This is a genomic window from Leucobacter luti (assembly GCF_004217175.1).
GTDB classification, from domain to species: domain Bacteria; phylum Actinomycetota; class Actinomycetes; order Actinomycetales; family Microbacteriaceae; genus Leucobacter; species Leucobacter luti.
Genome location: NZ_SHKI01000009.1, coordinates 1 through 55922 on the forward strand (window position 1 = coordinate 1; position 55922 = coordinate 55922).

At 69.1% G+C, this 55922-nt stretch carries 56 protein-coding genes, 1 tRNA gene and 1 pseudogene (1 of these 58 running past the window's edge); 29 read left to right on the forward strand and 29 right to left on the reverse strand.

The annotated features are described in order from the left end of the window. Positions 1 to 194: 194 nt before the first annotated feature. Positions 195 to 860 (reverse strand): cyclase family protein, encoded by a 666-nt coding sequence (locus tag EV139_RS15390; RefSeq protein ID WP_130455708.1) that lies wholly within the window; start codon positions 858 to 860, stop codon positions 195 to 197. 113 nt (positions 861 to 973) lie between these two features. Beyond that, complete coding sequence (gene speB / locus EV139_RS15395) at positions 974 to 1921, reverse strand: agmatinase (RefSeq protein WP_130455710.1); 948 nt, start codon at positions 1919 to 1921, stop codon at positions 974 to 976. Positions 1922 to 2071: 150 nt separating this feature from the next. Here speB and EV139_RS15400 point away from each other — a divergent pair, with 150 nt between their 5' ends. Continuing rightward, on the forward strand, positions 2072 to 2653 hold the full coding sequence (locus tag EV139_RS15400; protein ID WP_130455712.1) for a helix-turn-helix domain-containing protein: 582 nt from the start codon (positions 2072 to 2074) through the stop codon (positions 2651 to 2653). 534 nt (positions 2654 to 3187) lie between these two features. Here the strand turns inward: EV139_RS15400 and EV139_RS15405 are convergent. The 3 genes from EV139_RS15405 to EV139_RS15915 are packed head-to-tail and all read right to left on the reverse strand — an operon-like array spanning position 3188 to position 5948. Then, positions 3188 to 4309: an alcohol dehydrogenase catalytic domain-containing protein gene (locus EV139_RS15405; RefSeq protein ID WP_130455714.1), complete on the reverse strand. Its 1122-nt coding sequence runs from the start codon at positions 4307 to 4309 to the stop codon at positions 3188 to 3190. A gap of 2 nt (positions 4310 to 4311) precedes the next feature. Continuing rightward, a complete protein-coding gene (locus tag EV139_RS15410; RefSeq protein ID WP_130455716.1) occupies positions 4312 to 5778 on the reverse strand; it encodes a purine-cytosine permease family protein in 1467 nt (488 codons plus the stop codon). Then, complete coding sequence (locus EV139_RS15915) at positions 5775 to 5948, reverse strand: hypothetical protein (protein ID WP_157993059.1); 174 nt, start codon at positions 5946 to 5948, stop codon at positions 5775 to 5777. The genes EV139_RS15410 and EV139_RS15915 overlap by 4 nt, the downstream gene beginning before the upstream one ends. Positions 5949 to 6161: 213 nt before the next feature. On the opposite strand from EV139_RS15915, the gene EV139_RS15415 reads away from it, so the two are divergent. After that, entirely contained in the window at positions 6162 to 7115 is a 954-nt protein-coding gene (locus EV139_RS15415; protein WP_130455718.1) for an Lrp/AsnC family transcriptional regulator, read from the forward strand. Between the two features lie 63 nt (positions 7116 to 7178). On the opposite strand, the gene EV139_RS15420 is transcribed toward EV139_RS15415, so the two are convergent. From EV139_RS15420 to argF, 4 genes are all read right to left on the reverse strand, one after another. Continuing rightward, on the reverse strand, positions 7179 to 7991 hold the full coding sequence (locus EV139_RS15420) for a nitrilase-related carbon-nitrogen hydrolase (RefSeq protein WP_130455720.1): 813 nt from the start codon (positions 7989 to 7991) through the stop codon (positions 7179 to 7181). 58 nt (positions 7992 to 8049) lie between these two features. After that, complete coding sequence (gene tyrS / locus EV139_RS15425; protein ID WP_130455722.1) at positions 8050 to 9363, reverse strand: tyrosine--tRNA ligase; 1314 nt, start codon at positions 9361 to 9363, stop codon at positions 8050 to 8052. Positions 9364 to 9462: 99 nt separating this feature from the next. Beyond that, positions 9463 to 10914 carry an argininosuccinate lyase gene (gene argH, locus EV139_RS15430; protein ID WP_130455724.1) on the reverse strand — a complete coding sequence of 484 codons (1452 nt, stop codon included), beginning with the start codon at positions 10912 to 10914 and terminating at the stop codon, positions 9463 to 9465. A gap of 81 nt (positions 10915 to 10995) precedes the next feature. Continuing rightward, positions 10996 to 11919: an ornithine carbamoyltransferase gene (gene argF / locus EV139_RS15435; protein WP_130455726.1), complete on the reverse strand. Its 924-nt coding sequence runs from the start codon at positions 11917 to 11919 to the stop codon at positions 10996 to 10998. A 67-nt stretch (positions 11920 to 11986) separates the two neighbouring features. Between argF and EV139_RS15440 the strand changes: the two genes are divergently transcribed. Further along, positions 11987 to 12751 carry an HAD-IIB family hydrolase gene (locus tag EV139_RS15440; RefSeq protein WP_130455728.1) on the forward strand — a complete coding sequence of 255 codons (765 nt, stop codon included), beginning with the start codon at positions 11987 to 11989 and terminating at the stop codon, positions 12749 to 12751. A gap of 103 nt (positions 12752 to 12854) precedes the next feature. Here the strand turns inward: EV139_RS15440 and mqo are convergent, their stop codons facing one another. Together mqo and radA are read right to left on the reverse strand one after the other, a co-directional pair. Continuing rightward, complete coding sequence (mqo, locus tag EV139_RS15445; RefSeq protein WP_130455730.1) at positions 12855 to 14378, reverse strand: malate dehydrogenase (quinone); 1524 nt, start codon at positions 14376 to 14378, stop codon at positions 12855 to 12857. A gap of 31 nt (positions 14379 to 14409) precedes the next feature. Further along, positions 14410 to 15732 (reverse strand): DNA repair protein RadA, encoded by a 1323-nt coding sequence (gene radA / locus EV139_RS15450; RefSeq protein WP_130455732.1) that lies wholly within the window; start codon positions 15730 to 15732, stop codon positions 14410 to 14412. Between the two features lie 131 nt (positions 15733 to 15863). Between radA and EV139_RS15455 the strand changes: the two genes are divergently transcribed. From EV139_RS15455 to EV139_RS15470, 4 genes are all read left to right on the forward strand, one after another. Next, a tRNA-Ser gene (locus EV139_RS15455) sits at positions 15864 to 15954 on the forward strand. 115 nt (positions 15955 to 16069) lie between these two features. Continuing rightward, positions 16070 to 16684 (forward strand): tyrosine-type recombinase/integrase, encoded by a 615-nt coding sequence (locus EV139_RS15460; RefSeq protein WP_157993060.1) that lies wholly within the window; start codon positions 16070 to 16072, stop codon positions 16682 to 16684. Next, the gene (locus tag EV139_RS15465) at positions 16681 to 17547 is read left to right on the forward strand and encodes a site-specific integrase (protein ID WP_130455736.1); all 867 of its coding nucleotides are present in this window, start codon (positions 16681 to 16683) and stop codon (positions 17545 to 17547) included. Before EV139_RS15460 ends, EV139_RS15465 begins: the two co-directional genes overlap by 4 nt. 60 nt (positions 17548 to 17607) lie before the next feature. After that, positions 17608 to 18405 (forward strand): hypothetical protein, encoded by a 798-nt coding sequence (locus tag EV139_RS15470; protein ID WP_130455738.1) that lies wholly within the window; start codon positions 17608 to 17610, stop codon positions 18403 to 18405. A gap of 223 nt (positions 18406 to 18628) precedes the next feature. Here EV139_RS15470 and EV139_RS15475 read toward each other — a convergent pair. From EV139_RS15475 to EV139_RS15485, 3 genes and pseudogenes are all read right to left on the reverse strand, one after another. Next, a pseudogene (locus EV139_RS15475) lies at positions 18629 to 19796 on the reverse strand (IS3 family transposase). Between the two features lie 167 nt (positions 19797 to 19963). After that, positions 19964 to 20152: a hypothetical protein gene (locus EV139_RS15480; RefSeq protein WP_130455740.1), complete on the reverse strand. Its 189-nt coding sequence runs from the start codon at positions 20150 to 20152 to the stop codon at positions 19964 to 19966. 56 nt (positions 20153 to 20208) lie between these two features. After that, positions 20209 to 20757: a MarR family winged helix-turn-helix transcriptional regulator gene (locus tag EV139_RS15485; protein WP_130455742.1), complete on the reverse strand. Its 549-nt coding sequence runs from the start codon at positions 20755 to 20757 to the stop codon at positions 20209 to 20211. Between the two features lie 135 nt (positions 20758 to 20892). Here EV139_RS15485 and idi point away from each other — a divergent pair, with 135 nt between their 5' ends. From idi to EV139_RS15525, 8 genes are read left to right on the forward strand one after another with little or no spacing between them, the layout of a single operon-like run. Beyond that, positions 20893 to 21444, forward strand: a complete 552-nt coding sequence (gene idi, locus EV139_RS15490; RefSeq protein WP_130455744.1) for an isopentenyl-diphosphate Delta-isomerase — start codon at positions 20893 to 20895, stop codon at positions 21442 to 21444. Continuing rightward, on the forward strand, positions 21441 to 22568 hold the full coding sequence (locus EV139_RS15495; protein ID WP_130455746.1) for a polyprenyl synthetase family protein: 1128 nt from the start codon (positions 21441 to 21443) through the stop codon (positions 22566 to 22568). The genes idi and EV139_RS15495 overlap by 4 nt, the downstream gene beginning before the upstream one ends. Next, complete coding sequence (locus tag EV139_RS15500; RefSeq protein WP_130455748.1) at positions 22565 to 23533, forward strand: phytoene/squalene synthase family protein; 969 nt, start codon at positions 22565 to 22567, stop codon at positions 23531 to 23533. Before EV139_RS15495 ends, EV139_RS15500 begins: the two co-directional genes overlap by 4 nt. Further along, a complete protein-coding gene (gene crtI / locus EV139_RS15505) occupies positions 23530 to 25164 on the forward strand; it encodes a phytoene desaturase family protein (RefSeq protein WP_130455750.1) in 1635 nt (544 codons plus the stop codon). The genes EV139_RS15500 and crtI overlap by 4 nt, the downstream gene beginning before the upstream one ends. After that, positions 25161 to 25922 (forward strand): hypothetical protein, encoded by a 762-nt coding sequence (locus tag EV139_RS15510; protein WP_130455752.1) that lies wholly within the window; start codon positions 25161 to 25163, stop codon positions 25920 to 25922. The genes crtI and EV139_RS15510 overlap by 4 nt, the downstream gene beginning before the upstream one ends. Then, positions 25919 to 26290 carry a lycopene cyclase domain-containing protein gene (locus EV139_RS15515; RefSeq protein WP_130455754.1) on the forward strand — a complete coding sequence of 124 codons (372 nt, stop codon included), beginning with the start codon at positions 25919 to 25921 and terminating at the stop codon, positions 26288 to 26290. Before EV139_RS15510 ends, EV139_RS15515 begins: the two co-directional genes overlap by 4 nt. After that, positions 26287 to 26640, forward strand: a complete 354-nt coding sequence (locus EV139_RS15520) for a lycopene cyclase domain-containing protein (RefSeq protein ID WP_130455756.1) — start codon at positions 26287 to 26289, stop codon at positions 26638 to 26640. The genes EV139_RS15515 and EV139_RS15520 overlap by 4 nt, the downstream gene beginning before the upstream one ends. A gap of 2 nt (positions 26641 to 26642) precedes the next feature. After that, the gene (locus EV139_RS15525; RefSeq protein WP_130455758.1) at positions 26643 to 28331 is read left to right on the forward strand and encodes an FAD-dependent oxidoreductase; all 1689 of its coding nucleotides are present in this window, start codon (positions 26643 to 26645) and stop codon (positions 28329 to 28331) included. On the opposite strand, the gene EV139_RS15530 is transcribed toward EV139_RS15525, so the two are convergent. The 3 genes from EV139_RS15530 to EV139_RS15925 are packed head-to-tail and all read right to left on the reverse strand — an operon-like array spanning position 28306 to position 30166. Then, positions 28306 to 29508, reverse strand: a complete 1203-nt coding sequence (locus EV139_RS15530; protein WP_130455760.1) for a cytochrome P450 — start codon at positions 29506 to 29508, stop codon at positions 28306 to 28308. The genes EV139_RS15525 and EV139_RS15530 overlap by 26 nt on opposite strands. A 12-nt stretch (positions 29509 to 29520) precedes the next feature. Then, positions 29521 to 29967 (reverse strand): BLUF domain-containing protein, encoded by a 447-nt coding sequence (locus tag EV139_RS15920; protein WP_157993061.1) that lies wholly within the window; start codon positions 29965 to 29967, stop codon positions 29521 to 29523. After that, positions 29957 to 30166, reverse strand: coding sequence for a hypothetical protein (locus EV139_RS15925; protein WP_157993062.1), 210 nt, complete (start codon positions 30164 to 30166; stop codon positions 29957 to 29959). Before EV139_RS15925 ends, EV139_RS15920 begins: the two co-directional genes overlap by 11 nt. A 266-nt stretch (positions 30167 to 30432) precedes the next feature. On the opposite strand from EV139_RS15925, the gene EV139_RS15540 reads away from it, so the two are divergent. Both EV139_RS15540 and EV139_RS15545 read left to right on the forward strand, forming a co-directional pair. Beyond that, complete coding sequence (locus EV139_RS15540) at positions 30433 to 31185, forward strand: esterase/lipase family protein (protein WP_237465212.1); 753 nt, start codon at positions 30433 to 30435, stop codon at positions 31183 to 31185. A 92-nt stretch (positions 31186 to 31277) separates the two neighbouring features. Continuing rightward, positions 31278 to 31634 carry a DUF1801 domain-containing protein gene (locus EV139_RS15545; RefSeq protein ID WP_130455764.1) on the forward strand — a complete coding sequence of 119 codons (357 nt, stop codon included), beginning with the start codon at positions 31278 to 31280 and terminating at the stop codon, positions 31632 to 31634. On the opposite strand, the gene EV139_RS15550 is transcribed toward EV139_RS15545, so the two are convergent. Next, the gene (locus tag EV139_RS15550) at positions 31631 to 32200 is read right to left on the reverse strand and encodes a phosphorylase family protein (protein ID WP_130455766.1); all 570 of its coding nucleotides are present in this window, start codon (positions 32198 to 32200) and stop codon (positions 31631 to 31633) included. The genes EV139_RS15545 and EV139_RS15550 overlap by 4 nt on opposite strands. 339 nt (positions 32201 to 32539) lie before the next feature. Between EV139_RS15550 and EV139_RS15555 the strand changes: the two genes are divergently transcribed. The 3 genes from EV139_RS15555 (at position 32540) to EV139_RS15565 (ending at position 33943) form a co-directional block, all read left to right on the forward strand. Next, positions 32540 to 32845, forward strand: a complete 306-nt coding sequence (locus tag EV139_RS15555; protein WP_130455768.1) for a hypothetical protein — start codon at positions 32540 to 32542, stop codon at positions 32843 to 32845. 260 nt (positions 32846 to 33105) lie between these two features. Then, entirely contained in the window at positions 33106 to 33597 is a 492-nt protein-coding gene (locus EV139_RS15560; protein WP_130455770.1) for an S-ribosylhomocysteine lyase, read from the forward strand. 13 nt (positions 33598 to 33610) lie between these two features. Continuing rightward, complete coding sequence (locus EV139_RS15565; RefSeq protein ID WP_130455773.1) at positions 33611 to 33943, forward strand: DUF1905 domain-containing protein; 333 nt, start codon at positions 33611 to 33613, stop codon at positions 33941 to 33943. A 601-nt stretch (positions 33944 to 34544) separates the two neighbouring features. Here EV139_RS15565 and EV139_RS15570 read toward each other — a convergent pair. The 4 genes from EV139_RS15570 to EV139_RS15585 all read right to left on the reverse strand — a co-directional run bounded on the left by EV139_RS15570 (position 34545) and on the right by EV139_RS15585 (position 38517). After that, positions 34545 to 35300: a nucleoside phosphorylase gene (locus tag EV139_RS15570; protein ID WP_130455775.1), complete on the reverse strand. Its 756-nt coding sequence runs from the start codon at positions 35298 to 35300 to the stop codon at positions 34545 to 34547. A 74-nt stretch (positions 35301 to 35374) separates the two neighbouring features. Continuing rightward, complete coding sequence (locus EV139_RS15575) at positions 35375 to 36751, reverse strand: amidohydrolase (protein ID WP_130455777.1); 1377 nt, start codon at positions 36749 to 36751, stop codon at positions 35375 to 35377. Positions 36752 to 36897: 146 nt separating this feature from the next. Next, positions 36898 to 37728 (reverse strand): SDR family NAD(P)-dependent oxidoreductase, encoded by an 831-nt coding sequence (locus tag EV139_RS15580; protein ID WP_130455779.1) that lies wholly within the window; start codon positions 37726 to 37728, stop codon positions 36898 to 36900. A 3-nt stretch (positions 37729 to 37731) separates the two neighbouring features. After that, positions 37732 to 38517, reverse strand: coding sequence for an isoprenyl transferase (locus EV139_RS15585; protein ID WP_241989078.1), 786 nt, complete (start codon positions 38515 to 38517; stop codon positions 37732 to 37734). Positions 38518 to 38617: 100 nt separating this feature from the next. Between EV139_RS15585 and trhA the strand changes: the two genes are divergently transcribed. Then, positions 38618 to 39421, forward strand: a complete 804-nt coding sequence (trhA, locus tag EV139_RS15590) for a PAQR family membrane homeostasis protein TrhA (protein ID WP_130455783.1) — start codon at positions 38618 to 38620, stop codon at positions 39419 to 39421. 109 nt (positions 39422 to 39530) lie between these two features. Here trhA and recQ read toward each other — a convergent pair whose 3' ends face one another. The 3 genes from recQ to mca are packed head-to-tail and all read right to left on the reverse strand — an operon-like array spanning position 39531 to position 42705. Beyond that, positions 39531 to 41597 carry a DNA helicase RecQ gene (gene recQ, locus EV139_RS15595; protein ID WP_130455785.1) on the reverse strand — a complete coding sequence of 689 codons (2067 nt, stop codon included), beginning with the start codon at positions 41595 to 41597 and terminating at the stop codon, positions 39531 to 39533. 5 nt (positions 41598 to 41602) lie between these two features. After that, positions 41603 to 41839, reverse strand: coding sequence for a hypothetical protein (locus EV139_RS15600; RefSeq protein ID WP_130455787.1), 237 nt, complete (start codon positions 41837 to 41839; stop codon positions 41603 to 41605). Further along, positions 41836 to 42705, reverse strand: a complete 870-nt coding sequence (gene mca, locus EV139_RS15605) for a mycothiol conjugate amidase Mca (protein WP_130455789.1) — start codon at positions 42703 to 42705, stop codon at positions 41836 to 41838. Before mca ends, EV139_RS15600 begins: the two co-directional genes overlap by 4 nt. An 85-nt stretch (positions 42706 to 42790) precedes the next feature. On the opposite strand from mca, the gene EV139_RS15610 reads away from it, so the two are divergent. Both EV139_RS15610 and greA read left to right on the forward strand, forming a co-directional pair. Beyond that, positions 42791 to 43228 (forward strand): DUF4307 domain-containing protein, encoded by a 438-nt coding sequence (locus tag EV139_RS15610; protein WP_130455791.1) that lies wholly within the window; start codon positions 42791 to 42793, stop codon positions 43226 to 43228. Between the two features lie 137 nt (positions 43229 to 43365). Beyond that, positions 43366 to 43851 carry a transcription elongation factor GreA gene (gene greA, locus EV139_RS15615; RefSeq protein ID WP_130455793.1) on the forward strand — a complete coding sequence of 162 codons (486 nt, stop codon included), beginning with the start codon at positions 43366 to 43368 and terminating at the stop codon, positions 43849 to 43851. Positions 43852 to 43955: 104 nt separating this feature from the next. Here greA and EV139_RS15620 read toward each other — a convergent pair whose 3' ends face one another. Both EV139_RS15620 and EV139_RS15625 read right to left on the reverse strand, forming a co-directional pair. Beyond that, positions 43956 to 45320 (reverse strand): NAD-dependent succinate-semialdehyde dehydrogenase, encoded by a 1365-nt coding sequence (locus tag EV139_RS15620; RefSeq protein WP_130455795.1) that lies wholly within the window; start codon positions 45318 to 45320, stop codon positions 43956 to 43958. 127 nt (positions 45321 to 45447) lie between these two features. Then, on the reverse strand, positions 45448 to 46077 hold the full coding sequence (locus EV139_RS15625) for a helix-turn-helix domain-containing protein (RefSeq protein WP_130455797.1): 630 nt from the start codon (positions 46075 to 46077) through the stop codon (positions 45448 to 45450). 321 nt (positions 46078 to 46398) lie between these two features. On the opposite strand from EV139_RS15625, the gene EV139_RS15630 reads away from it, so the two are divergent. From EV139_RS15630 to EV139_RS15655, 6 genes are read left to right on the forward strand one after another with little or no spacing between them, the layout of a single operon-like run. Then, the gene (locus EV139_RS15630) at positions 46399 to 47502 is read left to right on the forward strand and encodes an extracellular solute-binding protein (protein ID WP_130455799.1); all 1104 of its coding nucleotides are present in this window, start codon (positions 46399 to 46401) and stop codon (positions 47500 to 47502) included. Between the two features lie 27 nt (positions 47503 to 47529). After that, a complete protein-coding gene (locus tag EV139_RS15635; RefSeq protein ID WP_130455801.1) occupies positions 47530 to 48393 on the forward strand; it encodes an ABC transporter permease in 864 nt (287 codons plus the stop codon). Continuing rightward, positions 48390 to 49181, forward strand: coding sequence for an ABC transporter permease (locus EV139_RS15640; RefSeq protein WP_130455803.1), 792 nt, complete (start codon positions 48390 to 48392; stop codon positions 49179 to 49181). The genes EV139_RS15635 and EV139_RS15640 overlap by 4 nt, the downstream gene beginning before the upstream one ends. A 53-nt stretch (positions 49182 to 49234) precedes the next feature. Then, positions 49235 to 50374 carry an ABC transporter ATP-binding protein gene (locus tag EV139_RS15645; protein WP_130455805.1) on the forward strand — a complete coding sequence of 380 codons (1140 nt, stop codon included), beginning with the start codon at positions 49235 to 49237 and terminating at the stop codon, positions 50372 to 50374. Positions 50375 to 50426: 52 nt separating this feature from the next. Beyond that, a complete protein-coding gene (locus EV139_RS15650) occupies positions 50427 to 51704 on the forward strand; it encodes an NAD(P)/FAD-dependent oxidoreductase (RefSeq protein WP_130455807.1) in 1278 nt (425 codons plus the stop codon). After that, the gene (locus EV139_RS15655) at positions 51701 to 53242 is read left to right on the forward strand and encodes an aminotransferase class I/II-fold pyridoxal phosphate-dependent enzyme (RefSeq protein WP_241989079.1); all 1542 of its coding nucleotides are present in this window, start codon (positions 51701 to 51703) and stop codon (positions 53240 to 53242) included. Before EV139_RS15650 ends, EV139_RS15655 begins: the two co-directional genes overlap by 4 nt. A gap of 30 nt (positions 53243 to 53272) precedes the next feature. Here the strand turns inward: EV139_RS15655 and EV139_RS15660 are convergent, their stop codons facing one another. After that, a complete protein-coding gene (locus tag EV139_RS15660) occupies positions 53273 to 54514 on the reverse strand; it encodes an AAA family ATPase (protein WP_130455809.1) in 1242 nt (413 codons plus the stop codon). 107 nt (positions 54515 to 54621) lie between these two features. Continuing rightward, on the reverse strand, positions 54622 to 55922 hold the 3' portion of the coding sequence (locus EV139_RS15665) for an APC family permease (protein ID WP_130455811.1). It continues 112 nt past the right edge of the window; the window shows 1301 of its 1413 coding nt (coding positions 113-1413); its start codon lies beyond the right edge, outside the window — the gene reads right to left on this strand; it ends in the stop codon at positions 54622 to 54624.

Below are 55922 nucleotides of genomic sequence, written 5' to 3' on the forward strand. Positions count from 1 at the left end.
ATTACGCAGAAACCAGCCCAACAGCAAGCCCAACCAGAATCTCGGGCGCGTCCCCGCATAAAACCGCCAATGTTGCCGCAGCGACCCCCGACCACCAACTCTGGGCGGCGGCGTCACACCGAAGCAAAACCCGCCAAACATCCCTCACGCCCCCACATCCCGGGCGCGGCGAACCCACACGGCGCCTCGTTCACTCAGACCCGGGCGACCGCTCGCACCGGCGCCCCGTCGCCGCCCGCCACCGCGATCGGCAAGAGCGACAGTTCCGGCTCCCGGTCCAGGCGGTGCAGGCCGCGCAGGTTCTCAACGATCGCCCCGCCGCCGCCCAACCAGAACCGGTGCACCGGCAGCACGGATCCCTCCCCCGGCGCTCCCGCCGCGCGCGGTTCGAGGAGCTCGGTCGGATCCGGGCTCAGCGTGTCAACCCCCAGCACCCTGGCGCCGCGCTGCCACAGCACCTTGGCAAGCCCCGAGCAGAGGAAGGGGTGCCGCAGCATCGCGGGTTGTCCGTAGTGCCGATCCCACCCGGTCTCGACACAGACGATCGTGGGGAGCACCGGCGGGATCTCGCCCTCGATGGCAGCGGCGTCAATCCGCGTCGCCGGCCCAGCACCGAGCGCGCGCAGGATCACCGCTGGCCCCACCAGCCAGTCAAGCGGAACCTGATCCACCGTGCGGCCGCCGGGAATCACGTGCGCTGGCGCGTCAAGATGAGTGCCGGTGTGGGATCCGAGCGCGAGCTCGGCGACTGCTACCCCGTCGCGGGCGATGGTGAGTGCGGGCCGCGCCGACACAGCCGGATCCCCCGGGTACACGGGCATGCCGTCGTGGATCGGCTGGCTCAGATCAATGAGGCTCATTCCCCCACGCTATTGCGCGGGGCGCCCGCCGGCCAGAACCACAAGTGGGGGCGTGCCCGGGTCTCCCCCGGACACGCCCCCACTCGGGTGCGGCGTCGCGCGCTAGTCGTGCGTTAGCCGCGCGCGGCCATTGCGCTCACGAGCTCGTACACAACGTGGCTCGCGGCGACCGCCGTGATCTGCGCGTGGTCGTACGCGGGTGCGACCTCGACCACGTCGGCGCCGACGATCTGCAGATCCGCGAGCCCGCGGATCAGACGGAGCATCTCACGGCTCGTGAGCCCGCCGGCCTCGGGCGTGCCGGTGCCCGGGGCGTGCGCCGGGTCGAGTACGTCGATGTCGATGGAGATGTAGAGCGGCTTGTCGCCCACGCGCGCGCGGATCTTCTCGAGCGCCGCGGGGATCCCGTGCTCCTCGATGAACTCGCTCGTCACGATCTGGAAGCCGAGCATCGCGTCGTCCTCAAGGTCCTGCTTGCCGTAGAGCGGGCCGCGGGTGCCGCCGTGCATGCTGGCGGTGAGGTCGATGAGCCCCTCCTCCGAGGCGCGGCGGAACGGAGTGCCGTGCGTGGTGGGCGCGCCGAAGTAGGTGTCCCACGTGTCGAGGTGCGCGTCGAAGTGCAGCACCGCGACCGGGCCGTGCTTCTTGTTGATGGCGCGCAGCAGCGGCAGCGCGATCGTGTGGTCGCCGCCGACCGTCACGATCTTGTCCACCTTCTCCCCGAGCTCGGTTGCTGCGGCCTCCACCTGCGCGACGGCCTCGTCGAGGTTGAAGGGGTTCGCCACGATATCGCCGGCGTCGACGACCTGCTTCACATTGAACGGGGAGACGTCTTGCGCCGGGTTGTAGGGGCGCAGGAGGCGCGATGCCTCACGAACGTGCGAGGGGCCGAAGCGCGCGCCCGGGCGGAAGCTCACGCCGGTGTCGAACGGAACGCCCACGACGGCGATGTCGGCCGAGGGGACGTCCTCGATGCGCGGGAGCTTGGCGAACGTCGCGATTCCCGCGTAGCGCGGGGTGAGGCTGGCGTCGACCGGCCCCTGGGGAGTGTGATCTGTCACGGTTCCACGTACCTTTCGGATTCGCTCACAGCAAGTTGCCTGTGAGTAAACTTGTGAGTTCTAGAAGTGAACTTCACTTCACTATAGGCTGGACCGCGCGGTCTGGTCAACGCGGTTCCCGCGGCGGGCCGCACCAGAGAAAGGCACACAGTGCGAGCGATCCACCTCAGCGCCGGCGACGATCCAGTGCGGATCGGAGCGAAGCTCCGCGCCTCACGCGCGGCCCAGGGCCTCACGCTCGAGCAGCTCGCGCAGGCATCGGGCCTCACGAAGGGCTTCCTCAGCCGCATCGAGCGCGACGACACCATGCCGAGCGTGCCCACCCTCGTGCAGATCTGCCATGCGCTGTCGCTGCCGGTCGGTGCGCTCTTCGAGGAGCCCGACGTGCAGCACATCGCCCTCGCTGACGCGCCACGCATCAACATGGGCGGCCTCGGCACCGACGAGCGGCTGGTCACGCCCCGCGCCGAGGAGCGCGTGCAGCTGCTCCGCTCGACGGTTGAGCCGCACGGCTCGGGCGGCGACGAGCTCTACACCGTGAGCTGCACGGTTGAATCGTTGCACCTTATCTCCGGGGAGGTCACGGTGCGCTTCGCGGATCGCGAGACCCAGCTCGCCGCCGGCGACACGCTCACGTTCCCCGGGCTCACGCCGCACACCTGGCGCGCGGGCGCGGCGGGCGCCGAGCTCGTGTGGGTGCTGGTGCCCGCCGCGTGGAGCGGATCGAGCTAGCCGGGCCTTCGGCTGCTGCGCGGCGGGCCTCCGCGCCGGCCTCTCCCTGGCGGGTGGGGCGGTGCCGCCGGTGCGGGTGTGGGCGGGTGTGGGTGCAGGCCGCGGCCGCTGGTCCGTGCACGAGTGGAGGATCCGCGCACGAGCGGAGGATCCGCGCACGAGCGTGCGGCTCCACTGCCGGCGCGAAGCCGCACACTCGCAACCAAGCCGCACACTCGCGGAATAGCGGGGTCCGGCCCCAGCGCCAAGCCGCACACTCACGGAATAGCAGCGCGCACTCCGCGCTCGCGGCCGCTGGCCCGCGCACGAGTGGAGGATCCGCGCACGAGCGTGCGGCCCCACTGCCGGCGCAAAGCCGCACACTCGCAACCAAGCCGCACACTCGCGGATTGGCCGGGTCCGGCCTCAGCACGAAGCCGCACGCTCGTGGAATGGCGGGGTCCGGCCTCAGCGCGAAGCCGCACGCTCGCGGGGACAGCCGCGCCAGGCCCGGCCAGGCGGCCGAGCCGGCCCGCCCGGCCCGGCCCGGGGCGACTAGGCGGCGTCCTCGAACACGATCACGGTGCGCGTGCGCTCCCCGCGCCGCATCGCGTCGAACGCCTCGTTCACCTCGTCGAGACTCACGCGGGTGCTGATGAGCTCGTCGAGCGGCAGCTCGCCGGCGAGGTAGGCGGCGGCCACCCTGGGGAAGTCGCGCGCGGGCACGAGCCCGCCGTAGTTCGATCCGATCAGGGTCTTTCCGTCGTAGGCAAGCTGCAGCCCGTCGATCCGGAGCTCCTGCCCCTCGGGCGGCAGGCCCACGAACACCGCGCGGCCGCCCGGCCGGATGAGCCCGGGCAGCTGCTCCATGGTGGCCACCCGCCCGATCGCCTCGAACGCCGCGTCCGCGCCGCCGCCGGTCAGCTCGGCCACGCGCTCGGCGAGGTCGTCGCCCCCGATGAGGCCGTGCGTCGCGCCGGCTCGCTTGGCCTCGGCGAGCTTCGCCTCCGACACGTCGACGGCAATGATTGGAGTGGCTCCCGCGAGGCGCAGCGCGGAAATGATCGACATGCCGACGCCGCCGGCGCCCACCACCACGGCCGATTCGCCGGCCACCACGCGCGCGTTGTTCACCACGGCGCCGTAGCCAGTGCCGACCGAGCAGCCAATGAGGCTGGCCACGTCAAAGGGCACGCGCGGATCCACCCGGATCGCCGCGAAGTCTGGCACCACGATCCGCTCGCTCATCGCCCCGACCGCGAGGTACGGCCAGGCTTCGGCACCGGCAGCGTCGTGCCACCGGGTGGTGCCGTCCGGCAGCAGGGAGTCGTTCGAGAGCACGCGGGTGCAGGCCCACGGCTTGCCGCCCGTGCACTCGGCGCAGCGCTGGCACGCCTGGTGCCAGGCGACAATCACGTGATCGCCCACCGCGAGCTCGCGCACGCCGGCGCCCACGGCCTCGACCACGCCGGCGGCCTCGTGCCCCATCACGGCGGGCAGGGGCACGTGCCACTCACCATCGATCACGTGCCGGTCTGAGCCGCACACCCCGGCGGCGCGCACGCGCACCATGACCTCGCCGTGGGCGGGGGCGTCGAGCTGCAGCCGCTCGATCGCGAGTCGGTCACCGTTGTCGCCATGGTAGACCGCTGCCCGCACCTCGATGGATCCTGTCATGCTTATTTCCTTCCGGCGGCCGCGAAGAGATCTGGTTCGCCGTACGCGCCGCGGCCGCGGCGCACGTAGAGCAGGTGGCTCAGGATCACGTGTGAGACCATCGCGATCAGCACCGCCGGCACGGTCGCCGTGCCGAAGCTGAAGAGGGCCTGCGTGTCGAGGGTGATCGGGTTGTACACCCAGAGGTAGAAGACCGACGCGATCGCCACGGAGGCGAGGGCCGCGATGTTGACGCCGCCGGTGAAGCGCAGCGGGTCGTCCGGCCCGCTCGCGTACAGCGCGCGCAGCGGCACAACCTGCCGGCGCAGGATGAAGTAGTCGGCGATGATGACGCCGCAGAGCGCCGCGATAAATGCGCCGCTGATCACCACGAACGTCATGAACTGCTCGTACATGAAGCCGGGGAAGAAGCTCAGGATCGCGGGGAGCGCGAGGAACGCCGCCGCGAGCGCCGGCCACCGCAGTTTTGCGAGCGCCTTGCCACTCGACTGCTTCACCGCGAGTACCGTCGAGTAGGCGATCGAGGCCATGCTCGTCACGTTCGCGAATCCGACAAAGAGGAGCGTGAGCACGCCGAGGATCGGGCCGCCCAGCGGCACCATCCAGGAGGTCGGATCCGCCTGGCCGAACAGCAGGCCGGCGGCCATGCCGACGAGCTGCGCGACGACCGTGCCGACGAGGATCCCGGCGTACGCCGGCCAGACCGCGGCGCGCGGCCCCCGGGTGAGACGCGAGAGCGTGCCCATGACGGGCCACCAGGAGAGGCCGGCGCCAAGGTTGAACTCGACGGCCATCATGAAGTTGAGCTGCTCGTCCGGGAACGGCGCGATGGGCTCCGCGGCGAGGAGCTCGCCCCACGAATAGTTCGACATGAGCAGCACCATCATGAGCGCGACCACCACGAGCAGGCCGGGCGCGACGAAGCGGTTGAGCTTGCTGATGGTCACGGGCCCGCGCGACAGGATGATCCAGCCGACGAAGATCGCGACGAGCGCGAAGACGGTGACGAGCGGCCCGAACTGCTCAAACTCTGTGCCAAACGCCTGGTTTGAGATCTCGCTGAACGCGCGCCCAAACATCACGCCGAGCAGCGAGGTCCACCCCATCTCGGTGAGGAGCACCACGACGAAGACGACGATCCCGACGCCGACGATCCCGAACACCGACTTCAGCGCGCGGTACTGCTCGACCCCGAGCCGCTGGCTCAGCACCACACTGCCGAGCACCATGATCGCGAGGCCGATGCTGTTGCCGATCAGCATCGCGGCGATGCCGTCGGTGAACCCGACGAGCAGCACCGTGGAGCCGCCGGTGAGGAACGCCCAGGTGGCGATCGCGAGGCTAAGCGTGACCCAGCTAAAGTCGCCAGCGCTCCAGCTGCGCTCCTGCTTCAGGAGGGGAAGCGAACCGTAGGTCGCCTCCTGCGCCACCTCGGCGTCGACCGCAGCGCGGCCGGTGCCCCGGCTCACAGCGCGACCCCGATCACGATCGCGAGGCCCACGATCACGGCGGCGACGCCGAGAAAGATCGTCAGGCTGCGGCCGCTGAGTGCGGCGTGCACCGGGTCGTCGAGCTCCTCGGTCTCAATGATGGCGAGGCGCCGTTCAAGTTCTTGTTCGAGCAGTGTTCCTTCAGACATCTGGGTCTGACCTCCTTGTGTGTCCCACGTCGCTATGGGGCAATTCCATGACAGCCTAGGCACTTGCCGGTCGCGCACCAAACACATGAGCACGCTCAGCGGCTCAATTCTGCGCTATTGCACCAAACTGGTGCGAACGTGGAACTTCTCCCCCGTTTTTGCGGTTACGTGGTGCAGAATTGAACCGACGATTCCGAACGCTTGGGAGACAAAATGCCGCAGTCAATCACGGCGGAGGAGCTCCGCTCGCGGGTGCTCCGAGAACTGCGCGACGACGGGCGCACCAGCTATGCCAGGATCGCCGAGCGGCACGGCACTACCCGGCGGCACGTGACGCAGATCGTGCAGCAGGAGATCGCCGGGGGCCGCCTCCGGATCACCGCCTCGATCAGCCCCGACCTGCTGGGGCACGAGCGCTTCGCCTACCTGCAGATCGCGGTCGACGGCCCCATCACCCCGATCCGCGAGGCGCTCGTGGCAATGCCCGAGACAACCTTCGTGGCCGAGATCAGCGGCAACTACGCGATCGACGCCGAGATCCGGGTCGGCGCCGATCCGCACCTGCGCGAGGCGGTCGACCGCATCCGCGCGCTCCCGCGCGTGCGGGAGATCCGGCTGCACCTCTACGAGAGCATCGAGATCAACCTGTTCTCCCCGATCCGCACGGGCGGGGCCGGGCTGGAGATCGACAGCGCGGATCGGGCGATCGTGCAGCACCTGCAGCGCGACGGTCGCGCCTCGTTTCGCGAGCTCGGGGACGCCGCGGGGGTGTCGCCGAGCGGTGCCCGGCTTCGGCTCAAGCGACTCATGGCGCGCGGCGCCGTGAAGGTGGTGGGGATCCCGGTGCGGGGCGAGCTCCCGGAAGCCCCCACGCTGGGGGTCGGGATCCAGGTCACCGGGCCGGTCACCGATGCGCTGGCTCGGGTGCGCGAGCTCGACCCGGAGTTTCTTGCGATCGCCGTGGGCGGCTACGACCTGATCGCCACGCTCTCCGGCGAGAGCAACGACGAGGTGCTCGTGCTCGTGGACCGGCTGCGATCGTTCCCCGAGATCGCCCGGATCGAGTCGTGGGCGAACCTGCGGATCGTGAAGGAGCAGTACGGGGAGGGCGATCGGATCATCGCCAGCCCGCCCGACCAGGGTGAGCACCAGCACCACCGCGGGTAGCGGCCCACACGACCGCGGGTAGCGGCCCACACGACCGCGGGCCAGAGTCCCGCGGGCCCGGGGTTAGCGGCCCGAGTTCCAGCTCGCGTAGAGCTCCGGCCGGCGATCGGCGAGGTAGTCCGCCTGGCCCGACCTGATCGGGCCAACCTCGGGCAGCTCGGCGAAGAGCAGCTCGGCCGCCGCACCGGCTGCCGCAAGCACGCGCCCCTCGCGGCCCGCCACCGTGCTGAGCCCCGCGAACGAATCGGCCGGATCCGCACCGTCCGCGGCGCTTGCGGGGTGATCCGCGTACGCAACCACGAGCGCGTTCTCGGCCGCGCGCGCCCGAATCAGCAGTTCGGGAACGTAGCTGGAAGTGCCGTCGATCGCGGTCGGCACGAGCAGCAGATCGGCGCCCCGGGCCGCGAGCGTGCGCGCCGGCTCGGGGAACTCGATGTCGTAACAGATCTGGAACCCGACCTGGCGGCCGCTCCACTCCGCGACGCCCGGCGCCGCGGCGCCCGGGGTGAACGCGAGTCGCTCGTCGCTGCCCCACAGGTGCACCTTCTCGTAGCGCAGCACCTCGGTGCCCGCCGCGTCCCACAGCCCGGCCGCGATCGCGAAGGTACCGTCGGCGCGCGCCAGCGGGAAGCTCGCGGCGACCGCGATCCCGGTGTCGCGGGCGATCCCGGCAACGTCGGCCGGGATGCCCGCAACCCGCTCGGGCGTGAGCCACTCGGCGAGCTCGCGAGGCGCGTACCCGCTCACGAAGAGCTCGGGAGTGAGGATCAGCGCGGCGCCCTCGTCTCGCGCAGTCGCGGCGCTCTCGCGCAGGGTCGCGAGGTTGGCCGCGACGTCGAGCGGGGTGGCGGCGGCCTGCAGCAGCGCGATCCTCATGGGTGAAACTCCTCGGTGCGTGGGGTGAACCGGTGCGTGGGGTGGGCCGGCGTCCGCGCTAGGCGGTGACCCCGGCGAGCGTCTTCTTGCCGCGCCGCAGCACGGCGAACGCGCCGTGCAGCAGGTCGTCGGCGGTGAGCGCCTGATCCTCGGCGGCCACGGCGACGTTGTTGATGTAGACGCCGCCCTGCGCGATTGCTCGGCGCGCCTCGCCCAGGCTCTTCACCAGCTCAGCGTCGACCATCAGCTGCGCCACCGACGACCCCACCGCGCCGGCCGCCTGCGGCAGCGCCTCGATCGCGGCGCCGAGCGTCCCGGCGTCGAGCGCGGCGAGGTCGCCGCGGCCGAACAGGGCCTCGGACGCGTCGATCGCTGCCTGCGTGGCCTCGGCCCCGTGCACGAGCGTGGTGACCTCGAGCGCGAGATGCTTCTGCGCGGCCCGCTTGAACGGCTCCTCCGCGACCTGGCGCTCAAACTCGGCGATCTCCGCGCGCGACAGGAACGTGAACACGCGCAGGCGGTCGATCACGTCGGCGTCCGCCTGGTTGAGCCAGAACTGGTAGAAGGTGTACGGCGAGCACATCTCCGGGTTGAGCCAGATGGCGTTGCCCTCGCTCTTGCCAAACTTGGTGCCGTCGGCGTTGGTGATCAGTGGGGTGCCGATCGCGTGCGCGGTACCGCCGACCGCCTTGCGGATCAGCTCGGTGCCGCTCGTGAGGTTGCCCCACTGGTCGCTGCCGCCCGACTGCAGCTTGCAGTCATACTGCTTGTAAAGCTCGAGGAAGTCGAGGCCCTGCAGGATCTGGTAGCTGAACTCCGTGTAGCTGATCCCCTCGTCCGAGTTCAGGCGCTTCGCGACGATGTCCTTCTTGATCATCGTGCCCACGCGGAAGTGCTTGCCCACCTCGCGCAGGAAGTCGATCGCCGACAGGGGCGCCGTCCAGTCGAGGTTGTTGACGAAGCGCGCGGCGTTGTCGCCGTCGAAGCTGAGGTAGCGGGAGATCTGCTCGCGCAGCGACTCGACCCACTGCGCCACGGTCTCGCGCGAGTTCAGGGTGCGCTCGGCCGTGGGGCGCGGATCACCGATCAGGCCGGTGGAGCCGCCGACCAGTCCGAGGGGCAAGTGGCCCTTCAACTGCAGGCGGCGCATGAGCAGCAGCTGCACGAGGTGGCCGAGGTGCAGGCTCGGCGCGGTCGGGTCGAAGCCGCAGTAATACGCGAACGGCTCGCCCTCGATCAGTTCAGACAGCGCCGTGGCGTCCGTCGAAACGTGGATCAGTCCGCGCCACTCCAGCTCGTCCCACAGGGTGGGAAAGCTGTCGTCGTTGCGCTGGGCTGCCAGGATCTGGGTGCGAGCATTCGTTTCAGACACGCCTCACATCGTACCCGGGTTCGCGGGACGCGGCGTTCGCGCCGCACCAGCCGGGGCGACGCACACGCCGGGGCGCCGAGTGTTCCGGCGCCCCGAGCGCTAGGCGCGGAACTCTGCGATGCGCTGCGCGAGGCGCGCGAGCTGCTCGTCGACGCGCACGCGCGCCGTGCCGCCGGCGCCCACGCGCGAGTTCACCGAGCCCTCGATGGTGAGCACGTCGCGTACCGCCGGGGTGAGGTGCTCGGACACGCTCGCCAGCTCCGCGTCGCTCGGCTCGTGCAGCTCCAGGCCGCGCTCCTCGCAGTAGCGGACCAGCTCGCCCGAGATCTCGTGCGCGTCGCGGAAGATCACGCCCTGCTTCACGAGCCACTCGGCCACGTCGGTCGCGAGCGAGAAGCCCTGCGGCGCGAGCTCGGCCATGCGCTCGGTGTTCAGCGTCATCGTCGCGATCATCCCGGCGAATGCTGGCAGCAGCACCTCCAGCTGGGAGATCGAGTCGAAGACCGGCTCCTTGTCCTCCTGCAGGTCGCGGTTGTACGCGAGCGGCATCGCCTTGAGCGTGGCGAGCAGGCCCGTCAGGTTGCCGATGAGGCGGCCAGACTTGCCACGCGCGAGCTCGGCGATGTCCGGGTTCTTCTTCTGCGGCATGATCGACGAGCCCGTCGAGTACCCGTCGTGCAGGCGCACGAAGCCAAACTCCTTCGTGTTCCAGAGGATGATCTCCTCGCTGAGGCGCGAGAGGTCGATCCCGATCTGCGCGCAGATGAAGGCGAACTCCGCCACCACGTCGCGGGCGGCGGTGCCGTCGATCGAGTTCTCAAGCGGCTCACCCAGACCGAGCTCGGCGGACACGAGGCGCGGGTCGAGGCCGAGCGACGATCCGGCGAGGGCTCCCCCACCGTAGGGCGAGGCGCTCGCGCGCACCGACCAGTCGCGCAGGCGCTCAAGGTCGCGCACGATCGGCCACGCGTGCGCGGCGAGCTGGTGCGCCAGCAGCACGGGCTGCGCGTGCTGCAGGTGGGTGCGGCCGGGCAGGATCGCACCCGGGTGCTTCGCCGCCTGCTCGGCGATCGCGTCGAGCAGATCGAGCAGCATGCCACGGATCACCGCGGTGTGATCGAGCAGGTAGAGGCGCACGAGCGTGGCGATCTGGTCGTTGCGGCTGCGGCCGGCGCGGAGCTTGCCGCCGAGCTGCACGCCCACGATCTCGATGAGCAGGCGCTCGAGCGCCGAGTGCACATCTTCGTCGTCGTCGCCGGGCACCGCGCGCCCGTCGGCAACGCGCACCGCGAGCTCGTCGAGCCCCGCGCGCATGTCGGCGAGCTCCTGCGCGTCGAGGTAGCCGGCCGCCGCGAGCGCCGTGGCGTGCGCCTTCGAGCCGCGGATGTCGTACTCGGCGAGCACCCAGTCGAACTGCGTCGACTTCGAGAGCGCGGCGAGTGCGGGCGACGGCCCGCTCGCGAATCGGCCGCCCCACAGCGATCCGGCCTCTGCGGCGCGGTTGCTCGTGTCCGCGGCTGCCGCGGCTGGCGTGGTGTTCTCGGTGCTCATGGTGTCCTTCTCGCTCATTCGGTGTGCTCGCGCGGCGTGTGCCTCGCGGCAGCCGTCGCTTCGTGTCTCAGTGCGCGGCGCTCAGGCCTGCGCCAGCAGCCAGGCCATCAGGGCCTTCTGCGCGTGTACGCGGTTCTCGGCCTCGTCCCACACCACGCTCTGCGGGCCGTCGATGACCTCGGGGGCCACCTCGAACTCGCGGTAGGCGGGGAGGCAGTGCAAGAAGATCGCGTCGGGCTGCGCGTGCGCCATCAGCTCCGGTGTGATCCGGTAGGCGCCGAACGTGGCGAGGCGCTCGGCCTTCTCGTCTTCCTGCCCCATCGACACCCAGGTGTCGGTGATCACAGCGTCTGCGCCGGCCACGGCGGCGACCGGATCGGTGAGCACGGTCACGCTGCCGCCGGTCTCCGCGGCGATCCGCTCCGCGTCGGCGACGATGTCGGCGCGCGGGTGGAAGCCCGCGGGCCCGGCCACGCGGATGTGCATGCCGGCGGTTGCGAAGCCGAGCAGGTACGAGTGCCCCATGTTGTTCGCGGCGTCGCCGACGTAGGTCGCGGTGAGTCCCGCGAGCTCGCCCTTGCGCTCCTGGATCGTCTGCAGGTCCGCGAGGATCTGGCACGGGTGGAAGTCGTCGGAGAGCGAGTTGATGACCGGCACGGAGGCGTGCGCCGCCATCTCTTCAAGCCCGGCGTGCGCGAACGTGCGCCACACGATGAGCGACACCATGCGCGAGAGCACCTTCGACGTGTCGGCGATCGTCTCTTTTACGCCGAGCTGGGCCTCGCCCGGGTTCACGATGATCGGCGAACCGCCGAGCTCGGAGATCCCGGCGGCGAAGCTGAAGCGCGTGCGCGTCGACGTCTTGTCGAAGAACACGGCCGCTGACTGCGGCCCCTCGAGCGGACGCTCGGAGAACGGCGCTCGCTTGAGACGCGCGGCGAGGTCGAGGACCTCGCGCTGCTCGGCCGGGCTCAGATCGTCATCACGCAGGAAATGTCGGGTCACCTCCTCAGTCTACGGGAGCGCTCGGGGGCTCAAGGCTCGCCCCAAACCGCTGTGGGAGAATCGAGCAATGCCCACGCTGCCTCGCCTCATTGCATTCGACCTCGACGATACGCTCGCGCCGTCCAAATCGCCGGTCGAACCGCGCATGCTCAGCGCCTTCGCCGGGCTGCTCGCCCGCACCAGCGTGGCAGTGATCTCGGGCGGCAACTTTGAGCAGTTCGAGGCCCAGTTGCTCGCGCGGCTCGCCTCAGACGCCGGCATCCCGGAAACCGCGCTCGCGCGCCTGCACCTGCTCCCCACCTGCGGCACCCGCTACGAGCGGCGCGAGGCGGGTGCCTGGACCACGGTGTACCGCGAACACCTCACGGACGGCGAACGCGACGCAGCCCTCGCAGCGCTGCGCGAGGAGGCAGAGCGGCTCGGACTCTGGGAGGCTGAGCCGTGGGGTGAGATCCTCGAGGATCGCGGCTCCCAGGTCACGTTCTCGGCGCTCGGCCAGCGTGCTCCCGTCGCCGCGAAGCACGCGTGGGACGCGGACGGGGCGAAGAAGAATGCGCTGCGCGCCGCGGTCGCCGCGCGCCTGCCGGAGCTCGAGGTGCGCAGCGGCGGCTCTACGTCGGTGGACATCACCCGGCGCGGCATCGACAAGGCGTACGGGATGCGCAAGCTTGAGGAACACACCGGGATCCCGCTCGACGACATGCTGTTCGTGGGCGATCGACTCGACCCAGACGGCAACGACTACCCCGTGCTCGCGCTCGGCGTCACCTGCCACGCGGTGACCGGGTGGGAAGACACAGCGGAGTTCATCGAGGGGCTGCTCGCGCGCTAGGAGCGGACTCATTCCGGAGTGCGCGCCGCAGCGCCCCGACCCCACAACGCCGCAGGGCGGGCACCCCCGAGGGAGTGCCCGCCCTGCGGCGTTGGAGCGGAGGCTAGGCCTGCTCGGCCGCGCTCGCGGTGTCAACCGCTGCCGCGTCGGGGATCAGCCCGAGCACGCGGCCGGTCTCGGCGAGCGAGGCGGCGGCGGCCGCGGCATCACCGTTCAGGCCGTCGGTCGCGAGGACCGGGATCTGCTCCGTAAAGACGCGCTCCCACTCGTTCGTGTACTGCTCGGGGAAGCACTTGCGCAGCACCCCGAGCATCGCGTACACCGCGGTGGAGGCTCCGGGCGATGCCCCGAGGAGACCGGCGATGGAGCCCTCGGCGCCGGTGATGACCTCGGTGCCGAACTGCAGGATGCCGCCCTTGACGGGATCCTTCTTCATGACCTGCACGCGCTGACCGGCGGTGATCATCTCCCAGTCGGAGGTGCGCGCGGCCGGCATGTACTCGCGGAGCGTGTCCATCTGCTTCTCGCGGCTCGCCATCAGCTCACCGAGCAGGTACTTCTCAAGCCCCCACTGCGTGAGGCCGACCTTGATCATGGGGCCCAGGTTGTGGAGCCGGATCGAGCCGGGCAGGTCCCACCAGGAGCCCTTCTTTAGGAAGTTGGGGCTGAACCCGGCGTACGGCCCGAAGAGGATGCTCTCCTTGCCGTCGACGATGCGGGTGTCGAGGTGCGGTACCGACATGGGGGGCGCGCCGACCGCGGCCTTGCCGTACACCTTGGCGCGGTGGTGGGCCACGATCTCGGGGTCGGAGGTCTTGAGGAACTTGCCGCTGATCGGGAAGCCGCCGAAGCCGCGGATCTCGGGGATCTTCGACGACTGCAGCAGCTGAAGAGCGCCGCCGCCGGCGCCGACGAACACGAACTTGGCGTTCACCACGCTGCTGCCGTAACCGGAGCGGTTGCGGGCGTAGACGTTCCAGGTGCCGTCTGCCTGGCGCTTCACCTTGCGGATCTGGTGGTTGAGGTGCAGCTTGGCGCCCTGCTCGACGAGGTAGTCGAACAGCTGGTGGCTCACCGCGCCGAAGTCGACGTCGGTGCCACTCTCGGAGCGGGTCGCGGCGAACACCTCGTCCTTGGCGCGGCGGTCAACGAGGAGCGGGGCCCACTCGGCGATCTGCTCGGGATCCTCGCTGAACTCCATGTCGGAGAACAGCGGCTGCTCCTTGAGGAGTTCGTAGCGGCGGCGCAGGTAGTCGACGTTCGCCTCGCCGCGCACGAAGGTCATGTGCGGGGTGGGGTTAATGAACGACGACGGCGTGCCGAGGATGCCCTTCTGCACGAGCGTCGACCACCACTGACGAGACAGCTGGAACTGCTCGTTGATGTCGATCGCCTTGTCAGCGGAGAGGCTGCCGTCGGCGCCCTCCGGCATGTAGTTCAGCTCGCACAGCGCGGCGTGACCGGTGCCCGCGTTGTTCCACGCATTGGTGCTCTCGGTCGCTACCTCGGACTGGGACTCGAAGATCTCGATCGACCAATCGGGCTGCACCTGCTTGATCAGGGTGCCCAGGGTGGCGCTCATGATGCCCCCACCAACGAGGACGACGTCTACCGTGTTCTTACTCACGAGGGCTAAGTCTACTCCGCGATTCGTCGGACTACATCCCAGCCGTCTTTCGGGCCTGGTCGAGCGTCTCGGCTGCGGCGTCGATGAGGCGCGCGTAGCCCAGGCGTGTCGCTTCTTGCGCGCGCTGCGCACCCGATGCGACGGGCCGGATTTCGCCGGCGAGGCTGATCTCGCCGAACGCCGCGAGATCGTGCGGGAGCGGCCGATCCGTGACCGCGGAGAGCACGGCGAGCGCGATCGCGAGGTCCGCGGCGGGCTCTCCGAGTTTGACCCCGCCGACCGTGGACACGTAGACGTCTTGGTCGTGAAGCCGCGCGCCGACGCGCCGCTCGAGCACCGCGAGGATCATCGCGACGCGCGCCGGGTCGACGCCGCTCGTGACGCGCCGCGGGTTGGGGGTCGCGCTCTTCGCGACGAGCGCCTGCACCTCGACGGGGAGCGCGCGACGTCCCTCCATGGCGACGGTGGCGCAGGTGCCGCTCACGGGAGCCGGCGCGCGGCTCAGGAAGAGGCCACTCGGATCCGGCACCTCGCGGATCCCCTCCCCTGTCATTTCGAAGCAGCCCACCTCGTCGGTGGGCCCGAAGCGGTTTTTCAGCGTGCGCAGGAACCTGAGCGAGGTCTGGCGATCGCCCTCGAAGTGGCACACCACGTCGACGAGGTGTTCGAGCAGCCGGGGGCCGGCCACCGAGCCATCCTTGGTGACGTGGCCCACGAGGATCACGGGGGTGCCGCGGCCCTTCGCGACGCGGATCAGCGCGGCGGCGACCTCGCGCACCTGCGACGGGCCGCCCGCGCTGCCATCGATCTGGTCGCTCGCCATGGTCTGCACCGAGTCGATGATCACGAGGGCCGGGTCCACCGCCTCGATGTGCCCCAGCACGGTCGCCAGGTCCGTCTCGCTCGCGAGATACAGCGTGTCGTGCATGGCCCCGGTGCGTTCGGCGCGCATGCGGATCTGCCCGGTCGATTCCTCGCCGCTCGCGTAGAGGATTCGCTCGCCGCGCGCGGCGGCACGCGCGGCCGTGTCGAGGAGCAGCGTCGACTTGCCCACGCCCGGCTCCCCGGAGAACAGGATCGCGGCGCCCGGCACCACGCCGCCGCCGAGCACGCGATCGAGCTCGCCGATCCCGGTGGAGCGGTGCCGCACGGTGTCGCCGGAGAGCTCGGTGATGGGGCGCGCCTCGCGGCCCGCCATCGGCTGGGCGGCGCGCGTCGTCTTCGCGAGGCTCGCCCCCTCCCGAGCACGCTCGACCACGGTGCCCCACTGCTGGCACTCGCCGCAGCGGCCCACCCACTTTGAGGCCTGCCAGCCGCACTCGGTGCAGGTGTACGCGCCACTCGTTTTCGCCATGAGGCGAGACTACCGACCACCCCCGACACCGGGCCGTTGGCGCGTCCGCGCCGGCCGCGCGCACACCCGACTCGCCCGAGCTGCCGCGCACGATTTCCTTTTCACCCCCGGAGTCCCGTATGCTTTTCCGCGGTGACGTGTCCGAGCGGCCGAAGGTGCGACTCTCGAAAAGTCGTGTAGGGTAACCCCCTACCGTGGGTTCAAATCCCACCGTCACCGCCAGATAACCGCGCAAAACCCGCCAGATGTCAAATCTGGCGGGTTTTCGCCTTTCCAGCGTGGTGTCACACCATTGCGCGAGTTGACTTTGTGAGTTGACCTCGCGATGATCTGCGTCATGTATGAGTTCGACGAGGACGATGTCGAGAGCCTCGACGCTCTGGCCCGGAAGAAGCACGGGCCCAAGGGCGAGAGGCGACCGAAGAAGCGAGCCGACGGCGAGGGCACGGTTTTCGCAGTCCAGCGGACTCGCAAGGACGGCAGCGTAGCCACCTACTACTGGGCCGCCAAGAGCATCGAGCTGGGCAACGAGCGCAAGAAGATCACGGCCCAAGCCCGCACAGAGCGAGATGCATTCGAGAGGCGGGATCGCAAGATCCTGGAGGAGCGCGTAGCCTACGGACTCGCGAAGCCCGAGGCGATCCCGCTCGATCCCCGGATCGCGAAGCTCACAGTCGGCGAATGTCTCATGGACTGGCTCGCTGAGCGAAAGCGTGAGGGACTGGCACCCGCCACGATCCACATGTATGACGCGAGAATCAGGAATCACCTGCTCCCCGTCTTCGGCACTCGCCCAGTCCGCGCGCTCAACTATGAGGAGCTGAAGCGGTTCGTCAATGTCGACCTCCCCGCAAAGGGCTGGGGTCTGACTCGATCCGCCAGACATTTATCTGCCTCAAGAGCGCGCTCGACTACTACCACCGGGACGGGATCATCCTGCGCCACCCGATGATCGGACTCAAGCCGCCAGCGAAGAAGCGCAAGACCATCGCCAAGGTCAAGGAGATCCGCCAGGCATCCAAGTTCCTCAGCTCCTACCTGCTGGAATATGCGAGAGCCGCCGATCAGGAGGCGCGCTGGTTCCTAGCAATGTATGGGCTGCGCCAGTGCGAGGCTCTGGGGATGACCGATGACTGCCTGGATGGTCGGGACGCCAAGAACCGAGGACGGCGGATCATCGTCAAGCAGCAGCTCCAGAGGATTAGCGCAGAGCATGGCTGCGAGCTGGATCACGCTACCGGACGCTGGAGCTGTGGCCGCACCACCACCAACTGCCCGAAGCGAATCGGCGAGACTCGCTGGGAACTCAAGGGCACAAAGACAGAGAGCGGCTATCGAGAGATCGTCATCTATGAGGATGCGTGGCAGATGCTTACCGCGCACCGGAAGGCGCAGCAAGCCCGCCGAAAGCTTCCCGGCTTCCGACCGGCAAACGGTGACGGTCTGGACCGCTTGCTGTTCACCCGTGGCGACGGGAGTCCGATCTATGCTCAGCGGGATCGCACGGCGTTGGCCGAGCTTGTCAGCACGATCACACCCCGACCGAAGGGAATGACCGTCCACACGCTGCGCCATATTGCCACGACCATGCTCATCGACGGCGGAGCAGAGCGCGAGCGGCTCATCTCGATGATGGGCTGGTCTCCGAAGAATGCGGACGCTCAGATCGCTACCTACAGCAGCGCAGACACCGCCCTCCTGGCGGCGGACACTTCGATCAGCCACGGCTCCCGGCTCTACTCCAATGGCCGACGATCTGAGACACCGGAGGAGCTGGACGATGTGGGTATGCGCGAGGACGCAGAGAGCGTCTGAGAACAGCGGCCATGATCGAATAGGTTGCATCGGAGTCGCACGCCCAGCGAGACTCGACCCATGTACCTCTTTCTAGTCGACGAAACCAACGCCGGTTTCGTCCCCAACAAGTTCTTCATCCTCGGCGGACTGGTCTTCACGGAGGAGCAAGTTCCGCTTGTCGATGCTGCGGTCAAAGCGCGCCGAGAGGAGTACGGATACCGCAACGGAGACAGCTTCAAGTTCAACACTCATACCCGACCGGAACAGGTCAGCATCGAGAACTTCCGACTGGCGAAGCAAGCCGTCATCTCCGATCTTCGCGAGATCGGCGTGCGCATGATCGTGACTGTAGTTCTCCACGATGTTGCCGGACAGGAGCCAGATCGACTAATGGAGTGGGGTTTGGAGAATGTGGCCTACCCGTATCACAAGCTACTTGGCGAGGAGTCAGCCCAGGGCTTCATGCTGATGGATCGCGACAACCAGCGCTATGACTTCCTGGAGAGCTTCCACCAGCACGGTTTCGACTACAGCGGCAGTCGGAAGTCGGTGCAGGATCGTATCTTGCTGTTCGGCATGACTAACGACAACGCTTCGCATCTGGCTTCCGCCACAGATATTGCTCTCGGCGCTTTCCGTTACTGCGTCAATGCGGCGGGCGGTGAGGGGCGAGACGAGATCGCAGCTTCGATGTTCCGAGATCTCTCCCACCTGATGTGGGGAGTCGAGAAAGAAAACGGAGTCCGGCAAATCGGCGGATACGGCTACCATCCGTCACCGAAGCCATCCACGGTCTACCACCCGCCATACCGCGCTCGCTACGAGCGGCTCGCTACCGCCCTCAAAGAGTATGCGCTCGATGACCTCGATGAGTGAGTCGCAGCACTGAAATGAGAAAGGCCGGGATCGATTGAATCATCCCGGCCTTTCGACCTATCCCACAACTGAAGGTGAAATAGCTATCAGAGGAACCGACTAGCCAGCTCTGCCAGTCCGTAGACCAGCAGACCGACCCCGGCGACTGGCGCGAGAAGCTTGGTGTGCCATGGGAGCCGACTGTAGTCGGAGGGGTCTGCTGCACGTTTAGGTGACAGTTTGGTTAGGCAACGAGTGCGACCTGTTTGTTCATGATGGTCTCGTATTCGATCGGCGTCAAACGGCCCAATCTGACCTGTCTGCGGCGTCGATGGTAGGTGCGCTCGATCCATGCCACGATTGCTGACCGGAGCTCGTCCCGGGTGCCCCAGGTCTTGCGATTCAGGACGTTCTTCTGGAGCAGGCTGAAGAACGACTCCATCGCAGCGTTATCGCCAGCAGCGCCCACCTGTCCCATCGAACCGGCCATGCCATGACCGGTGAGCGCGCGCTGCAGTTTCCGGCTTCGAAACTGCGATCCACGATCCGTGTGCAGCACACACCCACGCACGTCACCGCGGCGCAGTACAGCGCTATTTAGCGCGGTCACCGCAAGCGAGGAGGTCATCTGCGAGTCGATGGAGTAGCCCACGATTCGGTTTGACCACACGTCTTTCACCGCACAGAGGTAGAGCTTGCCTTCACTCGTCCAATGCTCAGTGATGTCTGAAAGCCACAACTCGTTCGGGGCAGCGGCCACGAACTCGCGCTGCACGAGATCGTCATGAACGGGCGGGCCAGGCTTCCTGCCTTTTCCACGGGCTTTCTTCTTCCCGAACGCTGACCACCAACCCTGGTCCCGGCAGAGCCGCCACGCAGTCCGGTCAGCCATCGGCTCGCCGAGTGTCTGCGCTTCGTCTGCGAGGAACCGGTACCCGACTCGGGGTCCTCAAGGTGGGCGTCGTGGAGCGCGTTCGCGCGATACGCCTGCGTAAGGTCTCGTTTAGTGACGGGGTTGCGTAACCAGCGGTAGTACGGCTGGCGGGAAAGCTTCAATACCCGGCACGACACCACGACGGGAATCCCGTCGCCGGCGAGCTCTGCTACGAGCGGGTAGAACCTTTTCCCGGTAGGTGCGCCTGCGAGAGATACGCGGCCGTGCGACGGAGCACTTCCACCTCTTGTTCAAGGAGCTTGTTGCGTTTGCGAAGCTCACGCAGCTCAGCGTTCTCAGAACGTGTGACGCCAGATTTCTGGCCCTGTTCGACGCGTTCTTCTCGCAACCATTTATCGAGGGTTCCGACGTGGATGCCGAAGTCTCTCGCGATCTGCGCGAGTGTCACTTCCGGGCCGCGATCCAACGCGATCCGGATGACGTCGTCACGGAACTCTTTGGGGTAGCGAGGGGGCATAGGTTCATCCTTCCAGGCCAGCCGAAACTAGCCATGTTGAATGTCACCTAAACGTGCAGCAGACCCAGGAGTCGGTACCGCCGCGAGGCGCCCGGCGGGCGGCGCCCGCCGGGCGGGCGGCACCCGGCGGCGGTCAACCGTGACCGCCACCCGCCAGCGCGCGATCGCTATCGGGGCAAACCGTGATGCCGCTGCGCCTCAGCCTGCTCCGCGGAGTGCTTGCGCAGCGCGGAGAGCACCGCACCACGAATGATCGCCCAGAGGATCCAGAGCGTCACGATCACTCCCAGGAGCCAGAGGACGATCCAGAGGACGAGCACGAGCGTGGTGTCCGGCACGAGCGGGTTCGAGTTCATGCTCGCCAGCCTAGCGAGCACCCCGAACTGTCACGGTCAACCGTGACCGCCACCCGTCAGCGCGCGCCGGTGAGGGTTTCGCTGTCGCCGGAGATCTCGCGAGAGACTCGGTTGAGGAAGCCCGCGACGACGCGGCGCTCCTCGGTGGTGAGGCTGGCGGCCGCGGTGAAGCGGCGCGCGTTCTGGCGGCCGGCCGCCCGCTGCATGAGCGCCTGCGTGGCCGGGGTGACGTCGATGCTGAAGGCGCGGCGATCACGCGGGTGCACGCCCCGGGTGATGTGCCCGTGCTCTTCTAAACGATTGAGCAGCTTGGTGGTGGAGGCGGCCGAGATCCGCAGCCGCGCCGCGAGGGAGCCTGGCGTCACGAGTTCGTCGCGCTGGCGCACGGCGACGATGTACTGCAGCGCGCGCAACTCCGTGGAGTTGACGCCGAGCGCCGCCCGCGACGCGAGCGCGAGACCGCGCTCCGCCTCACGCAGGCGCTCGAGCGCCTGCGTGACCTCGGCGATCTCGTCGATCTCGGAGCCGGGAACGCCGGGGACCTCGAGCCCCGCCTCGCCGCGTGCGGCGAGCGTGGGGTTCTCGTGGTTCGCGCGCTCGTCCATTGCATTCAATAGTAGTTGCCTCGTGGGTCCCTCGAATCGGCGCCGGGTGCTTCGGGATTTATTATCCTGTGGTTTAATATAACTCGATAGCTAATAAATTGCACGGACCGAGTCACCGGAACGCAAGGAGGCGAGATGACCCCCCATCCCGAACTGGTGGTGCTCATGAGTGCCGACGGCCAGGCCGTCGGCACCGAGGACAAGTCCCGAGTCCACGGCTCCGACACCCCGCTTCACCTCGCGTTCTCCTGCTACCTCACTGACGCAGCAGGACGCATCCTGCTCACCCGCCGCGCGCTGAGCAAGCGGGCCTGGCCCGGCGTGTGGACCAACAGCTTCTGCGGACACCCAGCCCCCAGGGAATCGTTCGAGAGCGCGATCGCGCGCCGCGCTCAGCACGAGCTGGGCACGGAACTCGACGGGCTGAGCTCCGCGCTCCCAGACTTCCGGTACCGCGCCGTGGACGCCTCCGGCACGGTCGAGAACGAGATCTGCCCGGTCTACACCGGCAGGATCCGCGGAGGCGTGGTGCCCGAGCCCAGCGAGGTCGCTGAGTGGGCCTGGGTCGCCCCGAGCGATCTCGCCGCTGCACTTGCCGCGACCCCGTTCGTCTTCAGCCCGTGGCTCCGCGAGCAGTTCCCCCTGCTCGCGGCGCAGGGCGCGTTCGACCAGAGAATTCCGGCATGACCCAGACGGAGACGCGCGCGCCCGCCGCACCAGACACCACGACGAGGGAGATCTGCGCCCAGATCGACCGGCTGATCGACGCGCGATCCGCCCGAATCGCCGCGCACGGGCCGCACTTCTCAGAGCTCTGGGACGTGGCGGTGCACTGCCTACAGGGCGGCAAGCTGCTGCGACCCCGGCTGATGATGGGCGCGTTCGACACGCTCGCGGGCACCGGCCCGGCCGCGCAGCGCACCTCTGCACTCGAGGTCGCGGCGGCCCTGGAGATTCTGCACTTTTCGTTCCTGCTCCACGACGACGTGATCGACGAGGACCTCGTTCGCCGCGGCGAACCAAACCTGATCGGCTGCCTCGTCGCCGGCGGCGCTCCGGGGCTCGCGCCCGCGGCCTCCCCGGCGGCCGACACAACCGCCGCCGCGCGGCGCACGCTCCACTGGGCGCGCAGCAGCGGGCTCCTGGTCGGCGATCTGATGCTCACCATCGCCCACCAGATCATGGCCCGGCTGCGACTGCCCGAGCACAGCCGCACACGCGTGCTGGATCTCCTCGAAGCCTCCGTCACCGAGACCGTCGCCGGCGAATACTGCGACGTGGGGCTCGCGGACGGCGCGTTTGTTCCGGATCTGAGCCTCGTGCTCGACATGACCCGGATGAAGACTGCCAGCTACACGTTCGAGCTGCCCCTGCGCATCGCCGCGGTGGTCGCTGAGTCGCCGCCGGCCGTCGAGTTGCAGCTCGGCGAGGTGGGCCGGCACCTCGGCGTCGCCTTCCAGCTGCAGGACGATCTCCTCTCGGCGTTCTCCGTGAGCGCCGCGCACGGCAAGGACCAGTTCTCAGATTTCCGCGAGGGCAAAGAGACCGCGCTCATCGCGTACGCGCGCATGACGAATGCCTGGCCCAGCATTGAGCGGCTGCTCGGAGCTGAACGCTTCTCCGACGACTCCGGGCGCAGAATCCAGCGGCTCCTCACCGAGTGCGGGGCGCGAGAGTTCATCGAAACCCTGGTGCAGGATCAGATTCGCACGGCCTTGCAGGTGCTCACCCGGGCGGACTGCGCGATCCCGGCGGCAACGTCGCGGTTCATCCTCGGCCTCGTCGACTCGCTCGACGGGAGGCGCGCATGAGACGCCGCACGCCCGGGTGCAACGCACTCGACGACTACCGCGAGGCTTGCGAGCAGGCCGCGGATCAGGTGATTCGCGTCTACTCCACGTCGTTCGGCGCCGCGACCCGCCTCCTGGGCACGCGCCACCGCCGACACGTGCGCAACATTTACGCGCTGGCGCGCATCGCCGACGAGCTGGTCGACGGGGTCGCCTCCGGCGCGGGCCTCTCGCTGGCCGAGCAGCACGAGCGACTCAGCGCGCTCGAGGCCGAGACCGAGCGCGCGCTCGACACCGGCTACAGCAGCAATCCGATCGTGCACGCGTTCGCCTGCTCAGCCCGACTCTCGGGTATCGGCGCCGACCTCACCGTCCCATTCTTCGCGTCGATGCGCACCGACCTCCAGGTGGTCCCGGCGCGCGGCGACGCGACGCCCGCAACCTCTGGTGAGCGAGCGGGCGTCCTCGCGGCGACACCGTCGGGAACGCTCCACGGCTTCGACTCCGAGGCGCACCGCAGCTACGTGTACGGTTCCGCCGAGGTGATCGGCCTCATGTGCCTGCGCGTGTTTGTTCGCGACAGCGCCCTCAGCCCCGGCGAACTCGCGCGGCTCGAACGGGGCGCCCGGAGCCTCGGCGCCGCGTTCCAGAACGTGAATTTCCTCCGCGATCTCGCCGAGGACACCCAGCAGCTCTCGCGCAGCTACCTGAGCGCGGACGCGCAGATCACCGAGGCAGTGAAGGATCGGTGGATCGCCACGATCCGCGCGGAGCTCGCCGAGGCCGAGGAGGTCATCCCGATGCTCCCCCGCGACGCGCGGCGGGCCGTCGACTGCGCACGCCGGCTCTTCGCTCGGCTCACCGACCGCATCGATCAAACCCCGGTCACCGAGCTCCTCGCGCACCGCGTCCGGGTCTCCGGTGCCGAAAAGACGCTCCTCGTCATCAAGTCCGTGGCGGGCGCGGGAAGCAGGAGCGCGGCATGACCAGGACCGTGGTGATCGGCGGCGGCGTCGCTGGTCTGGCGACCGCTGCGCTGCTCGCCCGCGAGGGCCATCAGGTGCGGCTCCTCGAAAAGAACTCTCGGGCGGGCGGCCGCGCCGGCACTGTGACCCGAGACGGCTTCCGTTTCGACACCGGCCCGTCCTGGTACCTGATGCCGAGCGTGTTCGAGCACTTCTTTGAGCTCCTGGGCACGTCCGCGGCCGAGCAGCTCGACCTGCGCACGCTCGATCCCGGCTACCGCGTGTTCACGGAGCCGGCCGCCGACGCGTCGGTGAGCTGCGTCGAGGTGCCGTACGGCGCGGACCGCGTCGCCGAGCTGTTCGAGGAGCTCGAACCGGGGAGCTCGGGCGAGCTCGGGCGGTACCTGCGCTCGGCGCGGCACACCTCGGACATGGCCGAGCGCTATTTCCTGTACAACACGTTCACCCGCTGGCGTTCGCTGCTCGCCGCCCCCGTGCTCCGCGCGCTGCCCCGGCTCGCCGGCCTGCTCACCACCTCGCTGCAGCGCTTCGTGGAGCGGCGGTTCACGCACCAGGTGCTGCGGCAGATCCTCGAGTACCCCGCGATCTTCCTCGGGACCGACCCACGCAAGGCCCCCGCGATCTACCACCTCATGAGCACGCTCGATCTCGACGACGGGGTGCAGTACCCGATCGGCGGGTTCTGGGGGCTGGTCGAACGACTCCGGGAGCTCGCGGTCGAAGCTGGCGTGGAGATCGTCACCGACGCGGAGGTGACCGAGATTCTCACCCGGCGCGAGGACGCGGGGCTGCACGCCAGCGGTGTCAAGTGGCGCGACCCGGCTGGCGCGGAGCGCATCGAGCACGCGAACTCGGTGGTCTCGGCCGCCGATCTGCATCACACCGAGACGGTGCTGCTGCGCGAGGAAGCACGCAGCTACGACGAGAGCTGGTGGGAGCGGCGCGAGAGCGGCCCCGGCGCCGTGCTCGTGCTCCTGGGGGTGCGGGGCGAGCTGCCGCAGCTCGCGCACCACTCGCTCTTCTTCACGTCTGACTGGGACGCAAACTTCGACGCGATCTTCGGTCCGGATCCCGCGCTGCCGGATCCCGCGTCGATCTACGTCTGCAAGCCGAGCGCCACCGACCCGGACGTCGCCCCACCGGGCTGCGAAAACCTGTTCGTGCTCGTCCCGATCCCCGCCGACGAATCATTCGGCTCGGGCGGAGTCAACGGCGCGGGCGATCCGACGATCGAGGCGGCCGCGGATCGCGCGATCGCCCACATCGCGAGCTGGGCGGGGATCCCGGACCTGGCCGAACGGATCGTCACGCGCGAGACCATCGGTCCGAGCGACTTCGCGCACGACTACCACTCCTGGCGCGGCGGCATGCTCGGCCCCTCCCATATTCTGCGCCAGAGCGCGATGTTCCGTGCGCAGAACGTCTCACCGCGGGTCTCGGGGCTGTATTACGCGGGCGCCACGACCGCACCGGGCGTGGGCGTGCCGATGTGTCTGATCAGCGCCGAGCTCGTGCTCAAGCGGATCCGCGGTGACCGCACGGCCGGGCCCACCGCGCCGATCGGCCCGCGCGCCCAGGCCCCGACGCCAGCCCACACGCACTCAGGGCCCGCTGGCAGGGGGCACCCGTGACTCGGCGCCGAAGCTCGGCCCCGCGCGGCACCCTCGCCGCCCCGCTGGAGACGCTCGCAACCCGGCTCGGTGCACTCGCGGCACGACTGCACACGCAGCGCATCCGCACCGCGCTGCGGCTCGACTGCGCGCCCGACGCCGCGTGGCGAGCGGTCCACGACCCCGCGGTCGCGGCGGGGCTCTACGCCCCGGTGCTGCGCATGGTGCCCGCGCACGGATCCCTCCCCGAGGCGTTCTCCTCCGGGAGCCGGGTGCTCGTGCGGATCAGGCTGCTCGGTGTCGTGCCGCTCGGACGGCAGCTGATCGCGATTGAGGACTCCCCCGCGGGCGGGGCAGCCACCGCGCCCGGGATCGAAACCGGCGGCGCGCCCGCCGGCGGGGCTGCTGCCCCGCGGGAGCGGGAACCGATCGCCGAGCCGATCGCCGATCCGACCACCGAATCGCAGACCAAACCACCCGGGGCGCCGCGACCGGCGGCCCGCACCATGCGCGATATCGGCCACCCGGTCTCGGGCCCGCTCGCGCTCCTCAGCGGCTGGCACCACGCGATGACCGTGCGCGCCGCGGACGACGGCCGCACGGTCTGGCTCGACGAGCTCACGCTCTCGGGGGCCGCGGCCCCGCTGTTCACGCCGCTGCTCTGGGCCACGTGGAAGTGGCGCGGCAGGCGACTCCGCGCGCTCGCTCGCCGCTGGGGCGCACCGCCCGCTGAACCGCACACCCGCCCGCCCGCACGAACGGAGACACGGACCCGATGACGATCCCCGATTCACTCCAGTACCTCGCCCTCATGGCCGGGTGCCTGCTGATCACGCTCCCGCTCGAGTTCGTGCTCGGCGCCCGCGTGTATCGCAGGCCGCTCCGCCTGCTGCAGGCGATCCTCGTGACCGTGATCGTCTTCTCGATCTGGGACATCCTCGCGATCGGCGCCGGAATGTGGAGCTACAACCCCCAGTTCACCACCGGGATCATGCTGCCGTTCGGGCTCCCGCTCGAGGAGCTCGTATTCTTCGTTGCAATCCCCATCTGCGGCGTACTCACGTACGAGGCGGTGGGCCGGGTGCTCTCCTGGGCTCGCGCGCTCACGCGCCGGAGCGCCCCCGAGGCCACGGGGGTCGAGCGATGAACCCGCTGGCGCTCTACCCGGTTGCCACACTCCTCACGATGGTCGCGGTGATCCTGATTGAGCTGCTCTGGCTCAAGACCGGCATCTTCCGCACCGCCCAGTACTGGGTGTCACTGGCGATCATGATGTCGTTCCAGGTGCTCGTCGACGGCTGGCTCACCAAGCTGTCAAACCCGATCGTGATCTACACCCCCGAGACCATGCTCGGGGTCAGGTTCCCCTGGGACATCCCGATCGAGGATTTCGGGTTCGGCTTCGCGATGCTCACGCTCACAATCCTGATCTGGAAGTCAGCGGGCCGGCGCACCACGGCGACCACCCCGACGCCGCACGAGAACACGAGAGGCTGAGCATGCCCCAGCGCGCATCAATACGCGACACCCGCGCCCACGAGATTCCCGCCCACCCGGGGACGCCCCGGGTCACCAGGCCACGCCGGGTGGTGGTGGTGGGAGGCGGTATTGCCGGGCTCGCCGCGGCCTGCGGGCTCGCGGAGCGGGGCGTCGAGGTCACGCTCATCGAGGCGGAGGACCGGCTGGGCGGCAGGGTGCGCTCGTGGGAGACCACGACCGCCGCGGGCGACGTCACCATGAGCCGCGGTTTCCACGCCTTCTTCCGGCAGTACTACAACCTGCGCGAGCTCCTTGCGCGTGCCGGCGACCTCGACGCGATGCTCAGCCCCATCGCCGATTACCCGGTGGTGAGCGCGCGGGGCGACGCCGACTCGTTCGCCAAGATCCCGCGGACGCCGCCGTGGAACTTCATGACCTTCGTGGCGCGCAGCCCGACCTTCCGGGCTAGGGACCTCGCGCGGGTGGATATCGACACGGCGCTCTCGCTGCTCGACGTCGACTTCCCTGAGACCTTCCGCGAGCTCGACGGGGTGAGCGCCGCGGAGTTCCTCGACCGGTTGCGGTTCCCCGAGCGGGCCCGCCACCTCGCGCTCGAGGTGTTCGCGCGCAGTTTCTTCGCCGACCCGAGCGATTTCTCGGCGGGCGAGCTCGTCGCGATGTTCCACGCCTACTTCCTCGGTTCGGCCGAGGGGCTCCTCTTCGACGTGCCCCGCGACGACTTCGACACCTCGCTGTGGGCGCCGCTCGGGCAGGCGCTCGAGGCGTCCGGGGTGCGGCGGGTGACCGGCACGGTGACGCGCGTGGAGCGCGGCCAGACAGGATCACCGGCGCACTCGGGATCCGCAAGCAGGCCGGGATCCGCGGCTCCCTCCGGCGCCGCGACCTCGCCCGGCTCCGCGACTCCGCCTGGCTCCGCGACTTCCGCTGGAGCCGGCGCCCAGCCCGGGCCCGAGTGGCGGGTCGTCACCGCCGACGGCGCGTGCGAGACCGCGGACGCAGTGGTGCTCGCCGCGGGCCCCGGAGCCACGCGCGAGATCGTGGCGGCCTCGCCCGGGATCGGCTCGGAGGAGTGGCGGAAGAGCATCGACCGCATCGAGCTCGCGCCGCCATTCGCCGTGCTCCGGCTCTGGTTCGACGGCCCGGTGCAGCCCGATCGCGCCCCGTTCCTCGGCACCGCGGGATTCGGCCCGCTCGACAACGTCAGCGTGCTCGAACGGTTCGAGGCCGGCGCGGCGGAGTGGTCGCGCGAGCACGGCGGAAGCGTGGTCGAGCTCCACGCGTACGCGATCGACGCCGCCCACCTCGACGACCCGGCTCAGCAGCGGGAGCTCGCCGCACAGCTGCGCCGCGAGCTTGAGCGCGTGTACCCGGAGACCGCAGGCCTCACCGCGGTCTCGGAGATCCTGCTGATCGAGCGCGACTGTGCGCTCATCGGCACCGATTCCTGGGACGGCCGGCCGCGGGTGCGCACCCCGGTCCCCGGCCTCGCGCTCGCGGGTGACTGGGTGCGCAGCGACCTCCCGATCGCGCTCATGGAACGCGCCGCGACAACTGGCTGGATGGCCGCGAACGAGCTGCTGCGCGACTGGGGCGCCGCGGGGCACACGCTCTGGAGCGTGCCGACCCGGGGTCGCCACCGGTGGCCGAGAGTCTCCCGAGCGCTTATGGCGCGGCTGCCGGGGCGGTGAAGCTCACCACCAGGCCGCGCAGCTGATACCCCTGCACGAGGGTGTCGAACCCGCGATCCGGCTGCCGCTCAAGCGTCGCCCCGGCGCGCAACAGCGTCACGAGGAGCGTGTCGGTCTCCATGAGTGCGAGGTGTGATCCCGGGCACCGATGCGCGCCGTCCCCAAAGCTCAGACCGGTGCGGGCCGCCGCGGGGAGCCCCCGGCCCGTCTCGATGGCCTCCGGATCTGGCCCAAACACCTCCGGATCGACGTTCGCCCGGCGCACGTTGATGTCGACGAGGGTGTCCGGCGCGTACGGGCAGCCAGGAGCGGGCGACGCGACCCGCCGATAGATGTGCGACACGGGCGGCTCAAGCCGGATGATCTCGCTCAGCATCTCGGTGCGCTCCGCGATCTCCGCGCCGAGGTATCTCGCGCGCAGCTCCGAATCCTGCAGCAGCCGCAACAGGGCCATGCTCATGAACTCCCGCGTGGTCACCATCCCGGCGGTGCCGTAGGTGAGGCACTCCATCAGGATCTCGCGGGGCCGGTAGCCGTGTTCGAGCAGGTGGCTGATGATGTCGTCGGCCGGGCGCGCACGCCGCGCCCGGATCGCCGGACGCACGTCGCGCCAGTAGAAGCTCATGAGCGGCACCAGCGCGTCCTTCGCGGCGCGGGCCCACTGGCGCTGCGTGCGGCCGTGGTCGCGGCGGGTGTGGTCCACCGGCGGCTGCCGGAAGAACGCCTCGAGCCGCCGCGCGAGCGCCTCGGTATCACCGCCGCTCAGCCCCACGATCTCGGACGCGACGCGCACCGAGAAGAACAGCGCGAGATCGTCGATCCTGCTCGATCCCTCGCGCTTCGCCGCGTCAACCAGCCCCGCGGCCGTGCGCTCGATGAACGCGCGGTGCGTGTCTTCAAGGGTGCGCGGACTGAAAAACCTGACGAGTCGCTTCCGGTGCTCCAGGTGACCGGGGCCATCATCCATCAGGATCGGCCGGTGCCGGAACAGCCACCCGGGGATCCGCTCGGACGTGAACCCCGCCTGCGTGGTGGCACCCTTTGCGCGCAGGAGTGCCGCGCTCTCACTCACCCCGGAGAGCTCCACGACGCACTGGTCTCCGGGGTCCGGCGCGGCGTGCGGGTCCCGATCCGGATCGGGCTCCGGATCCTGATCCCGCCGCCCGCTCGCTCGCATGACCGCGCCCCGTTACGCGCGCCCGGATCGCGCGCGGAACCAGATAGTGAGCTCGTTGAGCGCCCGCATCACGTTTTCCGGGGAATCCGCGTGCTCGATCTCGGAGAACGTGTCGCGGAAGCCGGCCGGAGCCTCGCGCGTGGTCTCGCGCAACGCCTCGTAGCCCATGCGCCACGTCTCGAACCGGCGCTCCGCAATGTCGGTCTCGAGCAGGATCCGCAACCCGGTGTGGCGCGGGTCCGCGGCGATGTCGGCGTAGAGGGCACGGAGGGCGTCGTGCGGCCCCTCGATGTACTGCAGGAAGCGCCCGTTGCGGAAGAACAGGATCCCCGTAATTCCGAGCGCCTCGTTCTTCGCGCGCGCCCGCTCAAGCAGCTCGACCAGCTGCGTTTCGGCGACCGGCCCTGTCGCGTCACTCGAGTAGACGATTGCGCCGAGATCCGCGCGGTTACTGCTCATCACGCGACTCCTCGTGCGCGCTGCGCGCCGCGGCCGGCCCAGCAGTGCCCAGGGCTGCCCCGGCCTCAGCCAGGCGCCCCATGGCGGGTTCCAGCCCGCTGAACAGGCCGAGCACCCGCGCACGGGCGTCGCACACCTCGAAGAGGGCCGGTTCGATCTGATCGATAAACCCGACCATGTGGACGCCGACACTTGCCACGTAGAACCCATCCTCAACGCAGGACCAAGTGAGGGATAGCTCATCGCTACCGGGGAGCGCGTCTGTTCCCAAGGCCACCTCATTCGGTTCCGGTACCCGGTGCGAGATTCCGCACGGGCACGTCCTGACTCTCTTACGGTACTTGAAAACCGGGCCCGCGTCAGGGGTCGCCACGCGAGTCGGCGAGACCCCGAAGCGCTGATCGGGGCCCGGTTTGCCCCATCGCCTCGGCAGCGGGATGGCGTATGGTGCTCAGCGGAGGCCCCATGACGATCATGCAGCGCGCGCGGTGGTGGGCCGCGGACTACCTGGTCGCGGCGCGCTGGCAGCTGAGCTCCGCGCTGGGGCGGCAGGATCCGGTGGGTCTGAGCCGCGGGAGCGGCCGCCCGGTACTGATCCTGCCGGGCGTGTACGAGCCGTGGCGGTTCATGCTGCCGCTGATCACCGATCTCCACGGCCGCGGTCACCCCGTGCACGTGGTCGAACCGCTGCGTGCAAACCGGCTGCCGGTCGCGGCCGCGGCCGAGCTGGTCGTCGCGGCGCTCGTCGCGCGCGACCTCACCGACGTCACCATCGTGGGGCACAGCAAGGGCGGGCTGATTGGGAAGCACGTGATGGCGTTCGGCGAGGCGACCCCGCGGGTGCGCAACATGGTCGCGATCGCCACCCCGTTTGGCGGGTCCCGCTACGCGCGGTACTTCCGCGGGCCGACCCTCCGCGCGTTCGCGCCCGAGGACGAGACGCTGTCGCGGCTGGGCCGGGAGACCGCGGTGAACTCGCGCATCACGTCCGTGTACCCCCGCTTCGACCCGCACATCCCCGAGCAGAGCGAGCTGCCGGGCGCGCGCAACGTGTGCGTGGACACCGGCGGCCACTTCAGAATCCTGGGGCACCCGCGCGCGATCGCCGAAGCGCGGCGGGCGGCCGGCGAGGCCGGCGAGGCCGGCACGACCGGCACGACCGGCACGGTTCGCCCCGCTGGTCCGGCCGGCCCGGACGCTGATCCGGCACCGGGCTGAGTTCGTGCCCCGGCGCGCTGTGCCCACGGCACGCGCGGCGCTAGGCTGGCCCACACCTGAACACTGACCGCGCGAGCGCGAGGAGCCACAGCATGGCAGAGAACCAGCACGACACCGACTGGCGCGCGGCGACGGTCGCCGCAGCGCGCACCGCGATCCTGGCTGCGGATCCGGCGATCGCCGAGGAGCAGAAGTGGGCGAAGGCGTCCAACCCCGACGGGGTCCCCACGTTCTCGCTCGACGGCCTCATCTGCACCGTCGAGACCTACCGCGACAAGGTGAAACTCACGTTCGCGCGCGGTGCGGCGGTGCCGGATCCGGACGGGCTGTTCAACGCGAGCCTCGCGGCGGGGACCCGGCGCGCGATCGACCTGCACGAGGGCGACGAACTCGACGGGGTCGCGCTCACCGAGCTCGTGCGCCGCGCGGTGGCGGTCAACCGGGACTAGGCGAGGCGGGCGTCCCAGAACTCGCGCAGCTGCGCGCTCTTGCGGAACACGATCGTGTCCCAGTCCTCGTCGGTCGTGGCGCTGTCGGCGAAGTCGGACGGGATCTTGAAGAGCTGCAGCGGCACGTCGAAGCGCGCGCACACGCTTGCGTAGGCGTACGCCTCCATGTCGACGAGCGCTGCCCCGAGCCCCGCGATGTGCGCGCGCTGCGCGTCATCCTTCACGAACACGTCGCCCGTGGCGATCGTCGCCGTGCGTTCGGGCAGCAGCACCTCGCCAGCTGGCTCGAACTCGGGGGACGGCAGCGAGAAGTCGTGCTGCACCACGCGGGTCACCTGGACCACGTCTTCGAGGCTGAGCCGGTCCGGGCCGTCGCCCACGACGCCGGCGGTGCCGAGCACCACGACCCGCCCGACCGGTGCCTCCGCGGGAGCCTCGGCGAGCGCCGCGGCGAGCGCGACCGCTCCCTGCACCTTGCCGACACCGGTCACCAGGTGCGGCACGTCTGCGAAGGCGGAGGCCTCGTCCCGGTGTGCAAATACGAGCAGCGTGGTGGACTCCGTCATGTCTGGTTCTCCCCTGCGCCCGAGCGCTTCGCGAATGAATTCCGGACCAAGACTAGCGTTTTTCGAAGACTTGTTCTAAACTGAGGGAAGCTCACAAGTAGCTCGCGTGATTTTCCTCGAATCTCGAAGGAATGCCTCCCGCTCCGCGATGTGCAACTTGTAGCTTCTGATGCACACCGGTCATCCATAGGGCCGCGCATCTTGCTTCGTCGGCGTTTGGCCTGCACTCACCGGAGTGCTCCAGTTCCGACGCAGCCCAGGCTCGATCTCGAGCCCCGCACCCGCGAGAAAGACTTGGCGGGTTCCGCACCACGACGGTGCGGCGCGAAAGGACACACCATGACTTACCACTCAACACACACGACTCGCGACGCCGCGAAGTCGCAGCGCGCAGCGCTGCGTACCCCGTACCACTCCCTCGGCAACGAGACCGAGATGCGCGTGCCCGGCTGGGCGCAGCACCGCTCGGTCTACCGCACGTCGGGCCGCACGCTCTACCTCGTCGAGACCGACCGTCCCGCCGAGGCGCGCCGCGACCTCGAGCGCCTCACCCGCTCCGGGTGGGACGTGCGCGTCGAGCCGGCTCAGGCCGGTGAGATGACTCGCATCGCACTCACGCGCAGCGACGTCGCGCGCGCCGCGTAGCCGCCGCTCGGCGCGCAGCTTCCGTTCGGCGCGCAGCCGCCGTTCGGCGCGCAGCGTGCGGACGATACTCGGCCGCGCGCTGCGCACTCGCCGTCACGCCGGGCAGCCCGGATCCTCGGATCCCCGCTGCCCGGCGTTTCTGTGTGCACCGCCGGTCCTGCGGCCCCCGCGCGCGCCGCGGTGTCGCCGCGGCGACTCCGCGGTGTCGCCGTGTGACGCGCGCCCGCTCGCGGTCAGAGATCCGTCGCTACACTTGCCGCATGAGCGACGTCGAACTTGCCGAAGTAGAGAGCTTCTCCCTCGACCACACCAAAGTCCTTGCGCCCTATGTGCGCCTCATTGGCGTCGAACGCGGCCCCAAGGGTGACGCGATCTCAAACTTCGACGTCCGCCTCGTGCAGCCGAACGAGCAGGAGATCCCCACCGCCGGGCTGCACACCATTGAGCACACGCTCGCGGCGCTGCTCCGCACCCGATTCGACGGCCTCATCGACATCTCGCCGTTCGGCTGCCGCACGGGCTTCCACCTCATTGCCTGGGGTGAGCCGAGCGTTGAGACCGTCGCGGCGGCGATCAAGTCAGCGCTCGACGACCTCGCGCACCGCGTGACCTGGGCCGACGTGCCCGGCACCGAGGCGATCAGCTGCGGCAACTACCGCGACCACAGCCTGCACTCGGCGCAGGAGTGGGCGAAGGTCGTGCTGGATCGGGGCATCAGCCTCGATCCGTTCGATCGCTCACGTATCGCGTAGCGCAGCCCGCCCCGTGCACGTAGAGTTCGCCGCGACCCCGTACCCGTGGGAGGCGCGCACGCAGCTGTGGGTGTTCGTCGATCTCCCCGCGCCGTTGGCCGCAGACATCGCCGAGATTCCCCGGCCCCGGGCCGGATTCGGTGCCGTCCGTGTCGAGGCAAGGATCGGGCTCACCGTCTGGCGCACCTCGATCTTCCCCGGCGGGCAGGGCGGCGGCGCGAGCTCCGACGGCGACCCGGCCCCCGAGCCCGGCTACATCCTCCCCCTCAAAAAGGCGGTGCGCGTGGCTGAGGGCGTGGAGCTCGGCCGCGAGGTGACGATCGGGCTCACCGTCCTCGACCTGTAGGCGCGGGCCGGGGCGCGTGGCCCGGCCTGGGCGCGCGGCCCGGCCACCCGACCCGGCCCGCAGATCCGACCCCCTACGCCACATCCGACCCGCTTCGCGCGGGCCCACCGCCGCAGAACCGGGTCGGATCTGCGCGGACGGGTCGGATCTGCGACATGGTCGCAGTGCAGGTGCAGGTGCAGGTGCCGACTGAGCGCGGACACCGAGCCCCTGCGCAGCGCAGCCTCCATCTGGCCGACCGGCCGTGCCCTCGGGCACCCGGCCAGGCCCGGCCCGAGGCGGCGCGGCGCGGCTCAGCGCGTACGCCCTGCCCAGCGCGGACGCCCTGCCCAGCCGCCCAGCCCGGCCCGGCCCGCAGATCCGACCCCCTACGCCACATCCGACCCGCTTCGCGCGGGCCCACCGCCCCAGAACCGGGTCGGATCTGCGCGGGCGGGTCGGATCTGAGACACAGTCGCGGTGCAGGCGCCGGTGTCAACTGAGCTCGGGCGCCGAGCCCCTCCGCGGACGGGTCGGATCAGCGCGGACGGGTCGGATCAGCGCGGACGGGCCGGGCCAGGCACCCGCGCCCCGCGGCGCCGCGCCGCGGGCAGCGTGAGCCCTAGGAGACCAGCACGTCAAGGGCGCTCGTGAGCGCCCCGTCGACCGCCTGGGTCACGATCTCGCGGTACGGGTCGTAGCCGTCCATCGATTCGTCGGCGGCGGCGAGCGGGTTCCCGTCGATCGCGAACACCGCGCCAGCCTCGATCCCGTGCAACGACGCGATCACGAACAGCGCCGACGCCTCCATCTCGACCGCAACGATGCCGGCGCGCTGCCACATCTGGTGGTCGATGCCAACGATCGCGTCGCTCGGGTAGAACATGTCGCCCGTGAGCACGATGCCGCTGTGCACGCGGAGGCCCGTCTTCGCCGCGGCCTCGCGCAGCGCGATCGTGAGCTCCGGGGTCGCGATCGCAGGGAACTCCGTGGGGACGAGCTGGTGGCTGATACCGTCAGCGCGCACCGCGCCAGTGGCGACCACGATCGCGCCGTCGACAACCTCGGGCTGGATCCCACCGGCGGTGCCGGATCGGATGATGCGCGTCACGCCGCCGCGCGCGAGCTCCTCGAAGCAGACCGCGGCGCCCGCGGCGCCAACACCGTGCGAGGCGACCGTGACGGGCACGCCGCGGTAGCTGCCGGCGTAGACGTGGTACTCGCGGTTGGCGGTGAGCTGGCGAGCATCGTCGAGCAGTTCGGCAACGCGGGCGGCGCGGCCGGGGTCGCCGACCACGAGTGCGCGGTCAGCGAGGTCGGCGACGCGGGCGCGCAGCAGCGGGAGTTCGGCGTCGGCGGGAAGTCGGACGGGTGCCATGTGAGGGCCTTTCGGTACGTGGGTGAGGTGTGATGATCTGGAGCCGGGCGGGCGCGGAGCGGAGTTGAGCGAGCCTAGACAGACGGAGAAGACGAGGCGTCCGCGGCCGATGCGTCACCGGCCGACGCCGCGAGCCCGGCGAGGCGCGCGCGGCTTGCCGCCGCCCGGGTGCGAATCTCAGCGGCGTCGAGCGTGAGGTGCGCGCCGTCGGCGTACACGTGCCGGCCGCCGATGAACACGTGGCGCACGTCTGCACCGGTCGCCGCGAAGCCCAGGTGCGAGACGAGGGCCGCGGGGTCGAAGGGCGTGGCAGCCGCGCCGGTGATGTCGAGCGCGATCACGTCGGCGAGACGCCCCACCTCGAGCGCGCCGGTCTCGGGGAACCCGATCGCCTCGGCGCCGCGCCGCGTCGCGATGTCGAGCACGTCTGACGCACGCACAATCGCCGCATCCTGGCGCGCGCCGCGGTGCAGGATCGTGGCCGTCTTGATCTCCTCGAACAGATCGAGCGTGTTGTTGCTCGCGACCGAGTCGGTGCCGAGGGTGAGCCGGATCCCGGCCTCCTGCCACTCGGGGAGGGGCGCGATCCCGTTGCCGAGCTTCAGGTTTGAGACCGGGTTGTGGCTGATCGCGGCCCCGGTGCGCGCGAAGAGCTCGATCTCGCCCGGCGTGAGGTGCACGCAGTGGGCGGCGAGCACGCGCGCGGCGAACAGCCCCACGGACTCGAGGTGGTCGGCCGGCGTGGCGCCGTACCGCTCGGTGATCTGGGCGACCTCCGCGGCCGATTCGGAGACGTGCGTGTGAATGGGGATGTCGCGCGCGACGGCGCGCTCTGCAATGTCGCTGAGGAACTCGGGCGGCGAGGTGTACGGCGCGTGCGGGCCGTAGGCGATCGAGATCTGCGCGTCGTCCGCGTAGTGCGCGGCGAGCTGCTCGGTGAGCTCGGTGACGGCCGCGCCGTCTGCCGGCGAAACCCCGGGGAACCCGACGATGCCGGGCGCGAACGAGGCCGGCGCGATCAGCGCGCGCATGCCGGCCGAGCGCACGAGCTCGATCAGCTCGGCGTCCCAGTGGTACATGTCGGCGAACGCCGTGGTGCCGGTCTCGATCATTTCGACGAGCGCGAGCTGCAGGCCGGCGGCGACATCGTCGTGGGTGAGGTGCTGTTCAAGCGCCTGCACCGCCGCGAGCCAGGGCATGAAGCCCTCGTCGTCAGAGACACCGCGCAGCAGCGTCATCGCCGAGTGCGTGTGCCCGTTCACAAGGCCGGGCATGAGCACCTGGCCCGGGAGATCGCGGATCTCTGCTTCGCTCGGCAGCTCGGCGTCCGGACGCGGCGATCCGGCATACGAGATCCGACCAGCGTCATCGAACGCGAGCTCGGCTGGCGCGACGGCGCCCTCGGGCGTGAGCAGCGCTGCGGCGCGCAGCACGGTAACGGTTTCGCTCATCGCGGTTCCTCCCCTGTCGAAATTCCCACGCCCAACTGTACCCGCGCGTGCGGGATCGCCGCTGACGGCCGGCCACCGCGCGCACGGCGCTGGGCAGGGCAGCCCGACCGACGGATCCCGGTGTCCCGGCGTCCCGGTGGGCGCACCTACCAGCCGGGGGTGGCGAGCATGCCGCCGTCGACCGCGAGGTCCTGGCCCGTGATGAACGTGGCGCCAGCGGATGCGAGCAGCACGCACGCGTTGCCGATGTCCGCCGCCGTCGCGAGCCGCCCGAGGGGGGCATGCGCCGTCCAGCTCGCGACGCCCTCGGGCCACGCCTCCGCGAGCCCGGGCCGATCCACGAGCCCCGGGGACACGGTGTTGACGCGGATCCCGTCGGGGCCGAGCTCGAGCGCGGCGGCGCGCGCGTGCATCACCAGACCGGCCTTTGCAACCGCGTAGTGCGCGTGCGCGGGCGCCGGGCGGCTCGCTTCGACGGAGGCAATGTGGGTGATCCACCGATTCGACACGCCGGCACCACCGGCGCCGGCAGCGCTACCGCCTCCGGCCTCAGCGTCCGCGCGCATTGCCGCCGCGGCCTCGCGCGAGAGCTCGAACACGGCGCCGAGGTTGGTGCCGAGCACCTCGTCCCACTCGGCGCGAGTGGTGTCGGTGAGTGGGGCGAGCGGCTGGATGCCCGCGTTGTTGACGAGCCCGTCGAGCCCGCCGAGCGCCTCGACGGCGTCGGCGACCAGTCCGGCCGCGGCCCCGTCGAGCGCGAGGTCGGCGCGCACGGCGACCGCGGTGACGCCGCGATCACGCAGCTCCTCCACGAGCTCGAAGACCGGAGCCGCCGAACCGCGGTAGTGCAGCGCGAGGTGCGCGCCCGCCGCGGCAAAGCGCCGCGCGATGCCGCCGCCCACGCCGCCGGAGGCGCCGGTAACCAGCACGCGCTGCCCGCTGAGATCCGGCAGGGTCGTGTCCTGTCGCGTCACCATTGGTTAGCCTCCGAGTCGTCGCTGGCGGAAAGAGTAGTCGCGCAGTGCGCGCAGGAAGTCGACCTCGCGCAGGTCGGGATAGAGCGCCTCAACGAAGTAGAACTCGGAGTGCGCTGACTGCCAGATCATAAAGTCCGAGAGGCGCTGCTCGCCGGAGGTGCGGATCACCAGATCCGGATCCGCCTGGCCGCGCGTCCACAGGTGCTCCCCGATCATCTCGGGGGTGAGTCGTTCCTCGAGCGTGTCGATTGTGCCGCCGGCGGCCTGGTGCTCGGCGATCACGCTGCGCACCGCGGCCGCGATCTCGCTGCGTCCGCCGTAGCCGACCGCGAGGTTGATGTGCAGGCCGGTGTGGTCAGCCGTCGCGGCCTCAGCTGCGGCGAGCGCCGCGGTGAGTTCTTCGGAGAGCCCCTCGCAGGACCCCACGTGTTTGACCCGCCACCGGGGGTTCTCCGCGAGCTGCGCGGCGAGCTCGGCGATAATCCCGAGCAGGTCGTCGAGCTCCTGGCGGTCGCGCGCGTTGAGGTTGTCCGCGGACAGGAGGTACAGCGTGACCGTGTGGATTCCGGCCTCTTCACACCAGCCGAGAAGCTCGGGAACTTTCTGTGCCCCGGCGCGGTGGCCGAAGGCTGCACGCTCCTGCAGCCGCTGCTTTGCCCAGCGCCGGTTGCCGTCGACGATCACGGCGATGTGCTGCGGCACGCGGGCGAGGTCGATTTCCCGGCGCAGGCGACGCTGATAGAGCCGGTAGAGCAGACCGGTGCGTGGCGTCGACGGCGGGGGGTTCACCCTCAGAGTGTACCGTCCTCCGGGATACCCCCACCTGGGGAAGCTGGGGATACCCGACATATATGCACCCGCGGATCTGTGCAGAACATACACTCAGGACATGACCTCCTCCGGTGGCAACGGTTTCTCCCCCGACGGCGCCCCCGGGCGCGGTCCCGAGTCGGAGCCGCCGGAGGCGCAGCGTCCGCTGCCCGAACCGGACAGGCTGTCGCTCCCCCTCCTCGCCGCAGCCAATGAGCCGGCGCGGGATGAGGTACCCGCCGAACAGAAGCCGCTGTGGCGGGGCTGGATCCACGCCGGCACGTTCCCGGTTGCGGTTGCGGGCGGAATCGTGCTGATCAGCCTCGCCCACGGCCCCGTGGCCAAGTGGGCGTCGGCCGTGTTCATGCTCACGAGCATGCTGCTGTTCGGGGTGTCGGCGCTGTACCACCGCATCAACTGGAAGCCGCGCACCAAGCAGCTGTTCCGCCGCCTCGACCACGCAAACATCTTCCTCCTGATCGCGGGCACGTACACGCCGCTGGCGCTCCTGGCGCTCCCGCCGGAGAAGGGGATTCTGCTGCTCGTGCTCGTGTGGGCCGGCGCCCTGCTGGGGATCGGGTTCCGGGTGTTCTGGATCGGTGCACCGCGCTGGCTCTACGTGCCGCTGTACGTGCTGCTGGGCTGGGCGGCGGTGATGTATATCGTCGACATCGCGCACGCGAGCCTCGCCGCGATGGTCCTCGTGGTGGTGGGCGGGCTGCTCTACACCCTGGGCTCGGTGGTGTACGGCATGAAGCGGCCGAACCCGATCCCCGGGGTGTTCGGCTTCCACGAAATTTTCCACGCGCTCACCACGATCGCGTTCCTGTGCCACTGGACCGCGGCGCTCCTGGTGGCGTTGGATCCCGTCTACCTGCGGTAGCGCGGTCGCGTATCGGGGGCGCCCCGGTACGCGCGCGCGGCGTGAGCGCACCACCCCGGCCCGCACCGCCCCGGCCCGCACGCACCCCCGGCCGCACCGCCCCGGACCGCTACTCCGCGGCCAGCGCGGCCAGCACGGCGGCGCCGTAGCGCTCAAGCTTGACCGCCCCGATCCCGGAGATCGCGAGCAGTTCGTCGTCGGTGCTGGGCCGGTGCACGGCAAGGGCCGCGAGGGTCGCGTCGCCAAAGACCACGTACCCCGGCACGCCCTGGCGCTTCGCTTCCTCGGCGCGCCAGGCCCGGAGCCGCTCGAACACGGCGTCCTGTTCGGGGCTGAGATCCGCCGCCGCGGCAGAGCGCTTTGAACCGGCCGCGACCGACGCGCGCGTGCCGCGCCCGGAGCGCGCCGCGCGCGCGACGACCTCCTCGCGCATCATGACCTGCTCCGCCCCGCGCAGCACCGGCTTCGCCGCCTCGGCCGGGGCGAGCACGCCCCACTCGCCGCGCGCTTCGAGCACGCCGGTGGCGAGCAGGTGGCGCACCACGCCGCGCCACTGCGCGACCGTCCACTCGGTGCCGATCCCCCAGGTGGTGAGCTCGTCGAGCCGCAGCTGGGTCACCCGCTCGGAGCCGGTGCCTCGGAGCACATCGATGTGCTGGCCGGCCGCGAAGGTGCGGCCGCGCTCGCGCTGAGTGCGGATGATCGTTGACAGCAGCATCTGCGCGGGCACCGTCGCGTCCCAGAGCTTGGGCGGGTTGAGGCACACGTCGCAGTTGCCGCAGGCGGCGCTGCCTGCCTCGCCGAAGTAGTTCAGCAGGAACTGGCGCCGGCAGCTCGCCCCCTCGCAGAGCGCGAGCATCTGGTTGAGGTGCCGCGTCTGGTTTGCGCGCGTGGCCTGGTCGCCGTCGCCCGATTCGATGAGTTGGCGCTGCTGCACTACGTCTGCGAGGCCGTACGCGAGCCACGCTTCCGACGGCAGCCCGTCGCGGCCAGCGCGGCCGGTCTCCTGGTAGTACCCCTCGATCGACTTCGGGAGGTCGATGTGCGCGACGAAGCGCACGTCTGGCTTGTCGATCCCCATCCCGAAGGCGACGGTCGCTACCACCACCACCCCGTCTTCTCGGAGGAAGCGCGTCTGCGCCCTGAGCCGCACGTCCGCGGGGAGCCCCGCGTGGTAGGCGACGGCGTCGACCCCGGCGTCACGGAGGGCGGCTGCGGTCTGCTCCACCCGCTTGCGGCTGAGCGCGTAGACGATGCCGGCGTCACCGGCGTGCTCGCCGCGCACGAACGAGATGAGCTGGGCGCGGCCCGCCTGCTTCGCCTCGATCCGGTAGCGGATGTTCGGCCGGTCGAAGCTCGACACGAAGTGCTTCGCGGTGCCGAGGTGCAGCCGCTCGGTGATCTCCCGGTGCGTTTCCGGGGTCGCGGTCGCGGTGAGCGCGATCCGCGGGACGTCTGGCCAGTGCTCGGCGAGCGCGCCAAGCCGCAGGTAGTCGGGGCGGAAGTCGTGCCCCCACTGCGACACACAGTGGGCCTCGTCGATCGCGAACAGCGCGATCGTGCCCTGCCGCAGGAAGTCAATCGTGCCGGGGGCGGAGAGTCGCTCCGGCGCCAGGTAGAGCACGTCGAGCTGGCCCGTCCGGTACGCCTGCTCCACCTCGCGCCGCTCGTCGAAGCTCATCGACGAGTTCAGCGCTGCCGCCCGCACTCCCGCGAGCGTGAGCGCCGCAACCTGGTCGTGCATCAGCGCGACGAGGGGCGAGAGCACGATCCCTGTCCCCTCCCGGACGAGGGCGGGGATCTGGTAGCAGATCGACTTGCCGCCGCCGGTCGGCATGAGCACCACGGCGTCGCCGCCGGCGATCACGTGCCGAACGATATCCTCCTGCTCGCCGCGGAACGCGTCGTAGCCGAACACGCCGGAGAGCACAGCCAGCGGGTCCTGCCCCACCACGTCCACGGTGCCGAACGAGCGGGCACCCGGCGCGGGGACAGCCGCGAGCGCCGGGGCCCCACCACGAGCCGCCGCGGGGGCCCCGGGCGGCACGGCCCCGCCGCCGGTCTCGCTCCCGGGCGGGGGCGCACCCCACGCCTCCCCCGGCCAGCGTTCGGCGTCGTCAAACTCCGCGGGCGCCCCCCAGTGATCCGGATCGGTGCCGGGCGCGCTCCCGCTCATACTCGTCAGTTCCGCTGCTCGGGGTCCGTCCCGGACTCGCCGAGCTCGACCGCGATCTGCTCGCGCACCTCGTGCCGATATGCGTTGCGTCGCAGCCGGCTCACGAGCAGGAAACCGAGCCCGATGATCAGCGCCGCCAGCAGGCCGGTGAAAATGAACCCCTCAACACCCGGGGTCACCTGGTTCGCGTCGAACTCGGTCGAAACCTCAGCGATCCGCAGTGCGGTGCTCGTCAGACTCATGCGTCTTCCTCCTTGATGCCCTGAAATAGATCTGCTTCAAACTCACTGGTGGCAACCCGCGACGCTGCGAGCCGGTAGTCCTCAAACGGCCACGCCTGCCGCTGCACCTCGTTCGGCCAGAAGAAGAACGGGCTGTCCGGCGGTACCTGGCTGGCGTGCGCGCGGAGCGCCTCGTCGCGACGCTCGAAGAAGCGACCCACGTCGATGCGCGCGGTGCTGCGGTTGCCACGCCCACCCATCCGCTCGCGCAGCTCGGCGAACTGACCCACGAGCGGCGAGGTCGGCTCATGATCCACGAGCCACTGATAGACGGTGCTGATCCGCTCGCCGTTGAAAATCTCTTCGTAGTACAGCTTGCCGATCGACCACGGCTCGCCCGCCTCGGGGTACGCGTCCGGATCACCCGCACGATCCCACGCGATCTTGCTGATCTCGTGGCACCGGATGTGATCCGGGTGCGGGTACCCGCCCTGCTCGTTGTAGGTGATCATCACGTGCGGCTTGAACTCGCGCACGGTGCGCACGAGCGTCTCCGCCGACACCTCGGCTGGGATGTGGGCGAACGAGCCAGCGGGCACCGGCTCACCCTCGTCGGGCAGCCCGGAGTCCTGGTACCCGAGCCACCGGTGCTCGAACCCGATGATGTCGCGCGCACGCGCCATCTCGTCGCGCCGCAAACCGGCGAGGTCGCGACGACTCTTGGGGTCCCGCGCCACCAGCTCGTTGAGCACGTCGCCGCGCTCGCCGCCGGTGCAGCTCACAATGAGCACCTCGACGCCCTGGTCGAGGTAGTGGGCGTAGGTGGCGGCACCCTTGCTTGATTCGTCGTCGGGATGCGCATGCACCGCGATGAGCCTGAGCGTCATGCGCTTCCTCTCACGTGCTTCTCGGGAGGTTCCCGGTACTCTGGCAAAGTCAGCTCAGTTTACCCAGTATTGATCGGAGGTTCCCGTGCCTGATGCGGTCGCCACCGTCGACGCGGATTCTCCGTCGACGCAGCGCCTTGAGGATCGCTACGGAACCGGCCGCAGGCGCAGCCTCGACCGTCGCTTTGCGTGGGGCGCCGCGGGCCTGCTCGTCGCGGGCGGCATCGCGTTTCTCGTGTTCTCCGGATGGCAGGACGGCAACCAGGTTTCGGTGCAAGACATTGGGCACACGGACGTGAGCGATCTCGTTGTCGATGTGAAGTTCGAGGTCACCGGCCCGGCGAACACGCCGGTCGCGTGCGCCGTCGAGGCGCTCAACAAGGCGAAGGCCACCGTGGGCTGGAAGATCGTCGAGCTCCCGGTGACGGCCGAGCGCACGCACACGGTCACCACCAGGCTCGTCACCACGAACCCGTCGACGGCCACGACCGCGCGCGCCTGCTGGGTGGTCGAGGGCTCCTAGGCGGCGAGCGCCGCCCCGGACCGCTTCCCGAACGATCCCGGATCGCGCTGCTACGCTTACACGGACGCCCTGGCTCGGTCGGGGCGTTGCCTGTCCCCCACGCGCTCACGCGCTCTCACCCGAAACGAGGATCGACCATGGCTGAGCCCACTCAGACCTGGCTGACGCAGGAGGCTTACGACCGGCTCACTGGCGAGCTGGAACAGCTGACCGGTGCCGGCCGCAAAGACATCGCGTCCCGCATCGAGGCTGCCCGCGAAGAGGGCGATCTCAAGGAGAACGGCGGCTACCACGCCGCCAAGGATGAGCAGGGCAAGATGGAGGCGCGCATCCGCGACCTCGAGGAGCTTCTGAAACACGCGGTCGTCGGCGAGGTGCCGCAGGCGAGCGGGGTCGTCGAGATCGGCACCGTCATCACCGCCGACATCTTCGGCGATGAGGAGCGCTTCCTGCTCGGCAACCGCGAGCTCGCCGATGGCTCAGACCTCGACGTGTACAGCGCTGAGAGCCCCCTCGGGGCCGCGATCCTCGGCCGCAAGGTCGGCGATGAGGTCAGCTACTCGGCGCCGAACGGCACCGAGATCGAGGTGAAGATCCTCGCGGTCGACACCTACGCCGGCTAGCCCGAGCACCACACAGTTTCCGCCGCGGGCGGGGCCGGATCAGCGATCCGACCCCGCCCGCGGTGCGTTTGGCGGCCCGCCGCACCGCGGCCGGCCACTCCCGCCTAGTCGGCGAAAACGTACAGCTTCTTGTTTGCGAACTCCTCGAGTGCGTATCGACCGAGCTCACGGCCAAAGCCGCTTCGCTTCACTCCCCCAAAGGGCAGGTGCGGTCCGTCGAGCCCAACTCCGTTCATGAATACCATGCCCACGTCGAGGCGATCACCTACGGACACCGCGCGCTCCCGGTCCTCACAGATCACAACGGAGCCCAGTCCGTAGGGCGAGCTGTTGGCGAGCTCGATCGCTGCGGCGTCATCTGCGACTCGGTAGAGCACCGCAGCGGGCCCAAAGAGTTCCTCCCGGTACGCATCCATCGCGGGCGTGACCCCGGAAAGCACGGTTGGCGGGAAGAACGCGCCGGTGGCGGCGGTGGCCCCGAGTTCAAGGACGGCCCCCTGGGCGACCGCCCGCGAGACCTGCTCGCCCAGCAGTTCGGCGGCGCGCTGAGACGAGAGCGGCCCAATGTTGATCCCGGTTTCGCTCGCGGGCCCCGAGGTGACCTCGCCCATCGCGGCAATGAACTTTGCGGCGAACTCGTCATAGTATTCGTCGGTCACGACGATTCGCTTCGACCCGTTGCATGCCTGTCCACTGTTCTCGATGCGCCCCTCGACGGCCATCTCCACGGCCGCGTCAAGGTCTGCGGTGTCGAGCACGAGGAACACGTCGGACCCCCCGAGCTCAAGCACCACCTTCTTCAAGTGGCGGCCCGCAATCTCCGCGACCGCGGCGCCAGCTCGCTCGGAGCCGGTCAGGGACACGCCCTGTACGCGCGGGTCGGCGATCACGCGCTCGATCTGCCCGTGCGTGGCACGGAGATTCACGTAGGAGTCTCCGAACCCCGCATCGCGATAAATCGCCGCGATTGCCTCGGCCGATCGTGGGCACTGCTCGGCGTGCTTGAGCACGATGGTATTGCCGAGAATCAGGTTGGGGGCCGCGAACCGAGCGACCTGGTAGTAGGGAAAGTTCCAGGGCATGATGCCGAGGATGACGCCCAGACCGACCCGCCGCACAAACGCGCGTCCGCCACCCTCGTTCGCGATTTCCTCGTCGGCGAGATGGGCGACGGAGGCGTCAGCGTAGTACTGGTAGATGGAAGCACTGAACTCCACCTCACCGCGGGACTGCTCAATAGGCTTCCCCATCTCCTGCGCAATGATCTCGGCGAGTTCGTCCGCGCGTTCAAGGTGCAATTCGGCGACCCGTGCGATCTTGTGAGCGCGCTCGGCCCGGTCCGCGGCGACGGTGCCCCGGTATGCGTCGGCGGCGGCGTCAATCGCGGCGGTGACCTCGGCGTCACTCGCGGCGGGGTAGTGTGCGACGACTTCCCCGGTGGAGGGATCAGTGATTTGGTAGTGCGGCATCGTGCAGAACTCCTATTCAACGAGGTGGTGCGATTTTGGGCGCAGCGGTGCGCCAGGGCTCCCGGCGCTCTTCGGCGCCGGGGGTCTGGTGGGGCCGGGACTTCCCAGCTGTTCGAGGAGCGGAGTGCTAGAGCTCGGCGTCCTGCTCGTGCGGGTTCCCTGCCCCGCGCTCATCTCCCCGGTCCGAAGGAACCGGGGTGGAACTCGTTGTCGGCGGACTTGTGACCCACATCACCTCGGCGACACTCGTGCCGATGTTCTCCACGCGGTGCGGCACTGAGCTGAGATACTCGATGCTGTCGTGCGGCCCCATCACGTATGTGTGCTCGCCAAGCTCAAGCAGCACTTTGCCGGTCAGGACAATCAGGAACTCCTGCGAGGTACCGTGGATGTAAGGGTCCTGCCCGGTTGCACCACCGACTTGAAAGCGGCCCACGTAGATTTCAACGTGCTGCACGGGTGGCTGAGCGACCACAAATTTCTCGGATCCCGAAGACAGCGGTGTCGACGGCCTGTGCTCGGCCCGGAGTACCCCGTGGGTGTGTCTCGGGTGCGTCTCAAGCAGGTCAGCCACGGGAACCCCGAGCGCGCTCGCGATCTTCCGCAGCGAGGCAACACTCGCGTTGGTGAGCCCGCGCTCAAGCTGGCTCAGGAAGCTCGGACTGACGCCTGCCGCTGAGGCGATCTCTCGCAGTGTCGCACCGCGAAGCTTGCGGGCCTGAGCAATACGCGCTCCGACCTCGTGCCCTGATTCCATCGCTGTCCTTCCTGACATTGTTCCGCACCGCGCGAGTGACGCGTGGATCGCGATTGAGGCGGCCTTCGTGTTCAGTGAAACCGCGCCTACTCTGATGCACCTCACTGTACAACGACTTTGCGGGCGCTCACCGGAATCTCACTGAGTTTGCCTAATATCCCGCGAAATCACGCCGAACACTGGCGCTGCTCCGCACTAAACCTGCCACAGAACGCCGCACATCACAATCCAAATTTTATCTTGACTGAATTTTTTGTTCAGTATAGTTTGAGATTCATCCTCGGCCAGTGCGGGGGGGGGTTCTGAACGAAGGAGTTACAGATGAAACGCATTGCACAGGGCGCAGCCATCGCTTCGCTCGCCATAGTCCTGTCGGCATGTAGCGGGGGCGGGACTGGCGCGGAGGCGCCGACCGATCGCGATTTTGGCACCCCGGAGGCCGGGGTCGTCACCCCCGGGATTCTCGAGGGAGTGACGCTCGCGGTCGCCGACTCGGGCGGTATCTCGCAGGAGGGCCGCACCGAGGCCGTGTGGGAGCCGTTCATGGAGGAGTCCGGGGCGGAGGTCGTGCAGGACTCGTTTGAGGCAGCGAAGCTGAAGGCGATGGTCGAATCAGGGAACGTCACCTGGGATATCGCCAACACGACGGTGCTCGACGCCGGGCAGTACTGCGGCGAACTCTACGAGAAGCTCGACTACTCGATGATCGACATCTCAAAGGTTCCCGAGGGCACCATCACAAACGACTGCATGGTTCCCACCATCAGCTACGGCTTCATTGTCGCCTACAACACCGACGTCTTTGGCGACAATGCACCGAACAGTGCCGCGGACTTCTTCGACACGGAGAAGTTCCCCGGCAAGCGTGCGATCGGGCTCAGCACCTACGTTGAACCACAGGTCCTCGAGTTTGCACTGCTCGCAGACGGCAAGGGCGCGAGCGAGCGCTCTGTCGCCGACATCGATACGGCAATCTCGAAGTACAAGTCGCTCGGCGACGACCTCATCACGTGGACCACGGGCGCGGAGTCACAGCAGCAGCTCGAGAGCGGCGAGGTCGCAATGAGCCTGGTCTGGAGCTCCCGCGGTTTTGGTGCGACCGACGCCGGCGCACCCGTAGCTCCGATGTGGGGCGAGTGGATTCTTGGTGTTGACGCGCTTACCGTACCGAAGGGGGCAAATGATCCCGAGGCCGCGTTCGCGGGTCTGAACTTCTTCCTCGGCGAGCAGCAGCAGACGAAGGCGGCTGAGCTGACCTCGTTCGCCCCCGTCAACGTTGATTCGCGCCCTGAGCTCTCCCCGACCGCCGAGACCTGGTTCATCAACGACCACCTCGACACGGGCACCACCATCGACATGCAGTTCTGGACCGATAACTATGCGGACCTCGAGAGCGCATGGACCAAGTGGGCCTCGGGGTCCTAGCGAGCCGCCTGCGCTCGAAAGACTGACATGGCAAACACCAACACCGTTGAGCGTGGCCCGGCCTTCCGCCGGGCCACGCCCCTGTTGCTCGTCCCCGGCGTATTGATCGTGGCGTGCTTCTTCGTCGTCCCGATCATCGTCGTGACGTGGCGAAGCTTCACCGATCCCGAACCCGGCATCCAGAACTACGCGTGGCTCGCCGAGAACGAGGTCTTCCTACAGGTACTCCTGCGCACCTTCCTCGTTTCGACGGTTGTGACAGCGGTCTGCGTACTCATCGCATACCCCTACGCCTACCTCATGACGATCGTCGGATCGACCATGCAGAAAGTGTTGCTGCTCTTCGTGCTGATGCCACTTTGGACGAGCATCCTCGTGCGTACACTGGCGTGGATGGTACTCCTGCAAGATTCCGGGCCGATCAACGATTTTCTCGAGCTCGTCGGAGTGGGGCGTCAGCCGCTGATCCGCACCACCTTCGGGGTGGGGCTCGGCATGCTTCAGGTACTGCTTCCATTCATGGTGTTGCCGCTCTACTCTGCGATGCTCGGGATAGACAAGCGGCTCGTGCCGGCGGCACGGTCGCTCGGCGCGCACCCCGTCACCGCGTTCTTCCGGGTGTACCTGCCGCTCTCACTCCCCGGCGTGGCCGCCGGCGCCACGACGGTGTTCATCCTCGGTCTCGGGTTCTACATCGTGCCCGCGCTCCTCGGCTCTCCGCAAACCACCATGCTCTCCGCGCTGATCTATCAGCAGTTCTCTGCGTTCCTTGACTGGGGTCACGGCTCGGCCATGGGTGTTGCGCTTCTCCTCCTCACTGCGGTCCTTCTGGGCGCGCTGTCGCTCATCGCGGGACGTGCCCGCCGTCGTTCAACCGGGAGGAAGCCGTGAAGCTCAAGATCGGACTCTCCGTCTTTGCCGTCATCGTCGTGATCTGGCTCGTGGCGCCGACACTCGTGATCATCCCGATCTCGTTCACCGATCAAGCCTCGTTTAATTTCCCACCCAAGGGGTGGTCAACGCGGTGGTACGAGAACTTCTTCACCGACACCGGGTGGCTCAAGGCATTCTGGGCCTCGGCCCGGGTCGCGGTGCTCACTGCGATCGTCGCAACGATCGCAGGGGTCTGTGCGGCGCTCGCTCTTGTCAAGATGAGGCCGCGGTGGGCCTCGTGGCTCCAGCAGTACTTCATGCTGCCGCTGCTGGTGCCGGGGATCGTAATTGCGATCGGCCTGTACGCAATCTTCCTGAGCACCGGGCTCCTGGGCACCCTGCTCGGTTTCGTACTTGCCCACACCGTCGTCTCGCTCCCGCTCGTCCTCACGAACGTGCTCGCGAGCCTACGCGGTGTCGACACGCGACTTGGCGATGCCGCGGCGACGCTCGGTGCAAACCGGTGGGATACATTCCGACTTGTGACGCTCCCATTGATCGCTCCCGGAGTGCTCTCTGGCGCGCTCCTCGCGTTCGTTACGTCGTTCGACGAGGTGATCCTGTCGCTCTTCATCCAGACTCCGTATCTGCAGACACTGCCGGTCAAGATCTTCCGCTCGGTCACCAAAGACACCGATCCAACGGTCGCGGCGGTCTCTGTCATGGTCATGCTCGTCTCCGTCACCGTCATGCTGATCGCCCAGTTCTCGGGCCGTCGCAGCCGAGGGCCGGTGCTGCCCAGATGACCCGCGCAGCACTCATAACGTCAGACTCCGCACCGCACAGAGGAGAACCTCACATGTCCGCACCGACACACTCAGCACCCGCGCAGCCGGGCGGCCCCGAAACCGACACCCTCGGGGTTCGCCTCACCGGCGTCACCAAGCGCTATGGCGATAAGGCCGTTGTCGACGACATCAGCATCGACATTCGCCGCGGCGAGTTCGTCACATTCCTCGGCCCCAGCGGTTCAGGAAAAACCACGACTCTGAGCATGATCGCCGGGTTTACGCAGGTCTCGAACGGCAATATCGAGATCCACGATCGCTCTGTGGCGACGGTGCCGCCACACAAGCGAGACATCGGCATGGTGTTCCAGAACTATGCACTGTTCCCGCACCGCACCGTGGCCGGGAACGTTGCGTTCCCCCTTGAACGGCGCAAGATCGCCAAGGCCGAGCGCGCTCGCATGGTCCGGGAAGCCCTTGAAATGGTCCACATGACCGACTACGCCGACCGCACGCCCAGCGAGCTGTCCGGGGGCCAGCAGCAGCGCGTCGCGCTCGCCCGAGCGCTCGTGTATAACCCGGCGGTCCTGCTCATGGACGAGCCGCTCGGCGCGCTCGATAAGAAGCTGCGCGATTGGCTTCAGAGCGAGATCAAGCGTATTCACCTCGAGGTGCAATCAACGTTCCTTTATGTCACGCACGATCAGGAAGAGGCGCTGTCCCTCTCCGACCGGATTGCCGTGTTCAACAACGGCCGGATCGAGCAGCTCGGAACCCCGCAGGAGCTCTACGAGTCCCCGAGTACGCTCTTCGTTGGCACCTTTGTCGGCGACTCAACGCTCGTGCGCGGCGCGAGCTTCGCCGCGGCCGGTGGCCTGAGCGCCGGCCGGACGGTCGGGCCGCAGGGACTGAGCCGAGTAACGGAGGCAAGCGCCGCCGCGCTGATTCGGCCAGAGAAACTCGCGCTCCTCCCCGCGGATTCAGCGCTTCCAGACGGAAGCTGCGGCATCCAGGTGACCGTGCGCACAGCTACCTACCTGGGCAACGCCTGGCGGTATGAGCTGAGCCTCCCCGACGGTTCAACCGGCATGGCGAAGACCGAGTCGGAGGCCCCGGGCGCCGTCCCAGGCGCAACCATGCTCGCCGTCTGGCATCCAAGCGACGCCGTGATCCTGAGCGACGACGGCGGCTCAGGCGAGTTCCTCACGTAGCCCCCGCCTCGCAAGGTCACCCTTCCCACACATCTCCCCACCCGAGGACGCCATGAAAGAAACCGCCTACTGGCTCGACACCGCTGCGCCCGCAGTGCCGACCCCGCCCTCCGACGCCGGCAATGACGCCGACGTGATCGTGGTGGGGGCCGGACTCACCGGCCTCTCGTGCGCCTACCACCTCGCCCAACAGGGCGCGCGCGTGCGCGTGCTCGAAGCGCACGGCGTGGGGTGGGGAGCATCAGGCCGCAACGGCGGAATGGCGACCACGGGACTCTCGATCTCACTGAGTAAGGCGGTGGCGCGCTACGGCAAGGAACGCGCGGTCGCGATGCGTCAGCGGTACAACGACGCAATTGACCTGATTGAGCAGATCTCCCGCGACGAGGGAGTCGACACCGAGTTCAGGCGAGCCGGACTGATGAATCTCGCGGCACGAGAGTCACACGTGCCTCACTACCAGCGCGAGGCCACCCTCATCACAGAGCTCACCGGACACCCGGCACACTTCCTCGACCGCGATGCGGTGCGGGAAGAGATCGGAGCCGACCGCTATTTCGGGGGGATGATCGATCCGGCTGGCGCGAGTGTCCATCCGACGAAGCTGCTGGGTGCACTCGCAGCGGGGGCACTCTCGCGGGGTGCACTCGTGCACGAGCACACCCCGGTCACGGGTCGGGAGCGCACCGCGAATGGCGGGCACCGAGTGCGCACTCCGCGAGGTGAGTTCACCGCGCCACAGCTGGTAGTGGCAACCGGTGCGTATTCAAAGCCGCCGTTCGGGTGGTTGCAGCGTCGTTTCGCGCCGGTCGGAAGCTTCGTGATCGTCACAGAGCCGCTGGGCGTGGATCTCGCCGAGTCATTGCTCCCCCACCGGCGCGTGTGCTCTGACAGCAAGGAGCTCCTCAACTACTTCCGCCTCACCGAAGACAACCGCCTCGCCTTCGGCGGGCGAGCCCGCTTCCTCAGCCGGGACGTCGCGGCCGATCCGAAGAGTGGCGAGATTCTGCAGCGCGAGATGGTCGAGCTGTTCCCGCAGCTGCACGGTGTGGCGGTCGAGTACGCCTGGGGTGGGCTCGTTGACATTAGCCTTGATCGCATGGTGCATTCAGGAACCCGGGACGGCTATTGGTTCTCGCAGGGATACACGGGACACGGTGTGCAGATGGCAACGTACATGGGCAAGATTCTTGCCGGAAACGTGCTCGGCGAGACTGACAATCCCTGGGCGGAGCTGAACAATCCACCCATCCCCGGACATGTCGGTTGGCCCTGGTTCGTCCCAGTCGCGGGCGTGTACTACGCGGCCGTCGATCGGTTCTCACGGTGAGCCCCGCGCAGGGGACCCAGGGAGCGCCGCAGCAGGCAACCGCGCCGTACGCCGACGCGCTCGCTGAGCACCGCGATCGAGGCGGCCTGCGGTTCATGATCCCCGGGCACGCCACCGGCCAGGCCGGCGGCTCAGACCGGCTCCGTGAGTTCATCGGCGCGACCGCCCTTGAGCTCGATATTCCCCAGCTCGTCGAGGGGATCGACCTGGGGCCCGGCAACGCGTTCGATCGCGCGCGCGAGCTGGCGGCCGCGGCGTGGGACGCGAAGACCACCTGGTTCCTCACGAACGGCGCGTCGCAGGGCAACCGGATGGCGATGCAGGCGCTCGCCGCCCTGGGCGACCGCGTGCTCGTGCAGCGCAGCTGCCACTCGAGCGTGTACGACGGACTGGTGATGTCGGGGGCCACGCCGGAGTACCTGTTCCCCGACACTGATCCGGAGCACGGAATCGCCCACGGGATCACGGCGGCCGCCGCCGAGCGCGCGCTCGCCGCGGCCGCCGCGGCCGGGACGCCCTTCGCCGCGCTGGTGCTCGTCTCCCCGAGCTACTTCGGGGTGGTCGCCGACATTCCGGCCGTGGCCGCCGCCTGCCACCGCCACGGGGCAGTGCTGGTCGTCGACGGGTCCTGGGGCGCCCACTTTGGCTTCCACCCGGAGCTTCCCGAGTCGCCCACGCGGCAGGGCGCCGACATCGTGCTGTCGAGCATTCACAAGCTCGGTGGCAGCCTCACGCAGACCGCGTTCCTGCACCTCTGCGACACCCCGCGGGCGGGTGCCCTCGAGCCGGCGCTCGAGGCCGCCTACCGGCTCACCGAGTCAACCAGCCTCAACTCGTTGCTGCTCGCCTCGCTCGACATCGCGCGCTCCGAGCTCGCCACCGGGCACGCAGAAATGGGGGCGGCGCTCGCGAGCGCCGCGGAGCTGCGGCGGCTGGTGGCCGCGGCTCCCGGGCTGCGGCTCGCGGAGCCAGATTTCGCGACGCGACCCGGGGTGGTCGCCATCGACCCGCTGCACGTCTCGCTCGACGTGCGCGGCCGCGGCGTCACCGGTCCCGAGCTGAAGACGCGGCTCGCGCGCGCGGAGCCCCCCGTGTTCGTGGAGATCGCCGCCCCCACCTCAATCGTCGCGCTGATCGGCCCCCGCGGCACCCCCGATGTCGCTGGGTTGCTCAGGGCGATCGATCGCGTGGCGCCGCCGCTCGCGGCGGGCCCCGCGCGCGGCGAGGGGGCGCTCAGCACGGCCGCCGGTGCGCGAGCGGGCACCCTCCCCGCCCCGCCGCCCGGCGAGCGCGTGTTCACGCCGCGCGCCGCGTACCTCGCACCGAGCGAGTCGGTGCCCGCCGCGGCAGCCGTCGGGCGGATCTCGGCGGCGATGCTCGCCGCGTACCCACCGGGGATTCCGAACGCGGTCCCCGGCGAACGCCTCACCCCCGAGCTGATCGACTACCTCACGACGACCGCGCAGCTGCCCGGCAGCTATATTCGCGGTGCGGTGGACCCCGAGGTCAGCCAGCTGCGCGTGCTCCGCGAAGACTAGTCCCGCCCACGCCGGCGCCATCGGGTGGCGCTATTCGTGGGTGCCCGTCTCGGGCCACTCGGTGGTGAGGTACGCCTCGAGCGCGCGGTGCCTGAACGAGTAGCGGCGCCCGCGCTGCACGATCCCGCGCACGGTGTCGAGGCGCTGGGCGAACGGCCCAACGCTCGCCGCCGTCGCGTAGCCCATCGACTTCGCGATGCCCGTGGCCGTACGAAGCTCGGGAGCAGCCGCAGCGAGCGTCTCCACGAACTCCCGCTCCTTCGCAGGTAACCGGTCGAGGATCCGCTCGACGTGCGCCGTGGCCTCGTGCTTGGCCGCGTCCCACCCGCTGAGTACGTCCTCGAGGGTGATCACCGCGCTCTGCCCGGCGTACCAGGCGCGCTCGCCGGCGAGCTGGAAGAGGAACGGCTCGCCGCGGCAGAGCTCGACCAGCTTCTCCGCGGCCTCACTCGTCATGCGCACCCGCGCGGGAGCGCCCTCTCCGGTGCGCACCTCCCACCCGGGATCGGTAAACGGGGCGAGCGCCAGGCGAAAGTCGTCGTCCGAGATCGGGACGAGCGTGGTCGACGCGAAGCGGCGCGCAAAGGTCGCGCCGGTGCGCGAGGATGCCTTCTCCGCAAACTCCGGCAGCCCGGTGAGGTACACGGCCAGGGGCAGGGCGCGCTCGTGGAGTACGCCGCCGGGCAGCTCGATCGGCACGCGCGTGGTGATGGCGTCGCCGAGGCTGATGAGGAGCTGCGAGAGTGCGTGCTCGTTCGTGACGTTCTGGATCTCGTCGATGTGGATGATCACCACGGTGCGGTCCCGGATCGCCGCGGTCCCCACCGCTTCGAGGAGCTCCGTGAGGGCGGTGTACGGCTCGGGCCCGGCGACGCGGTCGATGGTCAGCGAGATCCCGCTCGCCGCGACCTGCCGTACCCGGCCCAGGATGTCGGTGATCCGGCGCTCCCGGGAGGCGGCGAGGCCCGCGAGGTCGGCGAGGTGGAGCACCGCGGCCGCGACCGCCTTGAGCGGGTCGGTGCCGATGGGAAGCCGCACCTGCGGTGTCACCCAGGCGCCCTCGGCCGCTGCCGCGGCGGCGATGCGCCGCACCAGCGTTGATTTGCCGAGCCCCGGCTCGCCGGTGATGGTGCGGCCGCGCTCGTTGAGGCCCGCGAGGAGGCGGGGTTTGAGCACCCGCTCCCAGTCGCTCTGCTGGTCCACCCGGCCGGCCCAGACCTCCGGGACCGTATCCGAGCCCGGAGTGAAAGGGTTACTTGTGGCGTCGCGCATGTGTAAACATTAACTGAGATTTAGATATTTTTGTTAACATTAACCACGCGGATCGGGCCGTGTTACTTGTCCCGCCCGGAGCGGGAGCCGTGGCCCGGCCCCTCGCCCTACTCGTACATCGCGATATTGATGGGCCCGGTGAGGTCCGGTGCCGGCGCTCTGAACCCGCGGGTCTTGATCACGAGGTACACCGCTCCGAGCGCGAGCCAGATTCCGCCGATGATCATCGACACGGTGTCGAGGCTGAGCCACAGCCAGATGTTGATCACCACACCGATGCCGGGCACCACCACGAAGGTGAGCCAGGCACCAGGGCCGCGGCGCTTCAGGAACCTGAAGAACACGAAGATCACCGACAGGTTGACGCAGGTAAACGCGATGAACGCGCCGAAGTTGATCATCGAGGCGGCCTGATCAAGATCGATAAACAGCGCGGTCAGGGCGATCGCGGCGACGATGAGCACGTTCACCACGGGCACGCCCGTGCGCGGGTTGACGCTGCCGAAGAGGCGCTTCGGCAGGGCACCGTCGCGACCCATTGCGTAGAGCAGGCGCGCGGCGCTCATCTGCTGCGTGATCCCGCAGCCGAGCACCGCCATCATGTACCCACCCACGAAGATCGCCTGGAACGCGGCCCCGCCGATGTACTTCGCAATCTCGGGAGACGCCCCGACGATGTCGCCGAGCAGCGTCACATCTGGGAAGAGCACCTGCATCACGTAGGTCACCGAGATGAAGAATGCGCCCGCGACCCCGATAATAATGAAGATCGCGCGGGGAATGTCGCGCTCGGGGCGCTCGGCTTCCTCGGCGAGCGTGGAGACAGCGTCGAAGCCGAGGAACGAGAGAGCGAGGATCGCGGCACCGGCGGTGATCGCGGCGAGCTGCACGTCGCCCGAGATAAACGGGCGGATCGTGAACTCGGCACCGTTCGCGCCGTTCGTGATATTCACGATCGTGAGCACCACGAACACCACGGCGACGACGAGCTGGATCCCCACGAGCAGGATGTTCATGCTCGCGGCGAGCTTCACCCCGACCAGGTTCATCGCCGTGCAGATCGCGACGGTGAGCAGCACCCACACCCAGAACGGCACCTCGGGGAACACCGCCCCCATGTAGATCGCCGAAAGGATCGCGTTGATCATCGGGAGCAGCAGGTAGTCGAGGGTCGCCGCCCAGCCCACGAGGAAGCCAAGGTGCGCGTTGATCGCTTCCTTCGCGTACGTGTACGCGGAGCCCGCGATCGGGAAGAACCGCACCATGCGTGAGTAGCTGAACGCGGTGAACAGGACGGCCACCATGACGACCAGGTACGCGAGCGGGACGTGCCCGTTGGTCTCGGCCGCAACGATGCCGAACATGTCGAACACCGCGAGCGGCGCCATGTAGGCGAGCCCGATGAACA

Coding starts and splice junctions, on each gene's coding strand:
- EV139_RS15440 (WP_130455728.1), top strand. CDS start 11,987: ATGCCCACGCTGCCTCGCCTCATTGCATTCGACCTCGACGATACGCTC.
- EV139_RS15485 (WP_130455742.1), bottom strand. CDS start 20,757: ATGGACGAGCGCGCGAACCACGAGAACCCCACGCTCGCCGCACGCGGC.
- EV139_RS15625 (WP_130455797.1), bottom strand. CDS start 46,077: ATGGAATCAGGGCACGAGGTCGGAGCGCGTATTGCTCAGGCCCGCAAG.
- trhA (WP_130455783.1), top strand. CDS start 38,618: ATGACCTCCTCCGGTGGCAACGGTTTCTCCCCCGACGGCGCCCCCGGG.
- EV139_RS15530 (WP_130455760.1), bottom strand. CDS start 29,508: ATGCGAGCGAGCGGGCGGCGGGATCAGGATCCGGAGCCCGATCCGGAT.
- EV139_RS15525 (WP_130455758.1), top strand. CDS start 26,643: ATGCCCCAGCGCGCATCAATACGCGACACCCGCGCCCACGAGATTCCC.
- EV139_RS15420 (WP_130455720.1), bottom strand. CDS start 7,991: ATGAGGATCGCGCTGCTGCAGGCCGCCGCCACCCCGCTCGACGTCGCG.
- EV139_RS15555 (WP_130455768.1), top strand. CDS start 32,540: ATGACTTACCACTCAACACACACGACTCGCGACGCCGCGAAGTCGCAG.
- EV139_RS15570 (WP_130455775.1), bottom strand. CDS start 35,300: ATGGCACCCGTCCGACTTCCCGCCGACGCCGAACTCCCGCTGCTGCGC.
- EV139_RS15540 (WP_237465212.1), top strand. CDS start 30,433: ATGACGATCATGCAGCGCGCGCGGTGGTGGGCCGCGGACTACCTGGTC.
- EV139_RS15515 (WP_130455754.1), top strand. CDS start 25,919: ATGACGATCCCCGATTCACTCCAGTACCTCGCCCTCATGGCCGGGTGC.
- crtI (WP_130455750.1), top strand. CDS start 23,530: ATGACCAGGACCGTGGTGATCGGCGGCGGCGTCGCTGGTCTGGCGACC.
- EV139_RS15465 (WP_130455736.1), top strand. CDS start 16,681: ATGATCGGACTCAAGCCGCCAGCGAAGAAGCGCAAGACCATCGCCAAG.
- mca (WP_130455789.1), bottom strand. CDS start 42,705: ATGACGCTCAGGCTCATCGCGGTGCATGCGCATCCCGACGACGAATCA.
- radA (WP_130455732.1), bottom strand. CDS start 15,732: ATGGCGAAAACGAGTGGCGCGTACACCTGCACCGAGTGCGGCTGGCAG.
- EV139_RS15520 (WP_130455756.1), top strand. CDS start 26,287: ATGAACCCGCTGGCGCTCTACCCGGTTGCCACACTCCTCACGATGGTC.
- idi (WP_130455744.1), top strand. CDS start 20,893: ATGACCCCCCATCCCGAACTGGTGGTGCTCATGAGTGCCGACGGCCAG.
- EV139_RS15650 (WP_130455807.1), top strand. CDS start 50,427: ATGAAAGAAACCGCCTACTGGCTCGACACCGCTGCGCCCGCAGTGCCG.
- EV139_RS15575 (WP_130455777.1), bottom strand. CDS start 36,751: ATGAGCGAAACCGTTACCGTGCTGCGCGCCGCAGCGCTGCTCACGCCC.
- EV139_RS15645 (WP_130455805.1), top strand. CDS start 49,235: ATGTCCGCACCGACACACTCAGCACCCGCGCAGCCGGGCGGCCCCGAA.
- EV139_RS15580 (WP_130455779.1), bottom strand. CDS start 37,728: ATGGTGACGCGACAGGACACGACCCTGCCGGATCTCAGCGGGCAGCGC.
- EV139_RS15635 (WP_130455801.1), top strand. CDS start 47,530: ATGGCAAACACCAACACCGTTGAGCGTGGCCCGGCCTTCCGCCGGGCC.
- EV139_RS15560 (WP_130455770.1), top strand. CDS start 33,106: ATGAGCGACGTCGAACTTGCCGAAGTAGAGAGCTTCTCCCTCGACCAC.
- EV139_RS15545 (WP_130455764.1), top strand. CDS start 31,278: ATGGCAGAGAACCAGCACGACACCGACTGGCGCGCGGCGACGGTCGCC.
- EV139_RS15660 (WP_130455809.1), bottom strand. CDS start 54,514: ATGCGCGACGCCACAAGTAACCCTTTCACTCCGGGCTCGGATACGGTC.
- EV139_RS15460 (WP_157993060.1), top strand. CDS start 16,070: ATGTATGAGTTCGACGAGGACGATGTCGAGAGCCTCGACGCTCTGGCC.
- EV139_RS15390 (WP_130455708.1), bottom strand. CDS start 860: ATGAGCCTCATTGATCTGAGCCAGCCGATCCACGACGGCATGCCCGTG.
- greA (WP_130455793.1), top strand. CDS start 43,366: ATGGCTGAGCCCACTCAGACCTGGCTGACGCAGGAGGCTTACGACCGG.
- EV139_RS15915 (WP_157993059.1), bottom strand. CDS start 5,948: ATGTCTGAAGGAACACTGCTCGAACAAGAACTTGAACGGCGCCTCGCC.
- EV139_RS15630 (WP_130455799.1), top strand. CDS start 46,399: ATGAAACGCATTGCACAGGGCGCAGCCATCGCTTCGCTCGCCATAGTC.
- EV139_RS15920 (WP_157993061.1), bottom strand. CDS start 29,967: ATGAGCAGTAACCGCGCGGATCTCGGCGCAATCGTCTACTCGAGTGAC.
- recQ (WP_130455785.1), bottom strand. CDS start 41,597: ATGAGCGGGAGCGCGCCCGGCACCGATCCGGATCACTGGGGGGCGCCC.
- EV139_RS15480 (WP_130455740.1), bottom strand. CDS start 20,152: ATGAACTCGAACCCGCTCGTGCCGGACACCACGCTCGTGCTCGTCCTC.
- EV139_RS15415 (WP_130455718.1), top strand. CDS start 6,162: ATGCCGCAGTCAATCACGGCGGAGGAGCTCCGCTCGCGGGTGCTCCGA.
- EV139_RS15600 (WP_130455787.1), bottom strand. CDS start 41,839: ATGAGTCTGACGAGCACCGCACTGCGGATCGCTGAGGTTTCGACCGAG.
- EV139_RS15620 (WP_130455795.1), bottom strand. CDS start 45,320: ATGCCGCACTACCAAATCACTGATCCCTCCACCGGGGAAGTCGTCGCA.
- EV139_RS15470 (WP_130455738.1), top strand. CDS start 17,608: ATGTACCTCTTTCTAGTCGACGAAACCAACGCCGGTTTCGTCCCCAAC.
- EV139_RS15500 (WP_130455748.1), top strand. CDS start 22,565: ATGAGACGCCGCACGCCCGGGTGCAACGCACTCGACGACTACCGCGAG.
- EV139_RS15550 (WP_130455766.1), bottom strand. CDS start 32,200: ATGACGGAGTCCACCACGCTGCTCGTATTTGCACACCGGGACGAGGCC.
- EV139_RS15495 (WP_130455746.1), top strand. CDS start 21,441: ATGACCCAGACGGAGACGCGCGCGCCCGCCGCACCAGACACCACGACG.
- argH (WP_130455724.1), bottom strand. CDS start 10,914: ATGAGCACCGAGAACACCACGCCAGCCGCGGCAGCCGCGGACACGAGC.
- EV139_RS15405 (WP_130455714.1), bottom strand. CDS start 4,309: ATGACAGGATCCATCGAGGTGCGGGCAGCGGTCTACCATGGCGACAAC.